41 protein-coding genes are annotated in these 49,349 nt (G+C 71.1%); 15 read left to right on the top strand and 26 right to left on the bottom strand.

The window, feature by feature from the left end:
• Nucleotides 1-116 precede the first annotated feature (116 nt).
• The gene (locus AC07EQ_RS39955; protein WP_478393009.1) at nt 117-1,865 is read right to left on the bottom strand and encodes an AMP-binding protein; all 1,749 of its coding nucleotides are present in this window, start codon (nt 1,863-1,865) and stop codon (nt 117-119) included.
• 252 nt (nt 1,866-2,117) lie between these two features.
• Here AC07EQ_RS39955 and AC07EQ_RS39950 point away from each other — a divergent pair, with 252 nt between their 5' ends.
• Both AC07EQ_RS39950 and AC07EQ_RS39945 read left to right on the top strand, forming a co-directional pair.
• Complete coding sequence (locus AC07EQ_RS39950; RefSeq protein ID WP_478393014.1) at nt 2,118-3,884, top strand: glycoside hydrolase family 2 protein; 1,767 nt, start codon at nt 2,118-2,120, stop codon at nt 3,882-3,884.
• 202 nt (nt 3,885-4,086) lie between these two features.
• A complete protein-coding gene (locus AC07EQ_RS39945) occupies nt 4,087-5,109 on the top strand; it encodes an aldose 1-epimerase family protein (protein WP_478393008.1) in 1,023 nt (340 codons plus the stop codon).
• 4 nt (nt 5,110-5,113) lie between these two features.
• Here AC07EQ_RS39945 and AC07EQ_RS39940 read toward each other — a convergent pair whose 3' ends face one another.
• On the bottom strand, nt 5,114-6,094 hold the full coding sequence (locus tag AC07EQ_RS39940; RefSeq protein WP_478393007.1) for an ABC transporter substrate-binding protein: 981 nt from the start codon (nt 6,092-6,094) through the stop codon (nt 5,114-5,116).
• 168 nt (nt 6,095-6,262) lie between these two features.
• On the opposite strand from AC07EQ_RS39940, the gene AC07EQ_RS39935 reads away from it, so the two are divergent.
• Nucleotides 6,263-7,102 carry an alpha/beta fold hydrolase gene (locus AC07EQ_RS39935; RefSeq protein WP_478393006.1) on the top strand — a complete coding sequence of 280 codons (840 nt, stop codon included), beginning with the start codon at nt 6,263-6,265 and terminating at the stop codon, nt 7,100-7,102.
• 15 nt (nt 7,103-7,117) lie between these two features.
• Here AC07EQ_RS39935 and AC07EQ_RS39930 read toward each other — a convergent pair whose 3' ends face one another.
• Nucleotides 7,118-8,002, bottom strand: a complete 885-nt coding sequence (locus AC07EQ_RS39930) for an alpha/beta hydrolase-fold protein (RefSeq protein ID WP_478393005.1) — start codon at nt 8,000-8,002, stop codon at nt 7,118-7,120.
• A gap of 445 nt (nt 8,003-8,447) precedes the next feature.
• Between AC07EQ_RS39930 and AC07EQ_RS39925 the strand changes: the two genes are divergently transcribed.
• Nucleotides 8,448-9,992 (top strand): acetolactate synthase large subunit, encoded by a 1,545-nt coding sequence (locus tag AC07EQ_RS39925; protein WP_478393004.1) that lies wholly within the window; start codon nt 8,448-8,450, stop codon nt 9,990-9,992.
• Nucleotides 9,993-10,155: 163 nt separating this feature from the next.
• Here AC07EQ_RS39925 and AC07EQ_RS39920 read toward each other — a convergent pair whose 3' ends face one another.
• The 14 genes from AC07EQ_RS39920 to AC07EQ_RS39855 form a co-directional block, all read right to left on the bottom strand.
• Nucleotides 10,156-10,806 carry a LuxR C-terminal-related transcriptional regulator gene (locus AC07EQ_RS39920; RefSeq protein WP_478393003.1) on the bottom strand — a complete coding sequence of 217 codons (651 nt, stop codon included), beginning with the start codon at nt 10,804-10,806 and terminating at the stop codon, nt 10,156-10,158.
• 18 nt (nt 10,807-10,824) lie between these two features.
• Nucleotides 10,825-11,466 (bottom strand): sensor histidine kinase, encoded by a 642-nt coding sequence (locus AC07EQ_RS39915; protein WP_478393002.1) that lies wholly within the window; start codon nt 11,464-11,466, stop codon nt 10,825-10,827.
• Between the two features lie 179 nt (nt 11,467-11,645).
• Nucleotides 11,646-12,770 (bottom strand): glycosyltransferase, encoded by a 1,125-nt coding sequence (locus tag AC07EQ_RS39910; RefSeq protein WP_478393001.1) that lies wholly within the window; start codon nt 12,768-12,770, stop codon nt 11,646-11,648.
• A complete protein-coding gene (locus tag AC07EQ_RS39905; RefSeq protein ID WP_132486789.1) occupies nt 12,767-13,435 on the bottom strand; it encodes a LuxR C-terminal-related transcriptional regulator in 669 nt (222 codons plus the stop codon). The genes AC07EQ_RS39910 and AC07EQ_RS39905 overlap by 4 nt, the downstream gene beginning before the upstream one ends.
• A gap of 135 nt (nt 13,436-13,570) precedes the next feature.
• Nucleotides 13,571-14,926 (bottom strand): glycosyltransferase family 2 protein, encoded by a 1,356-nt coding sequence (locus AC07EQ_RS39900; RefSeq protein WP_478393000.1) that lies wholly within the window; start codon nt 14,924-14,926, stop codon nt 13,571-13,573.
• A gap of 27 nt (nt 14,927-14,953) precedes the next feature.
• Nucleotides 14,954-16,162 (bottom strand): glycosyl hydrolase family 18 protein, encoded by a 1,209-nt coding sequence (locus AC07EQ_RS39895; RefSeq protein WP_478392999.1) that lies wholly within the window; start codon nt 16,160-16,162, stop codon nt 14,954-14,956.
• A 12-nt stretch (nt 16,163-16,174) separates the two neighbouring features.
• Nucleotides 16,175-17,149: an NAD-dependent epimerase/dehydratase family protein gene (locus AC07EQ_RS39890; RefSeq protein ID WP_478392998.1), complete on the bottom strand. Its 975-nt coding sequence runs from the start codon at nt 17,147-17,149 to the stop codon at nt 16,175-16,177.
• Nucleotides 17,149-18,261 (bottom strand): glycosyltransferase, encoded by a 1,113-nt coding sequence (locus AC07EQ_RS39885; protein WP_478392997.1) that lies wholly within the window; start codon nt 18,259-18,261, stop codon nt 17,149-17,151. The genes AC07EQ_RS39890 and AC07EQ_RS39885 overlap by 1 nt, the downstream gene beginning before the upstream one ends.
• 26 nt (nt 18,262-18,287) lie before the next feature.
• Nucleotides 18,288-19,613 carry a sugar transferase gene (locus AC07EQ_RS39880; protein WP_478392996.1) on the bottom strand — a complete coding sequence of 442 codons (1,326 nt, stop codon included), beginning with the start codon at nt 19,611-19,613 and terminating at the stop codon, nt 18,288-18,290.
• Nucleotides 19,610-20,833, bottom strand: coding sequence for an NAD(P)-binding domain-containing protein (locus tag AC07EQ_RS39875; protein WP_478392995.1), 1,224 nt, complete (start codon nt 20,831-20,833; stop codon nt 19,610-19,612). The genes AC07EQ_RS39880 and AC07EQ_RS39875 overlap by 4 nt, the downstream gene beginning before the upstream one ends.
• Nucleotides 20,830-22,140 (bottom strand): carboxylate--amine ligase, encoded by a 1,311-nt coding sequence (locus tag AC07EQ_RS39870; protein WP_478392994.1) that lies wholly within the window; start codon nt 22,138-22,140, stop codon nt 20,830-20,832. Before AC07EQ_RS39870 ends, AC07EQ_RS39875 begins: the two co-directional genes overlap by 4 nt.
• A gap of 14 nt (nt 22,141-22,154) precedes the next feature.
• Nucleotides 22,155-23,501, bottom strand: a complete 1,347-nt coding sequence (locus AC07EQ_RS39865) for a nucleotide sugar dehydrogenase (RefSeq protein ID WP_478392993.1) — start codon at nt 23,499-23,501, stop codon at nt 22,155-22,157.
• A gap of 314 nt (nt 23,502-23,815) precedes the next feature.
• Nucleotides 23,816-24,556 (bottom strand): polysaccharide deacetylase family protein, encoded by a 741-nt coding sequence (locus AC07EQ_RS39860; protein WP_478392992.1) that lies wholly within the window; start codon nt 24,554-24,556, stop codon nt 23,816-23,818.
• Nucleotides 24,557-24,848: 292 nt separating this feature from the next.
• Nucleotides 24,849-26,534 (bottom strand): amidohydrolase, encoded by a 1,686-nt coding sequence (locus AC07EQ_RS39855; RefSeq protein ID WP_478392991.1) that lies wholly within the window; start codon nt 26,532-26,534, stop codon nt 24,849-24,851.
• Nucleotides 26,535-26,846: 312 nt separating this feature from the next.
• Between AC07EQ_RS39855 and AC07EQ_RS39850 the strand changes: the two genes are divergently transcribed.
• Nucleotides 26,847-27,932 carry a hypothetical protein gene (locus tag AC07EQ_RS39850; protein WP_478392990.1) on the top strand — a complete coding sequence of 362 codons (1,086 nt, stop codon included), beginning with the start codon at nt 26,847-26,849 and terminating at the stop codon, nt 27,930-27,932.
• A gap of 206 nt (nt 27,933-28,138) precedes the next feature.
• Complete coding sequence (locus AC07EQ_RS39845) at nt 28,139-28,963, top strand: LLM class flavin-dependent oxidoreductase (RefSeq protein WP_478392989.1); 825 nt, start codon at nt 28,139-28,141, stop codon at nt 28,961-28,963.
• Nucleotides 28,964-29,027: 64 nt separating this feature from the next.
• Here AC07EQ_RS39845 and AC07EQ_RS39840 read toward each other — a convergent pair whose 3' ends face one another.
• Nucleotides 29,028-29,183, bottom strand: coding sequence for a hypothetical protein (locus tag AC07EQ_RS39840; protein ID WP_478392988.1), 156 nt, complete (start codon nt 29,181-29,183; stop codon nt 29,028-29,030).
• A 196-nt stretch (nt 29,184-29,379) separates the two neighbouring features.
• Between AC07EQ_RS39840 and AC07EQ_RS39835 the strand changes: the two genes are divergently transcribed.
• A complete protein-coding gene (locus AC07EQ_RS39835; protein WP_478392987.1) occupies nt 29,380-30,261 on the top strand; it encodes a helix-turn-helix domain-containing protein in 882 nt (293 codons plus the stop codon).
• Complete coding sequence (locus tag AC07EQ_RS39830; RefSeq protein ID WP_478392986.1) at nt 30,262-30,486, top strand: DUF397 domain-containing protein; 225 nt, start codon at nt 30,262-30,264, stop codon at nt 30,484-30,486.
• 59 nt (nt 30,487-30,545) lie between these two features.
• Here the strand turns inward: AC07EQ_RS39830 and AC07EQ_RS39825 are convergent, their stop codons facing one another.
• Both AC07EQ_RS39825 and AC07EQ_RS39820 read right to left on the bottom strand, forming a co-directional pair.
• On the bottom strand, nt 30,546-31,607 hold the full coding sequence (locus AC07EQ_RS39825; RefSeq protein WP_478392985.1) for a 2-oxoacid:ferredoxin oxidoreductase subunit beta: 1,062 nt from the start codon (nt 31,605-31,607) through the stop codon (nt 30,546-30,548).
• Nucleotides 31,604-33,481, bottom strand: coding sequence for a 2-oxoacid:acceptor oxidoreductase subunit alpha (locus AC07EQ_RS39820; protein ID WP_478392984.1), 1,878 nt, complete (start codon nt 33,479-33,481; stop codon nt 31,604-31,606). The genes AC07EQ_RS39825 and AC07EQ_RS39820 overlap by 4 nt, the downstream gene beginning before the upstream one ends.
• A 409-nt stretch (nt 33,482-33,890) precedes the next feature.
• On the opposite strand from AC07EQ_RS39820, the gene AC07EQ_RS39815 reads away from it, so the two are divergent.
• The 3 genes from AC07EQ_RS39815 to AC07EQ_RS39805 all read left to right on the top strand — a co-directional run bounded on the left by AC07EQ_RS39815 (nt 33,891) and on the right by AC07EQ_RS39805 (nt 37,041).
• Nucleotides 33,891-34,838, top strand: coding sequence for an alpha/beta hydrolase (locus AC07EQ_RS39815; protein ID WP_478392983.1), 948 nt, complete (start codon nt 33,891-33,893; stop codon nt 34,836-34,838).
• Nucleotides 34,835-35,518: a nitroreductase family protein gene (locus tag AC07EQ_RS39810; protein ID WP_478392982.1), complete on the top strand. Its 684-nt coding sequence runs from the start codon at nt 34,835-34,837 to the stop codon at nt 35,516-35,518. Before AC07EQ_RS39815 ends, AC07EQ_RS39810 begins: the two co-directional genes overlap by 4 nt.
• A 155-nt stretch (nt 35,519-35,673) precedes the next feature.
• Entirely contained in the window at nt 35,674-37,041 is a 1,368-nt protein-coding gene (locus AC07EQ_RS39805; protein ID WP_478392981.1) for a dihydrolipoyl dehydrogenase family protein, read from the top strand.
• Nucleotides 37,042-37,049: 8 nt separating this feature from the next.
• Here AC07EQ_RS39805 and AC07EQ_RS39800 read toward each other — a convergent pair whose 3' ends face one another.
• From AC07EQ_RS39800 to AC07EQ_RS39780, 5 genes are all read right to left on the bottom strand, one after another.
• On the bottom strand, nt 37,050-38,288 hold the full coding sequence (locus tag AC07EQ_RS39800; protein WP_478392980.1) for a PAS domain S-box protein: 1,239 nt from the start codon (nt 38,286-38,288) through the stop codon (nt 37,050-37,052).
• Between the two features lie 62 nt (nt 38,289-38,350).
• Entirely contained in the window at nt 38,351-39,622 is a 1,272-nt protein-coding gene (locus tag AC07EQ_RS39795) for an alpha/beta fold hydrolase (protein WP_478392979.1), read from the bottom strand.
• Between the two features lie 338 nt (nt 39,623-39,960).
• Complete coding sequence (locus tag AC07EQ_RS39790) at nt 39,961-41,025, bottom strand: 2,5-dihydroxypyridine 5,6-dioxygenase NicX family protein (RefSeq protein ID WP_397528635.1); 1,065 nt, start codon at nt 41,023-41,025, stop codon at nt 39,961-39,963.
• A gap of 187 nt (nt 41,026-41,212) precedes the next feature.
• Complete coding sequence (locus AC07EQ_RS39785; RefSeq protein WP_478392978.1) at nt 41,213-42,826, bottom strand: OPT/YSL family transporter; 1,614 nt, start codon at nt 42,824-42,826, stop codon at nt 41,213-41,215.
• Between the two features lie 26 nt (nt 42,827-42,852).
• Nucleotides 42,853-43,629 (bottom strand): IclR family transcriptional regulator, encoded by a 777-nt coding sequence (locus AC07EQ_RS39780; protein ID WP_478392977.1) that lies wholly within the window; start codon nt 43,627-43,629, stop codon nt 42,853-42,855.
• Between the two features lie 176 nt (nt 43,630-43,805).
• Between AC07EQ_RS39780 and AC07EQ_RS39775 the strand changes: the two genes are divergently transcribed.
• On the top strand, nt 43,806-44,459 hold the full coding sequence (locus tag AC07EQ_RS39775) for a GntR family transcriptional regulator (RefSeq protein ID WP_478392976.1): 654 nt from the start codon (nt 43,806-43,808) through the stop codon (nt 44,457-44,459).
• 232 nt (nt 44,460-44,691) lie between these two features.
• Here AC07EQ_RS39775 and AC07EQ_RS39770 read toward each other — a convergent pair whose 3' ends face one another.
• Nucleotides 44,692-44,814, bottom strand: a complete 123-nt coding sequence (locus AC07EQ_RS39770) for a hypothetical protein (RefSeq protein WP_478392975.1) — start codon at nt 44,812-44,814, stop codon at nt 44,692-44,694.
• A 274-nt stretch (nt 44,815-45,088) separates the two neighbouring features.
• Between AC07EQ_RS39770 and AC07EQ_RS39765 the strand changes: the two genes are divergently transcribed.
• The 3 genes from AC07EQ_RS39765 to AC07EQ_RS39755 are packed head-to-tail and all read left to right on the top strand — an operon-like array spanning nt 45,089 to nt 49,307.
• Nucleotides 45,089-45,871, top strand: a complete 783-nt coding sequence (locus AC07EQ_RS39765) for an enoyl-CoA hydratase/isomerase family protein (protein ID WP_132486835.1) — start codon at nt 45,089-45,091, stop codon at nt 45,869-45,871.
• Nucleotides 45,868-47,949: an acetate--CoA ligase family protein gene (locus AC07EQ_RS39760; RefSeq protein ID WP_478392974.1), complete on the top strand. Its 2,082-nt coding sequence runs from the start codon at nt 45,868-45,870 to the stop codon at nt 47,947-47,949. The genes AC07EQ_RS39765 and AC07EQ_RS39760 overlap by 4 nt, the downstream gene beginning before the upstream one ends.
• The gene (locus AC07EQ_RS39755; RefSeq protein WP_478392973.1) at nt 47,946-49,307 is read left to right on the top strand and encodes an MFS transporter; all 1,362 of its coding nucleotides are present in this window, start codon (nt 47,946-47,948) and stop codon (nt 49,305-49,307) included. Before AC07EQ_RS39760 ends, AC07EQ_RS39755 begins: the two co-directional genes overlap by 4 nt.
• The last annotated feature ends 42 nt before the right edge of the window (nt 49,308-49,349 follow it).

The raw sequence follows: 49,349 nt of genomic DNA, 5'->3' as shown, positions 1-49,349 counted from the left end.
CTTTTTCCTCTCCCCCCTCCCCCCAGGGAGATGCTGGGATGCTTTTCCCCCCCCGGGGGGGGGGGGGGGGGGTCCCCCCCCCCCCCCCCCCCCCCCCCACCGCAGCAACGCCCGGCTCAGCCCTTCAGCTCGGGGAAGTCCTCTTCGCGGAATTCGCGGTTCGCACCGCCGGGTCCGTCACCGGATCCACCGCCGAGCCGGTGCAGTTCCTCCTCCCGGCCGCGCAGCTCGACGCGGCGGATCTTGCCGGAGATCGTCTTCGGCAGCTCGTAGAACTCCACCCGCCGCACCCGCTTGTAAGGGGCCAGGTGCTCGCGCGCGAAGCGCAGGATCGACAGCGCCGTCTCCCGCGTCGGCTCGTGCTGCCCGGCCAGCACCACGTACGCCTTCGGCACCGCGAGCCGGATCGGGTCCGGCGACGGCACCACCGCCGCCTCGGCCACCGCCTCGTGCTCCAGCAGGACGCTCTCCAGCTCGAACGGCGAGATCCGGTAGTCGGAGGCCTTGAACACGTCGTCGGTGCGCCCGACGTAGGTGATGTAGCCGTCGGCGTCCCGCGATCCGACGTCCCCGGTGTGGTAGTGCCCGCCGCGGGTCACCTCGGCGGTGCGCTCGGTGTCGTCGGCGTAGCCGGTCATCAGCCCGACCGGGCGCGGCTGCAGCGCCAGGCAGATCTCGCCCTCCTCGGCGGGTTCCCCGGTGACCGGGTCGAGCAGCGTCACCTCGAAGCCGGGCAGCGGGCGGCCCATCGAGCCCGGCCGGACCGGCTGCCCGGGCGTGTTGGCGACCTGCACGCTGGTCTCGGTCTGGCCGAAGCCGTCCCGGATGGTCACCGACCAGGCGCGCCGCACCTGCTCGATGATCTCCGGGTTCAGCGGTTCGCCCGCACCGACCACTTTGGACGGTGGCGTGGTCAGGGTGCCGAGGTCGGCCTGGATGAGCATCCGCCAGACCGTCGGCGGCGCGCAGAAGCTGGTGATGCCGCAGCGCTGCATCTGCGCCATCAGCCCGGCCGCGTCGAACCGGGTGTAGTTGTAGATGAACACCGTCGCCTCGGCGTTCCACGGCGCGAAGACGTTGCTCCACGCGTGCTTCGCCCACCCCGGCGAGGAGATGTTCAGGTGCACGTCGCCCGGCTCCAGCCCGATCCAGTACATGGTCGAGAGGTGGCCGATCGGGTAGGACACGTGGGTGTGCTCGACCAGCTTCGGCTTCGCCGTGGTGCCGGAGGTGAAGTAGAGCAGCATCGGGTCCTCGGCGCGGGTGGGGCCGTCCGGGGCGAACTCCGCGCCGGCCGCCGAACTGTCCGCATAGGACTCCCAGCCCGGCACCGGGTCGCCGACCGCGATGCGGGTGTAGTCGCCGGGCACGTCGGCGAACTTCGCCGCGTCGGCCGCGGTGGTGACCACGTGCCGGGCCCGGCCGCGGTCGATCCGGTCGCGCAGGTCGGCCGGCCCGAGCAGCGGGGTCGCCGGGATGATCACCGCGCCCAGCTTCATCGCGGCCAGGATCGTCTCCCACAGCTCGACCTGGTTGCCGAGCATCAGCACCAGCCGGTCGCCGCGGGACACGCCGAGCCCGCGCAGCCAGTTGGCGACCTGGTTCGAGCGGCGCGTCATGGCGCGGAAGGTCACCTGGTGCTCGCTGCCGTCGGCGTCGACGATCCACAGCGCGATGCCGTCGCGGCGCTCGCCGATCGTGTCGAACCAGTCCAGCGCCCAGTTGAACTCGGCCGGCTTCGGCCACTCGAAATCGCGGCGAGCGGTGTCGTAGTCCTCGCGGTGCCGCAGCAAGAAGTCCCGGGCGGTGCGGAACACCTCCGTCGCGGTGCCTTGCTGGGCTGAGGAATTACCGGTCACGTGCACACCCTCCTGGACTCGGCCGATTCACCCGATCACTTGAGCGGGCCAACAACGTAACCTCATGAGCCCTACCGATCCATGGCGCTTGCTCCGATTTGCGGGCGCTCTTTCGGCCGCGTTGACTGTGCGTGCGTTCATGGTCATTGTTGTCGGTTAATGGTGATTGCTTTTCGCCTTCTTCGGCAAGTCGGTCTGGAGGCAATCGTGCTGCTGCGCGCCCTGCTGCTCACCACGCTGTTGGCCACCGCCTCCGGGATTCCCGCGACCGCCGCCGTGGCCGCCGATCCCTGGCGCCCGAAACCGCCGCCGCTGGCGACGCCGTGGACCGCCGAGGTCGGCCCGGACAACGCCCTCCCCGAGTACCCGCGCCCGCAGCTGACCCGCGAGCGCTGGCTGAACCTCAACGGATTGTGGTCCTACGGCGGCGGATCGACCCCGCCGGACGCGGCGACCGAGCAGATCCTGGTGCCCTTCCCGCCGGAATCCGGGCTCTCCGGCATCCAGCGCCACGACGACCACATGCTGTACCGGCGGACCTTCGAGGTGCCGCCGGACTGGTCGGGGCAGCGGCTGCTGCTGCACTTCGGCGCGGTGGATCAGAAGGCCGAGGTGTCGGTCAACGGCCGGACCGTCGCGGTGCACGAGGGCGGCTACACCGGGTTCAGCGCCGACATCACCGACGCGCTGCGCCCCGGCGCGAAGCAGGAACTCGCGGTGGCCGTCGAGGACCGCAACGACGCCAACCCGTACCCGGTGGGCAAGCAGCGCAACAAGGCGGGCGGGATCCTCTACACCGGCGCGTCCGGGATCTGGCAGACCGTCTGGCTCGAACCGGTGCCCGAGGCGCACATCGCCAAGCTCGACATCACCCCGGATCTGCGCGGTTTCGACCTGACCGCGCGCACCTCGGCGCGCGCCGGGCAACGGATCGAGGCGGTCGCCTTCGACGCCGACGGCCGCGAGGTGGGGCGCGCCGAAGGCCCGGCCGACACGGCGTTGCGGCTGGCGATGGCCGATCCGCACCTGTGGACGCCCGACGACCCCTATCTCTACGACCTCGCGGTCCGGCTGGTCGGCGCCGACGGGCGCACCGTCGACGTGGTCGGCAGCTACGCCGGGTTGCGCACCATCGAGCTGGTCGACGACTCGCAGGGGCGGCCGCGGATGGCGCTCAACGGCCGGATCCTGTTCCAGCACGGTCCGCTGGACCAGGGCTACTGGCCGGACGGGATCTACACCGCGCCCACCGACGAGGCGCTGCGGTTCGACCTCGCCGAGACCAAGCGGCTCGGGTTCAACATGGTGCGCAAGCACGTGAAGGTCGAGCCGGCCCGCTGGTACTACTGGACGGACCGGCTGGGCCTGCTGGTGTGGCAGGACATGCCGTCGCTGCCGATCGACCTCGCAGACCCGCCCGGCAGCAACCCGCCGCCCGGGGAGGAGGCCCGCGCGCACTTCCGCGACGAGCTCACCGCCATGATCGATCAGCTGCGCAGCGTCCCGTCCATCGTGGCCTGGGTGCCGTTCAACGAAGGCTGGGGCGAGTTCGACACGGCCGAGATCGCCGAGCTGGTCCGGCGCACCGACCCGACCCGGCTGGTCAACGCCAACAGCGGGGTGAACTGCTGCTACTCGCTGCCGGACAGCGGCGCCGGCGACATCTACGACGACCACACCTACGTCGGCCCGGGCAGCCCGGAGGTGCGCGGCGAGCGGGCGTCGGTGGACGGCGAGTACGGCGGGCTGGGGCTGGTCGAGGAGGGCCACCTGTGGCCCGGCGAGCCTGGCGCGTACGAGATGACCAACAGCCGCGCCGAGCTGACCGACCGCTACGCCGAGGTCAGCGGCGACCTGGCCCGCATCGTCTCGGCCAACGGCCTGTCCGCGGCGATCTACACCCAGACCACGGACGTGGAGAACGAGGTGAACGGCTTCTTCACCTACGACCGCCGGATCCTCAAGCCCAACCCGGACGTGGTCCGCGCCCGCAACCAGGCGGTGATCGACGCCGGCACGCCCTGACGACTGGCGACCCGGCCGGCCACCGGCCACAGTGGATGGCGATCACGACGCGTCGGCAACGCTCGGCCGTCACCCGGGACGGCGATTTCGCGCGAAATCGCCGCACCGCACGCGTGCAGGGTGGCGATTTCGCGCGAAATCGACTGTCACCCGGGCGAACGCCGTTCTCCCGCGGAATCGCGTACTCCCCAGGAGGTCCAGGATGCGACGTTTCAGCCGGCGGGCCGCGCTCGCCACCGCTGCCGGTGCGACCACCGCCGCCGCGCTCAGCGGCAGCGCCACCGCGCAGCCGGCCGATCCCGGCGGCGGCCGGTGGACGGCGAACGGGCGGCTGTACGAGATCCGCTCCGGGCGGCAGCGGGCCGTGGTCGCCGGGGTGTCGGCGACGCTGCTGTCGTGGCAGGTCGACGGCGTCGAAATGCTGCTGACGCACCCGGCCGACGAAGTCGGCGAGGGCTACCAGGGCAAGACGATCCTGCCCTGGCCCAACCGGATCGACCACGGCCGCTACACCTTCGGCGGCGAGGAGCTGCAGGTCCCGATCAACGAGCCGGAGCGGGACACGGCGCTGCACGGGCTGATGAGCTTCGTGGAGTGGCAGCCCGTGCGGCACCGCGCCGACGGCGTCGTCCTGGAGTACGTGCTGCCGCCGGACTACGGCTACCCGTTCCGGCTGGCGTTCCGGATCGAGTACGAAGTGGACGCCACCGGGGTGCGAAGCACGTTGAGCGCCAAGAACATCGGCGACACCGCCGCCCCGTTCGGCACCGCCAACCACACCTACCTAGGTGCCGGCGGGGACCGCATCGACGACATCGTCTTCGAGCTGCCCGCCGACACCTATTACGTCGTCGACCACCGGCTGATCCCCACCGGCACCGCCCCGGTCGAGGGCACCGACTACGACTTCCGGTCGCCGCGCCCGATCGGAGCGACCGAAATGGACACCGCGTTCACCGGGCTGAGCCGCGGCGCCGACGGCGACGCGGTGGTGCGGTTCGCCCGCCCGGACGGCGTGACCGCCGAGCTCTGGGTCGACCGCACGCACGGCTACCTGCAGGTCTACACCGACGACAGCCCGGCGACCGACCGCCCGGGGCGGGCCGGGATCACCGTGGAGCCGATGACGTGCGCGCCGAACGCGTTCGTCACCGGCGACGGCCTGATCACCCTGCGGCCGGGCGCGACCCACCGCGGCACCTGGGGCTACCGCATCGCGGGCTGATCGCTCACGAGGCGTCCACGCCGTAGGCCTTGGCCAGGTCGTCGAGGACCAGGTTGGCGGCCTGCACGCCGATGCCCGACATCCAGGTCTCGTCGGGAACCGGGAACACCCGGTCGTTGCGGACCGCGTTCATCCGGGTCCACAGCGCGCTGGATTCCACGGCCTTCTGCTGGGTCTTCTCCGGCGACACCGCGGTGGTGACGAAAACGGTGTCCGCGTCGGCCATGTCGATGAGCTCGGGGCTGATCTCGTTGTCGAACTCGTCGGCGTTCTGCGACGGCGGCCGGGCCATCCCGGCGTCGGCGAGGACCACGCCCGAGAAGTTCGACTTCTGGTAGAGCCGGATCTTGCCCGCCATGAAGCGGGTCACCGACACCATCGGGGCGGTGCCGCCGTTCTTGGCGGTGATCGCGTCGCCGATCCGCTTCGCCCGGGCCTCGTAGGCCTGCAGCGCGGCCTGCGCCTCGGCCTCCTTGCCGAGCGCCGCGGCGTGCACGGCGAGGTTCTGCTTCCAGGGGAAGCCGGTCGTCTCGGTCATCACCGTCGGCGCGATCCGGGCCAGCTGGTCGTAGAGCGCGTCGTGGCGGACCCTGCTGGTGAGGATCAGGTCCGGCTTGAGCGAGGCGATCAGCTCCAGCTTCGGCGAGTCCGACGGGCCGACCAGGGTGGTGTCGCCGAGCTTGTCCCGCAGGTAGGCCGGGAACGCCTCGCCGGTGGACAGGTGCGGCGGGATCGCCGCGACCGGCGTGATCCCCAGCAGCGTCACCGAATCCAGTTCGGCGGTGTCGAGCACGACCACGCGCTCCGGCTTCTTCGGGATGGTCACCTCGCCCTTGGCGGTGGCGATGGTCCGCGGGAAGCCCGCTCCCGGTTCGGCGGCCGGGGCGGCACCGTTCGGCGCGGCGCCGCCGCAGGCCGCGGTCAGCGCGACCAGCCCGGCGGCGACCAGTGCGCCCGCGGCGCGCACGATTCGTCGTTGGCGCATCTGGGGTTTCCTCTCGATCGGGGTGGAACGTCGACACCGCCGACGCGCCCCCCGCGACCGGCGAAACCGCACGAACCTTAATTAGGCAAGCCTTCCCTGATCAAGGGGCTGTGTTTCCGGTTCCGCTGCTCTATGATCCGCCGTTCAGCGCACCAGTAGAGTGACCGGGTGGCCGAGTACATCCAGATCCCGACTCCTGCCGGGAAGTTCGACGCCCTGACCGCCGGTCCCGAAGACGGCCGCCCGGTGCTGCTGCTGCACGGCTTCCCGGAGGCCGCGGTGCAGTGGAGCGAGCAGCTCTCGGTGCTCGGCGGCGCGGAGTGCTTCGCGGTCGCGCCGGACCAGCGCGGCTACTCCCCCGGCGTGCGGCCCGAGAAGGTCGCCGACTACCGGCTGGAGGAGCTCGTCGGCGACGTGCTGGCCATCGCCGAGCACTTCGGCTGGGAGCGCTTCGACCTGGTCGGCCACGACTGGGGCGCGATCGTCGCCTGGGCGACGGCGGCGGAGCACCCGGACCGCGTCCGCACCCTGACGGCGGTGTCGGTGCCGCACCTGGACCCGTTCGGCGAGGCGATGCGCACCGACGAGGACCAGCACCAGCGGTCGGCGTACATGCAGCTGTACCGGTCCTCCACCGCCGAGAAGACCCTGCTCGCCGACAACGCCAAGAAGCTGCGGCAGATCTACTACCCGGGCGTGCCCCAGCACCACGTCGACGACTACGTGCAGCGGTTCACCGAACCGGGCGCGTTGACAGCGGCGCTGAACTGGTACCGCGCGCACCGCTTCGAGAAACACAAGATCGGCCCGATCACCGTGCCGACGCTGTACGTCTGGAGCACCGAGGACACCGCGATCGGTTCCACGGCGGCGCTGGTCACGGGCGACCACGTCACCGGGCCCTACCGGTTCGAGATGCTGGAGGACGTCTCGCACTGGGTCCCGGAGGAGGCCCCGGACACCCTCACCCGCCTGCTCCTCCAGCACCTGGTGGCCCACCAGGCGTGACGGGCCCGCGGACGCTCAGTCCGCAGCGGGCAGGGCGTCGGCGAGGAACCCGACGAACTCGGTGCCGACCGCCTCGAACACCGCGCCCTCGTGGCCGCCGGGCAGGAAGGTGACCACCGGGGTGTTCGGGTACCGCTGGATCAGCCGGTCGATGCCGTCCAGGAACGGGTCCGAGTCGCCGGTCCACACGCCGACCGGCACGCCACCGAGGTCGTCGAGGCGGCGCAACGGGTCCGCGGCCAGCCACTCCTGCTCGGTGGCGAAGGCCTCCTTCTCCCGCATGGCCTCCCAGCTCACCTGCAGCGCGGGCGCGACCTCCCCGACCGCGGCGACCGGATGGCCCGCCAGGTTGCGGTCCGCCGCGTAGTTCAGCGCGCCGAAGCCGCCGGTGGAGATGCCCGCCACGGCGAACGGCCGGCCGTCGGCGTCGCCCAGGCCGCGCTCGTGCAGCCAGCGCGGCAGCTCCTCCTGGAGCATGGCGGCGAGGTCGCCGTTGGCCGATCCGTCGTTCCAGTACGGGTTGTAGCCGCCGTCGAGGACGGCGAAGCCGAACGCCGGGATCGTGCCTTCGCGGTGCAGCCGTTCGAGCGAGGCGAGCGTGTCGTACGGGATCGGGGTGGGCTGGATGCCGTCGCGGCCGTGCAGGTAGAGCACGATCGGCAGGTCCTCGGTGGATTCGAGGCCGCGCGGGTAGGCGAGGTAGAGCTCCACCGGGACGCCGCGGTGCTCGGAGTGCACGTACTCCGTGCGGATGACCGGCATGTCCTGTTCGGACAGTGCGGGCTCGACGACCGCCGCCGGTGGCGGCGCGTCCGCGACGGGCGGCGCCGCGCAGCCGGACAGACCCGCGACCAGCAGCACCGGCATCAGCAGGCGCCGGGAGATCCGATCGCGAGCCACGCCACCTCCACCGTCCGATTGGTCCGGTTCACCAGCCTAACCGCGTTCGTCGCTTGCCCGGGCCGCGGGGGACGGAGAGCATGGCAGCCGAGATCCGTCCACGCGGACGGCAGCCAGATGCTTAGGAGCAGTTGACCAGTCGCGGTTCTACTGACCGCATTTGATCAGAGCTGGAGAGATCGAGTAGGGTGCCAGGTGTCGGGATGTTCCCGGTAACGATCCATTTCAGACTCAGGGATCACACGTATCGGCCTAGGCCGGTGCGTCACCGTTCGTGCGGGGTTCCCTGGAGAAGGAGCGGAATCGTAGTCACCGCCGCAAGTTGCGGAAGGGTGGCCGATCGGCTGAGACTGCCCAGCCTGGACTCCAGCCGTGCCGCTGGCACGGCGGAGAGCGAAATGTCCCACTCGAACAGCTATGGACAACGAGTAGGAAGCAGTGGCACGTGAAGGGTTCTGAGAGTCTGCTGACCACGGCGGCCGCGGCCGGCGTCCAGGTCTGCTTCGCCAACCCAGGCACCACCGAAATCTCACTCGTCGAGGCGTTCGACCAGGTCCCCGGCGTGCGCGCGGTGCTCGCGCTGTCCGAGGGCGTGGTGACCGGCGCCGCCGACGGCTACGCGCGCATGACGGGCGTTCCCGCGATGACCCTGCTGCACCTCGGACCGGGGTTCGCCAACGGGATCGCGAACCTGCACAACGCGCGCCGCGCCCGCACACCCATGATCAACATCATCGGCGAGCACGCCTCCTGGCACCAGCCCGCCGACGCCCCGCTGTCCAGCGACATCGAGTCGCTGGCCCGTCCGGTGTCGGGCCGGGTCGGCCGCACCACCTCGCCGGCCTCGGCCGCCGCCGAGTTCGCCGAGGCCTACCGGGCGACGCTCGGGCAGCGCCTGCCCGCCACGCTCATCGCCGCCGCCGACCACATGTGGAGCCAGGGCGGCGAGCCCGCCGCCGTCCCGGCCGCGCCGGCGAGGCCCGCGGTCGACGACCAGCAGATCGCCGCGATCGCGAAGCTGCTGGCCGGCGGGAGCGGCCGGACCGCGCTGCTGCTGGGCGGGCACGCGCTGAGCGCCGAAGGCATCCGCACCGCCGCGCGGATCGTGGCGACCATGGGTGGCGAAGTGCTGGTCGAGCGGTCGCCCGCGCGCATCGAGCGCGGCCCGGACATCCCGGCCGTGCGGTCGCTGCCGTACTTCCCGGAGGACGTTCTCCGTTCCCTCGAAGGGTTTTCGCACCTGGTGCTGGTCGGCGCGCGGACCCCCGTGGCGTTCTTCGGCTACCGGGGCATGCCGAGCTTCCCGCTGCCCAACGACCTCAAGGTGCGCACCCTGGCCGACACCGACCAGGACGCCGTCGAGGCGCTGCGCGCGCTGGCCGACGCGACCGGCAGCGCGGCGGCCGAAGTGCCGAGCGCCGAACGTCCGCAGGTGCAGGCCCCGGCGGGGCCGTTGACTGCGGCGAGCATCGCGGCGGCGATCGTGCTCACCCAGCCCGAGCACGCGATCGTGGTGAACGAGGGCATTTCCTCCGGGGCGGCGTACCCGGCGATCGCCGCCGCCGCGCCGCCGCACACCGAGCTGACCAACACCGGCGGCGCGATCGGCATGGGCATGCCGGCGGCCACCGGCGCCGCGGTGGCCTGCCCGGACCGGTCGGTGATCAACTTCCAGGCGGACGGCAGTGCCGCCTACACCGTCCAGGCACTGTGGACGCAAGCCCGCGAGGGCCTCGACGTCACCACGGTGATCTGCGCGAACTCCCGCTACGGGATCCTGGAAGCCGAGCTGCGGCGCGCGGGCGTCGCCGAGCCCGGCGCGGCGGCGGCGAGCATGACCAGCCTCGCGGAGCCTTCGATGGACTGGACGGCGATGGCAAGCGGTTTCGGCGTGCCCAGCAGCCGGGCGGCCACGGGCGAAGAACTGCTCGCGGCGCTCCGCAAGGCGCACGCCGAACCGGGCCCCCACCTGATCGAAGCCGTGCTGTGAGACGGCGATCCCGTCTGGCCTCTTGCGCTTGCGGCGGGGTGCGCGGCTCGTGAGTGCTTGTGGTCGCCAGGACGACCACAAGCACTCACGAAGCACCGGGCGCGGGAACTGACCGTGAGTCCCTTTGGCCCCCAATCCAAAGGGACTCACGGACCCCCAGTGATCAGCCCGCGACGGGCATTCGCTCGTCGTCGAGCAAGCCGTGGCGCATCGCGAACGAGGCCGCCTCCAGCCGGGAGTGCACGCCCAGCTTCGTCAGCACCGACTGCACGTGCGTGCGCACCGTCGTCGGCGCCACCCCGAGCTGCTTCGCCATCGCCGTCGTGTGCGCGCCTTCGACGAGCATCCGCAGGCATTGCCGTTCCCGCGCGGTCAGGTGCGATGCGAGCCGCCGGGCGTCCGTGGTGCCCGCCAGGCGCGGTGCCCGCGCCGCCGCCAGTTCGACGACGACCTCGCCGTCCATGACCCCGCGGATCGCCCCGGCGAGCACCGACAGCCCGCACATCTTGTTCACGTATCCCGCCGCGCCCCTGGCCAGGGCGTCGCGCATGCCCTGCACGTCGCCGTCCGCGGTGAGCACCAGGACCTTGGTGCCCCCGCCCGCGTCGAGGATCTCGCCGATGACGTCGAGCGCGTCGCCGTCGCCGAAGTACCGGTCCAGCAGGCAGATGTCCGGCCGGTGCTCCCGGACCACCCCGACCACCCCGGCCACGTTGTCGGCGGTCCCGACGATGCGGCAGCCGTGCCGCGGCAGCGTCGCTGCCAGCGCGTCGACGAAGATCGCGTGATCGTCGCCGAGTACCAGATCGACCATGTTCGGCGTTCCCCCCGCTCAGGCCGCGCAGCCGGACGGGAACACCAGCAGCGCGCGGGTGCCCCCGCCCGGTGCCGGCTCGATCCGCAGGTCGGATCCGCAGCGCTGCGCCAGCGCCAGCACGATGCCCAGCCCGAGCGATGACGATCCGCGCGGCCCGCGGCCGAACCCCGGCCCGTCGTCGGTGATCTCGATCCGCACCCCGCCGGGCTCGGCGTGGCGCACCGCCACCTCGACCCGGCCGCCGCGCCCGGCGGCGCGCACCGCGTTGTCCAGCAGGTTCGACGCCATCCGCCACAGCAGCGTCTCGTCGGTGCGCAGCCGGACGCCCTCGTCGGCGCGCAGGGTGATCTCGGCCGTCCCGGACAGCGATTTCACCGCCACGAGCTGGGCCAGCAGTTCGCGCGGCGCGAAGGTCTCCTCGCTGCGCTGCGCGGCCCGCAGGTCCACCAGTTCCAGCAGCCGGTCCAGTTCCAGTTCCATCAGCTTCAGCCGGTGCGCCGCGTCGCCCGGCAACGCCGGGTCGGTGCGCAGGCCGTCCGCGAGGTAGGACAGCGTCGCAAGACCGTGCCCGAGATCGTGCAGCAGGCTGTGCAACTCCGCGCCACCTCGCGACGTCGCCCTCCGCTGGCGCCCGCGCGATATCGCCGTATCGGTCATCGTGTGCACCTCGACTCCTCTCCCCCAACGGCAGTCTTGTGCTATCCGGCAAATCGGATGCCGCGCGCGCAGCGTTGCAGTTGCTGTGAAAAGAGGAGGGTGACTACTCCACGTGCAGCAGATGCTCGAGGTCCAGGCACGCGGAAGTACTGTTCCCGCGGTAACCCGGCTACCGTCGGTTACCGGGCTCCGTACGCTTCGGCGAGCGCTCCGGCCAGCGCCTCGATGTGGTGGCAGCCGTCCACCCTGGCACGCGCCGCCGCGGCGAGCCGGTCGGCGACGCCGGGCGAGTCCAGCAGGTGCGCGATCGCCGCGGCCAGCAGTTCGGGCCGCCCGGGCGGCACCAGCAGCCCGGTCTCGCCGGGCGCCACCACGTCGCCGACCGCGTTGACGGCGGTGGCCACCACCGGCACGCCGCACACCATCGCCTCGACGATCGCCAGCGGCAGCCCCTCGTACCGGCTGGGCAGCGCGAACACGTCGAACGCGGGCAGCAGCTCCGCGACGTCGTCGCGCTCGCCCGCCAGCACCACGCGGGCGCCGCTCGCGGCGACGCACGCGCGCATCGGCTCGGCCAGCTCGCCGTCGCCGATCCACACCCCCACCACACCGGGCCGGTTCAGCGCGTGCAGCGCCGCGACGAAGTCCTCCGGCGCCTTCTGGTAGGTCAGCCGCCCCACCGCGCCGACCACGACGTCGCTCGGCGCCAGCCCCAGCCGCTGCCGGGCTCGCCGCCTGGCGTGCGTGGTGCGCGTCGGCACGTCGTGGTCGACGGCCACCCCGGTGGTGCGGATGCGGTCCGGGGCGAGCAGCCCGCGCCGCAGCGCCTCGACCGCCACGCCGCTGCCCACGCACAGCGCGAGGTCGGTGATCCGGCCGAGGCGGCGTTCGATCTCGACGTAGGCACGCCGCCGCAATCCGCTCTGGAACTCGTGGAACCCGAACCCGTGGTAGGTGTGCACGATCCGCCCGACGCCGGCTCGGTGCGCAGCGATGCGGCCCAGCGCGCCGGCCTTGGAGCAGTGGGTGTGCACGACGTCGAAGCGGCGCCGCCTCAGCAGCGTCGTCAGGCGGTGCAGGGCGAGCAGGTCGTGGCCCGGCGAGATCGGCGCGCGCAGCGCGGGTTCGACGACCACCTCCAGCCCGGCGGCCTCCGCTTCGGGCAGCAGGCCGCCGGACCCGGTGATCACCGCGACCTGGTGGGTGGCCGGGTCCAGCGCCTTCGCCCCGCGCAGCGCCAGCACCCCGGCGCCGCCCGCCAAGCGGGTGATCACCGTGGCCACCCGCAGCGGCCCGGCGGTCACGGTTCGCCGTCCGGCTCACCGCGCAGGCCCGCGGCGCGGGCGACGCTGACCGCCTCCAGCTGGCTGTGCACCCGGAGCTTGGCCAGGATGCTGCGCGTGTGCGTGCGGACCGTTTCGGTGGAGATCAGCAGTTCACCGGCGATCTGCGCGCCCCGCTTGCCGGCGACCATGCCGGCGAGCACGTCCCGCTCGCGGTCGCTGAGCGCGTCCAGCGGGCCGTTGCGCTGCCCCGCCCGCACGACGTCCTCGCGCAGTTCGCGCAGCACCGGGCCGAGCAGGTCCGGCGGGTACCAGCTCTGCCCGCGCCGCACGCCGCGCAACACCTCGGTCAGGCGTTCGATCCCCCGCTCCTTCGGCACCCACGCGGCCGCGCCGTCCCGGGCGGCTTCGACGGCCTTCCGGACGTCGCGAATCCCGGTCAGCACGACCACTTCCGCGGCCGGCCGGACCTCCTGCAGGCGCCGCACCAGGCGCCCGGCACCGGCCGGCTCCAAGTCGAGCGTGATCACGTCCGGCCGGGACTGCCGCACCAGATCGGGCAGCCGCGGGTCGCCGGTCGGGCAGTGCCCCACGACCCACAGGTCGGGCACCTCGGCCAGCCGGGCGCTGAGCGCCTCGGCCAGCATGAGGTGGTCATCCACCATGAGCAGCCGCACCACGTCCACGCCCCCCAGCCTGACCGCCCCGGACCGGCCGGGCCTCCTCCAATCGCACGAAAGCACCCTCCCGCACCCGCATGGCGGTCTGATGGGTGATGTCCGCCTTTTCCCCGCACAACGGGGAAAAAGGCCCTTCACGTCTCACCGCGTCGGTGCCGTGCTCGGCGCGGCCGGGCCGACGGCGCGGCGATCCGGGCTGCGCCACCGGCCGGACGAGCTGGACAGCCAGGCCGCGGGGATCGCGTACAGCGCGATGCCCGCGTCCAGCACCCGCAGCGCCAGGAAGAAGCCGGCGAACAGCAGGAACCTCGGCTGCCGCTGCAGCACGGCGACGATGCAGGTGAGCAGCAGATCCGGGATCACCACGCCGAAAAGCAGCGTCTGCAGCGACGCGAACCCGGCGACGAAGTCGTGCGCCTCGTGCACCACCGGTATCGCGAGCACGCCGTCGAACACGGCGGGCACGACGAGCACCAGCGCCACCAACGGCAGCAGCACCAGCATGATGCTGCTGGCCAGCATCTCCAGCAGCAGCAACGCCAGCATCGCGGTGAACAGGTTGGTCCGCGGCGGGTGCCGCCGGACCGTCTGCCACAGACCCAGCGCCCAGCGCTTGCACTGCTTCACGTAGTCCCCGAAGCTGCTCGGGTCCTGCGTGGTCGCCACCGCCGACGGCGTGAAACCGACCTTGCCGAGCCGCTTCTGGTACACCTCGAAGGTCATGTTGAAGTCCTCGATGACCAGCCCCGGCGGGTTGACCTCGATGCGCGGCAGCACCTCGGTGCGGTACATGCTGGCGAAGCCGGGCACGATGTGGGTCGCGTTGACCCGCCGCCAGGTCTGGCCGAACTTCAGCAGGTACTGCGTCATGGTGTAGATCCGCTGCCGGTGGAAGGCCACCAGCTTGCCGACCGGCCCGAGCGCGCGGTCCCGCCACGAGGTCCGGACGCAGCCCGCCACCGCCACCACCGCGGGATCGTCGAACAGCGGCAGCGCCGCCTGGAAGTACCCGGGCTCGACGTGCGTGTCGGCGTCCAGCAGCATCACGACCCCGAAGCGGTCGACCAGCCCGAACCGGCGGATCGCCTCCTGCAGCGCGCCGGCCTTGCCGACGTTGCGGGTCGTGCTGATCACGTTCACCCCGGCCGCCTCCGCGAGTTCCACCGTGCGGTCGGTCGAACCGTCGGAGACCACGTGCACGTTCTCCGGCGGCACCAGGGCGGTGATCGCCCGGATGCTGTCGACGATGACGCGTTCCTCGTTGTGCGCGGCCATCAGCACGGCCACATCGGCCACGCCCAGCCGCACCGGGCGGGCGCGCCGGCGCTGGACGCGGTGGCGGCCCACCAGGAAGTCCTGCTCCGGCGTGGCCACCCCGCCCCGCTGCCGCCACCAGCGCCGCGTCGAGGTCTCGAGCAGGCGCATCAGCCCGATCAGGCCCCACAGCGTGAAGTTGGTCCCGAACACCGCGATGGCCAGCACCCACCAGGGAATCATCCGAATCCTCCACAGCGGACCGACCGCTCAACTGTCCAGCGGAAGGCTGTGCTGCAGCTCCCGCCAGGTCTCGGTGTCCTCGTAGCCGAACATCCACAGGTAGACCCCGCGGATGCCGGAGCCGCGCGCCGCCTCGAACTTCGCCTTGGAGCTGGCGGCGTTCTCGAACCACACCTCGTGCTCCCGGCCCTGGGCGTCGGTGTAGCGGAACCACGGCGACTGGGTCGGCGCGTCGTAGCCGACCTTCGCCCGGTGCTCGGTGGCCAGCTGGAACGCCTTCAGCCAGGTCACCGCCTTGCCGTGGCCGTCCACCCAGTCGTAGCCGTACAGCGGCACGCCGAGCACGACGCGCTCCGGCGGGATCTGGCTCTTGGCGTAGTTCAGCGTTTCCCGCACCCAGGCGATCGGCGCCACCGGCCCCGGATCCGAGGTCGCCCAGTGGAAGTCGTAGCCCATCAGCCGGACCTCGTCGGCGGCCCGGCCGATCGCGGCGTAGTCCTGCGCCACGTTGCGCTCGTCGTAGCCGGCGTCGGTGGCCTTCGCGAAGACCGCGACCGACAGCGTCTTGTCCTCGTCGTCCATGGCCTTGCCCAGCTCGGTGACGAAGTCGCTGAACACCTGCCGGTCGCCGGCCCGCAGGTTCTCGTAGTCGATGTCGATGCCCGCGTAGTCCTCGCGCTTGACCAGCTCGACGATCTGGGCGATGTGGTCGCGCCGCTTCGCCGGATCGTGCAGCATCCGGGCGACCGGCTCGTAGGCCCAGATGCCGTCGGTGATGTTGGCGATCGACGGCACGATCGGGACGTCTGCCTCGCGCAGCTGCTCGATCCGCCTGCCGACCTCGGCGGTCTGCTCCGGCGGGTACTGGTTGGTCAGCCCGCCGTCCTGCCCCACCCCGTACATCCAGGGCGAGACCTCGTTGACCGCCTTCTGGTTCTGCACCACCATCGACGTGCCGTTGTCGAAGTTCCAGAACGGCAGCGACGCGACGACCAGCGAGCCGGCCGCCGGCGGCGCGGCGCGCGGCGTCACCGTCACCACGACCACCAGCACCGCCACCGCGATCAGCGCCAGGAACCACAGGGAGCCGCCGAGGTTCCGGAAGGTCCGGGTGCGGCGAACCGCGGCCGGACGGTCCGAAGTGGACTTGCTGCGCTCATCGCCGCGCTGCCGCGCGTTCCTCGCGGGCCGGACCCACTCGACGAGCCAGTGCTTCTTCTCAGTGCTCTGCTTCATCACGTTCTCGCCTCAAGCAGTCACGGCCTGTCCGGCCCGCATCTGTTCGTCGATCACATCTCGGACGATGTCGTCCAGCGTGCGCTGCGGCTGGAAGCCGATCAGCTCCAGCGCGCGGGTGCAGTCCGGCACCCGCCGCTGCATGTCCTCGTGGTCCGGCCCGTACGCCACCTCGTAGGGCACGTGGACGGTGCCGCTGGACGAACCGGTCATCGCGATGATCCGGTCCGCGAGCTCGTCGATGGTCACCTGTTCGGTGCTGCCGAGGTTGATCGCCATGCCCTCCGCGCCGTCCAGCTGCACCAGCCGCACCAGCGCGGGCACCACGTCGGCCACGTGGCAGAAGCAGCGGATCTGCTTGCCGGTCCCGAAGATCGTCACCGGCCGCCCCTGCAACGCCTGCGCGACCAGTCGCGGGATGACCATGCCGTAGCGGCCGCTCTGCCGCGGTCCGACGGTGTTGAACAGCCGCACGATCACCGCCCGCAACCCGAGCTCCCGCACGTAGTTGAAGGTGATGCTCTCGTCGATGGCCTTGGCCTCGGAGTAGGTCCAGCGGGCCTTCAGCGGCGAGCCGATGATCCGGTCGTCGCCCTCGGACAGCCCGATCTTGCCGTTCTTGCCGTAGATCTCGCTGGTGGAGGCGACCAGCACCCGCGCGCCGTGCCGCAGGGCGGCGTCCAGCACGTTCTCGGTGCCGTGGACGTTGGTCAGCAGCCCCTGCAGGGTGCGTTCCTGGATGACGAACGCGCCGACCGCGGCGGCCAGGTGGAACACCACGTCCGCGCCGGCCATGGCCTCGTCCACCAGGGAGGCGTCCAGGATGGTGCCCGGGATCATCCGCAGGTTCGGGTCGCCGACCGGCAGGTTCGCGGTCCGGCCGGTGCTGAGGTCGTCGAGCCCGACCACCTCGTGGCCGTCCGCGAGCAGCCGTTCGACCAGGTGTGAGCCGATGAAACCGGCGGCGCCGGTGACCAGTGCGCGCATCACGGCCTCCCCGCGGGCACCGCGTGGCCGCGCCGCTGCCACAGCCGGGTGTACAGGTCGTCGATGCGGTCGGTGACGGCCTCGATGCCGTAGGCCCGGCGGATGGCGGGCTCGTCGGCGCGCGGCCGGGCCGCCAGGATCTCGGAGGCGATCTCCGCGCGCATGCGCTCCGCGTTGCCGGGCACCTGGCGGGCCCGGTCGGTCTCGATGCCTTCCAGGGCCGGGCAGGTGGTGTAGAGCACCGGGATGCCGTTGGCCATCGCCTCCAGCACCGACAGGCCGAAGGTCTCCTGCTCCGAGGAGGCGATGAACAGGTCCAGCGCGGACAGCATCGCGGCGACGTCGTGCCGCTGCCCGGCGAAGATCACGTGCTCGGCGACGCCGTGCTCGCGGGCCAGCGCCTCCAGCCGCGGCCGGTCCGGCCCGTCGCCGACGATCAGCAGCTTGGTCTCCTGGCCCAGCATCGGGGCCATCGCGTCGATGACCAGGTTGAAGCGCTTGTTCGGGTCCAGGCGACCGAGCACGCCGACCACGTAGGCGCCGTCGCCGATCCCGTGCTCGAGGCGCACCCGGGCGCGCGCGGCCCCGTCGAACTCGACCCGGCCGAAGTCGACGCCGTTGGGGATGACGGTGATCTTGCGCGCCGGCATGCCCCAGTTGCGCAGCCGCTCGGCGACGGTGTCGGACACCGCGATCGTGGCGTCCGAGCACAGGTCGGTGCCCAGGTAGAGCGCCCGCACCCCAAGCGTCATGCGGCGGCGTTCCAGGTGGGTCTCGCCGATGGAGTGCTCGGTGGAGACCACCACCTTGGTGCCGGCCAGCCGGGCCGCGAGCCGCCCGTACACGCACGCCCGGTACAGGTGGGTGTGCACCACGTCGTAGCCGCCGTCGCGGATCACCTCGCGCAGCCGCAGCACGGCGCCGATCTGCGTGTTGCGGGTCATGCCGAGATCGCGCACCCGCACCCCGTCGCCGGTGATCATCCCGGCCACGTCGCCCGGGTTGTACAGCGAGACCACGTCCGCGTCGTGCTTGGTGTGCTGCAGGATCGACCGCAGCTGCAGCTCGGCTCCGCCGACGCCGAGCCCGGTGATCACGTGCAATACCTTCATCACGTTCCCCTCTTCGGATTTCCAGGTCATTTCCCGCACCGGTTCGCGCGCCGGAGGCCGGCCCGCAGGACGATCCCGGCCGTCCGGGCCACGATCACCGCGTCCCACCACGGCGACCAGTACTCGATGTACTGGTTGTCGAACCGCGCCCGGTCCGGGATGGAGGTGTCCCCGTGCAGGCCCTGCACCTGCGCCCAGCCGGTCATGCCGCCGCGCACCCGGTGCCGGTCCGCGTAGCGCGGTATCTCGCGGCCGAAGCGCACCGCGTAGTACGGCCGCTCCGGGCGCGGCCCGACCAGCGACATGTCGCCGCGCAGGACGTTGATCAGCTGCGGCAGCTCGTCGAGGTGCGTGCCGCGCAGCCAACGGCCGAGCGCGGTGCACTGGTCGGCGGTCACCGCCCAGGTCTGCCCGAGATCGCCGTCGACGGTGCGGAGCTTGATGACTTCGCTGATCCGGCCGGCCCGCGTCACCCGGAACTGGCGGAAGAACGCCCGGTCCCGGCCGCCGAGCGCGACCAGCGCGGTCAGCACCAGCAGCAGCGGCCCGAACACCAGCAGCATCAGTCCACTGAGGACGAAATCGGTGCCGCGCTTGACCAGCTCGCCCGCCCGGCCGTGACCGAAGCGGCGCAACGGGATCAGCGGCACGCCCCAGATCTCGTCCAGCCCGGCGCGCGGCAGCGCCATGCCCAGCTCGTGCAGGCGCGGCACGACGCACACGTCCGCAAGCAGCGGGCGGGCGGCCCGGATCGCGGTGACCAGGTCCGGCCCGTCGCCGCACACCAGCACCCGCGTGATGCGTTGTGCGGCAACGGCTTCCGCCAGCTCACCGGGCCGTTCCAGCAGTCGCGGCCGCAACCCGAACTCGGGGTGCTCCGCGGCCATCTCGGCGATCTCCCCGGCCACCGGGTCCGATCCGACGATCAGCGTCGGCTCGCCCAGGATTCCGCGCCGGTACCCGCCGCGCAGCAGCGCGTACAGGCCGGCGCGCGCCACGACCAAGCCCGCGAACGCCGAGGCGCCGGTCAGGAACACGGCGCCACCGGGCAGCCACGGCAGCAGCACCATCAACGGTGCGGCCGCCGCGACCGCGAGCTGCGGCAGCTGGTCCGACACCCGCAGGCAGATCCGCAGCCGGTGCTGGCCCTGCGCGGCCAGCCCGGCGAACGCCGCCAGCGCGTATACCGCGTCGAGCAGCCAGTTCGCCCCGGCGACCGGGATCAGCAGCACCAGCGCGACGAGGTCGACCGCGGGCAGCACCCAGCCCCCGACCTGCCGCCGCACCCGCAACCCGGGATTGCCGGCCGCGAGCGGCCACGGCTGCGCGACGGCGGGGTCGGTCATGCTCATCCGGCACCTCCGACGGCGATCGGGCGAGCCGTGGTCGCGACGAGCCGGTCGGTGATCATCCGCACCGCGTAGTCGGCACCGTAGACGAACCGCATGACCGGACCGTGGCTCGGCGCCACCAGCGGCCCGGCGAAGTACAGGCCCGGCACCGACGACTCGAAGTCACGGCCGACGCGCGGCGTGGCGTCGATGGTGCGGATCGCCGCGCGCAGCCCGGGCGAGAGCATCGGCAGCCTGCTGAGGTCCGGCGGGTAGCCGGTGGCGCTGATGACGTGGTCCGCGGTGAACTCGCGGACCCCGCCGCCGACCCGCACCCCGATCCGCACCTGGTCACCGGTGGCCTTGGCCCAGTCGAGCCGGTGCCCGACGTGCACCGGGAAGCGGCCTTCGACCCGCTCCCGCAGCCACCAGCCGCCGGCCGGCCCGAGCGCGGTGCGCGCCCGGTAGATCCGGGTCGAGCGCGGCAGGTGCCGGAACAGCTTCGGGTGCTCGGAGTAGAACCAGGTCGACAGGCCCGAGCCCAGCCCGGCCTCCGGCTCGCGCATCCGATCCCACAGTGGACGATCGGGCAGCAGCGGCTTGCCGTTCCACGCGATGCCCGGCGCGCGCGCCACCAGCCGCGCGTTGGCACCGCTTTCGTGCAGCAGCGCCGCGGTCTCCAGCGCCGACTGCCCGGCGCCCAGGACGATCACGTCCTGACCGTCGAAGCCGCTCAGGTCGTCGTGCACCGAGCTGTGCGTGGAAATCTCGGCGGGCAGGTCCGCGAGCACTCCCGGAACCCGCGCGAAGTACTCCACGCCGACCGCGACGACCACCTGGCTCGCCTCGACGCGCTCCCCGTCGGCCAGCGTCAGCTCGAAGCGTCCCGGCCGCTGCTCGATGCCGGCGACCAGCTGCTCCTCCACGTCCAGGCCGCGGCCCTGCTGGAACCACTCGCCGTACTCGATGAAGTTCTCCAGCGACACCGGGATCCCGTAGTCCGCGTAGCGGCGCCCGGTCTCCAGGCAGAAGTTCTGCAGCGTGTGGGTGCCGTCCGGGTCGGACAGGTTCGACGCGAAGCCCTGCGACTTCAGGTACATGCCGCGCGGCATGTGCGCGCGCCACAGGTTCATCGGCAACCCGAACTGCCGGAAGGACAGGCCGGTCCGACGCAGGTGTGCGGCCAGCGACAGGCCGTACGGCCCGGCGCCGACGATGGCCACATCGACGAGATCGCTCATCTGTACTCCTCGAACAGCCGCTTCTGGCGGCGTCTTGTCGACTTGCCCGGATCGCAGTTGCGTCCGGGGACGTACTGGGGCCGGTGCAGCTCCGGATGGCGGGCCCGGCGGCGCCACGGTCGGGCCACCACCCGGCAGACCATCCAGAGCCACATCAGCAAGAACGGCAGCAGGTCGTCGCGCGCGAACCAGGCGGTCTCGTCCACGCCGCGCACCGATGACGCCCACGACCGCAACCCGAGCTCGCCGCGCCGCCAGTACCGCACCGCGGCGATCGGGTCGTAGTTCTCCACCAGGAAGCGGCGGCCGACCGGCTGCCGGCCGGCCGGGATTCGCTGCCCGGAGAGGTCCAGGTAGGACGCGAGCGCGACGTCCATCCCCGCGCCGTCGCGGAAGAGCCGGAACTGGGCGCCCAGCCGCGGGTTGAAGTCCAGCAGCTTGTAGCGCCGGTCCCGGGCGTCCCACCGGAAGTCCAGGTCCACGATGCCGTTGAACGCCAACCGCTCCAGCAGCTTCGTGGCCGCTCCCTGCAGCTCCTCGTTCTCGGCGCAGGTGCCGAGGCTGGTCAGCCCGGCGTGTGCCGGGTAGGAGCGCTCCTTGACGCCGGTGAAGGCCGGCAGGCACACCGCGGCGGCGTCGCAGTAGCCGTGGAAGAACCAGTCATGGCCGGGGCCGCCCGGGATGAACTCCTGCAGCATCAGCCCGCCGACCGCGGCCTCCCCGCAGCGCTCGTAGAGCGCGGCCAGCTCCTCGGCGTCGCCCACGATCGTGGTGCTGCGCACCTTGCCCTTGGTCGTGACCCACGGCTCGGCGAGCTTCGCCACCAGTGGATATCCGACCCTGGCGGCGAAATCCTGCGCCTCGTCCCAGCTGCCGACCAGGCACGCGGCCGCGCACGGCACGTCCAGCTGCCTGCACAGCTCGTACATCGAGTACTTCCCGGCCAGCCGGCGCGGCAGGTCCCGCGGCGGCTGGGCGAACCGGAAGTACGGTCGCAGCGGATCGCCGTGCTCGGCCAGGAAGATCGCGCCCGCGTCGTCGGTGGGGATCAGCACCGACTGCCGGCCGATCCGGTCGGCGAGCTCGGTGAGCCCGGTGAGCAGCTCGTCGGTGTCCGCCGGGTCCGGGCTCCACAGCCAGCGCCCGCGCAGGTAGCGGGAATGCGCCGCCGGGGCGAGGGAATCCTCCTGCACCGCGTACACCGGGACCCCGACCCGGCCGAGGCTGCGGATCACCCCGAGCCCGCCGTGGTGCAGGACGTTCGGGTCGAGCTTGAAGACGACCGCGGGCATGGACGTGTCGAACACCGGCGCCCACCTCCTCACAGCACGCGCCGGTGCGGCACGGCGTCGAACTGGTAGGTCCCGTCGAGCACCTGCGGGCACTCCCTCGCCCAGCCGTAGTCGACGCCGGGGTGCACGGTGTGCAGCACCGCGACGTCCCAGTCGCGGCCGTGCGGCGCCGGCTCGCTGGTCATCCGGGTGCCGTCCGGCAGGGTGATCTCCGGCAGCAGCGGGTCGAAGTAGTGCACGTCGATCCCGATCCGCCGCAGCCCGGCGAGGATCGGCAGCGCGGGCGACTCGCGCAGGTCCCGCACGCCCGCCTTGTAGCTGACCCCGGCGACCAGCACCCGGGCGCCCGCGTGGTCGAGGCCCGCCTCGGCGAGCAGCTCCACCACCCGCTGCACCACCTGGCCCGGCCGCCGGTCGATCGACCGCATCGCCTGCTCGATGACCGGCGTCGAGAGCCCCTGCTGCCCCAGCTGCCACAGCAGGTAGTGCGGGTCGCACGGGATGCAGTGCCCGCCGACGCCCGGCCCCGGGAAGCTGCCCAGGAACCCGTACGGCTTGGTGCCTGCGGCGATGGTCACCTCGATCGGGTCCAGGCCCAGCACCGCGCACGCGTCGGCCATCTCGTTGGCCAGCGCCAGGTTCACGGCGCGGAAGATGTTCTCGTAGAGCTTGGTCAGCTCGGCGGCCTCCGGCGAGCTCACCAGGTACACCGAGTCGGTCATCCGCCGGACGACCTCGGCGGCCCGCTCGGCGCACTCCGCCGTGGCACCGCCGACGACGCGCGGCGTTTCCCGCTGCACGTGGTCGAAGTTGCCGGGGTCGATGCGCTCCGGGCTGAACGCCACGTGCACGTCGGTGCCCACCCGCAGGCCCCGCTGCGCCAGCGGCTCGACCAGCAGCTGCCGGGTGGTGCCGGCGAACGTCGTCGAGGTCAGGATGATCACCTGGCCGCGGCGCGCGAACGACACCACGGTCTCGCACGCCGCCCGCAAGGCGGCCAGGTCCGGCTTGTGCGCGGCGTCCACCGGCGTCGGCACGCACACGATCACGGCGTCCGCGTCGGCGAGCACCGATGGATCGCAGGACAGCTCCAGCATGCCTGCGGCCAGCGACGCCGACAGCGCGCGCCGCTCCGGCTCGGGCAGGTCCACCTCGCCGGTCTTGATGGCCCGCAACCGGTCCTCGCTGATGTCGAAGCCGGTGACCTGCGCGGTCGGTGATTGCAGGGCGCACGCGGTGGGCAGGCCGACGTAGCCCAGCCCGACGACGACCACCGACTCGGCTCGTTCGGGTCGCCGCGGTTCGAACGCGATCAGCCGGTCCGCCAACAGGCGCTCGCGGCCGTTGACCGCCAAGGCGAGCGGATGTTCAGTCACGGTTCCTCCCCCAGTTCGCCGTGCTGCTGGAAGAACCCTCGCATCCGATTACCGGCCGGTTCTCCTACAGCGAGGGGAGCGCGTTTACCGAATCCGGACGAGCTCGCGCGATCTTTCGCGGCGAAACCCCTGCTGTTCCAACAAAACTGGCACGATCGGGGAGCGTCACCCGTTCGCGGGGTGGAGTCAACGGCCTGATCGCTGCGCTAGACGGGACGAACGGGCCGTTCACCTCACCCGCTCGACCCGGGCCAGGCACAGGTGGCCGCACCTCGACAGCGGAGGTCGCACCAGGAGAAGGAATTCCGGTGGGGTCAGCGGCCGGCCGTCAGCGCGTGGCGCAGGCGCTTGGCCAGCAGCCGCAACCCGCCGTCCCGGTCACCCACATAGGTGCGCGGCAGGGCATGCCGGCCGGAGACCGGGGAACGCCAGATGGCGCAGGCGTAGTCGTAGCCGGCCGCCTCGACCGTGTTCCGCACCCGCAGATCGACGTCGCCGTACGGGTAGCAGAACCCGCCGACGTCCTGGCCGGTGAGGTCGCGCAGCCGCTCCCGGCTCTCGGCGATCTCGACGAGCAGCTCGTCATCGTCCAATTCGGACATCTGCTGGTGCAGCATCCCGTGCGACCCGACCTCCAGGCCGGCCGCCGCGATCCCGCGAACCTCCGCCGCGGTCACCAGCCGCTTGCGCGGTCCGTCGGCGTCCCAGGCGTTGTGCCCGCCGAGCCGCCCGGCGATCACGAAGACGGTCGCGGTGCAGCCGTACTTCTCCAGCGACGGCCGTACATTGTGGACGAAGTCGGCGTACCCGTCGTCGAAGGTCAGCCCGACCAGCCTGCTGGCGTCCCCCTCCTGGCGCGCCTGCATCAGCTCGCGCATCGACACGCCGCGCAGCCCGTTGCGGCGCAGCCAGCGCAACTGCCGGTCGAAGCGCTGCGGATCGACCGTCACCAGGTACGGATCGCGGGAGTAGGTGGCCACCGAGTGGTACATCAGGACGTACGGGAACGGGCGTTCGGTCTCGCTACGGACCCACTTGGTAACGGTCTGCGTCATGGCGTCGCCGCTTTCCTCGGCAGCAGTTCCTGCCAACGTAAGGACGCCGTACCCCATCCGGATCCGTCCGCTGCGGTAAGCCCGCTACCTCACTCGTACGATCCTCACCCGAAGGGCCCACGATTTCGCGAGAAATTCACCGCACCCGGGTGAACACCGAATTCTCGCGCCACCCGAACCTGGCGACGGCGTAGCGTCACTGCCACCCCACCACCCGGGTGAACGTGGCGTTTTCGCGCGAAACCGGCAACCCCACGCGTGCCAGACGACGGTTTCGCGCGAAAACGGCGTTTCACAGCGAGCCGTACTCGCCGACGCGGCGGCCCGCCACCCAGGTCTGCAGGGTCCCGGTCTGCCAGCGGGCCCGGCCGGGCGGCGGCTCCAGCGGGTCCTGGTCGAGGATGACGAAGTCCGCCCACTTGCCCGGCTCCAGGCTGCCGAGCACCCGTTCCTGGTGCGCGGCGAACGCGGCGTCGAGGGTGAACGAGCGCAGCGCCTCGTGCGGGCTCATCGCCTGGTCCGGGTACCACCCGCCGACCGGCTGCCCGTCCCGGTCCGTGCGGGTCACCGCGGCGTGCAGGCCGTCGAAGGGATTCTCCGACGACACCGGGAAGTCCGAGCCGGAGGCGATGGTGATGCCCTGGCCGAGCATGGTCCGCCACGCGTACGCGCCCGCGATGCGCCGGTGCCCGACCCGCTTCTCGGCCATGTTCATGTCGTCGGTGGCGTGCACCGGTTGCATCGACGCGATGATGCCGTGCGCGCGCAGCCGCGGGATGTCCTCCACCGCGAGGACCTGCGCGTGCTCGATGCGGTGCCGCATGCCGCTTGCGGACTCCGCCGCGGCGGCCTCGTAGGCGTCGAGCACCATCCGGTTCCCGGCGTCGCCGATGGCGTGCGTGGCGACCTGGAAGCCCTCCCGCATGACCTGCGAGACCCGGTTCCGCAGCTCGGCGGCGTCCAGCTGCGGCAGCCCCGAGTTGCCCGGATCGTCCTCGTAGGGCTGCAGCATCGCGGCGCCGTGGCTGCCGAGGGCGCCGTCGATGTAGAGCTTCACGGTGCGCACCCGGAGCATGTCGCCCGCCACCGAGTCGGTGCGAGCCTTCGCGCCGAGCTCGCGGAACGCGTCGTAGGTCAGGAACGAGTTGGTGCGGATGGTCAGCTCGCCGGAGCCCGCGAGCTGGTGCAGCACCGCGAGTTCGGCGGCGCTGGCGCCCGCGTCGCTGACCGAGGTGAGCCCGACCTCGTTGAGCTTGCGCTGCGCGGCGAGGAAGTTCTGCTTGAGGTCGTCGACCGTCGGCTTCGGCAGGTGCTGCTCGACGAGGTTCTGCGCCGCGTCGACGAACGCACCGGTCGGCACACCGTCCGCGCCGCGCACGATCTCGCCGCCAGAGGGCGTCGGGGTGTCGCGGGTGACGCCGACCTGCCGCAGCGCGGCCGAGTTCGCCACCCCGGCGTGCCCGTCGACCCGGACCAGCCACACCGGCCGGTCGGGCACCACCGCGTCCAGGTCGGCGGCCGAGGGCAGCCGCCCGAGCCCCCAGATCACGTCGTTCCAGCCGCGCCCGAGGATCCACTGGCGCTCCGGGTGCTGCGCGGCGAAGGTCTTGAGCGCCTGCATCGCCTCCTGCAGGGACTTCGTCCCGGCGAGGTTGAGCTGCGAGACGTTGGCGCCGAGCTGCCCGAAGTGCCCGTGCGCGTCGTGCAGGCCGGGGATCAGCACCCGGCCCCGCCCGTCGATGCGCTCCGCGCCGCCGGCGCTGCCGACGTCGAGCCCGCCGACGCGGCCGTCCGCCTCGACCAGCAGGCTGCCGAACTCGCGCGGCCCGTCGGCGGTGAGCGTGAAGCCCCGCACGTTGTCGATCAGCTTCCGCCCGCCCGACTGCCCGGCTCCGGTGCCACCGCTCGCGCAACCGGCGGAGAAGGCCGCGCCCGCGGTGGCCAGCCCGACCAGCTTCAGGAACTGCGCCCGGGACATCCGAGGCTGCGGGAAAGGACGACAGCACTCCTGACACATCGCCGACCTCCGGTGGTCGCGCTCGGTTGATCATCTGCCAGCCGAACGTAGTTCGAAGTCCTTGATCGGTCAATCAACTGCCAGTGGGTAATGCGACCCCGATCCGCACACCTCCTTGCTCCGAGCCACAGCCCTGGTGCGCCTCGGAGATCGCCGCCCTTGCGACCAATGCCGACCGGGACTGGAGCATTCGGCGCAACTTCCGCCGAGGTGTAAACCCTTCCCCGCACCGGCGGGTAACTGGCGTGAACCTTTTCTCCAAGGAGGCATTGGGTGAAGCAACTGGCAATCGCCGGGGCGGTGGGCGCAACCGCGCTGCTGCTCGGGCAGTCCGCGTCGGCCGCGGGGACCTGGGCGGAGGAGCCGATTCCGCCGCAGCAGTACCAGTCGTCCCTGCACACCGCCGCCGGCGGTGATGGCGCCACGTGGTCCTTCGGCATCGACTTCGACGGGCAGGAGTTCCGCACGCAGGCCTTCCGCCGCGGTCAGCAGGGGTGGGAGCAGGTGCCGGCACCCAACATCGGCCGGGTGAACACCGCCGCCGTGGTGAATCGTGACGACGTGTGGTCGGTCGGCGACGGCAGGTCGATGCACTGGGACGGCAAGCAGTGGCAGGAGGTGCCGCTCACATCCCCACCGGGGACCTACACCCAGTACCACGGGACGAAGGTGTTCGGCGCCGCTGACGTGTGGACCGCCGGATCGGCGACCGAGGCGAACCAGGCCTGGCGGCGGGGCTCGATCCAGCACTGGGATGGCAAGGCGTGGAACGAGGTTCCACTGCAGCTCGATCTCGGGGACTGGTGGAAGGTGTCCACGATCGACGGCAGTTCACCGAACGACCTGTGGGCGGTGGGCAGCAAGCACACCACGGTCGACGGCAAGGGCAAGGTAGTCGGGCTGATCCTGCACTGGGACGGCAAGCAGTGGCAGGAACAGCCGCTGGCCGACGTGCCGGACTGGAGCGTGAGCCTGGAGGATGCGCTCGTGCTGGCGCCCGACGACGTGTGGGCGGTCGGCTTCCGGGACCAGGGCACCGTCGCTCGGCGTCCGGTCGCGCTGCATTGGGACGGCAAGCAGTGGTCGCCCGGGCAAGTGCCGGATGAGCTGGGTGAGATCGACGATGTCGTCGCCGGCGAAGGCGTGCTCTGGGCCGTCGGGTACGACTCGAACAGCCCGTACGTACTGCGGTACGACGGCCAGAACTGGCAGAACGTGCCGGATCCGGTCCCGCCGCAGGGCAGGTGGGTGGTCACCTTCGACGGGGTCGTTCTGGACGACGGAAAGCTGCTCGCCGTCGGCGCGGCGAACTCCGGTCAGGACGACGCGAAGCCTTACGCCGCGGTCTACGCCGGCTGAGGCCCGTGTGCGAAGCGCCATCCGAGTTCCGGGTGGCGCTTTCGCGCACATGGCGGAAACCCGGGTGCGCGCCGGATGACCGCCGCGATAGGGTGACGGCACTCTGATCAGGTTCCCCAGGAGTGCGCCGCAGAACGGGAACCCGCTTGCGCGAAACGAGGGGGCGGCACAGGTGTTCACCCTGCCCTTTTCTGGAGGCGCAAGTCATGAAGATCGGCCTAGGCCTGCCCATCGCCGACCCCACCGCCCTGCTGACGTGGGCGCGACGGGCTGATGACGGCCCGTTCAGCACGCTCGGCCTGCTGGACCGCCTGGTGTACGACAACCCCGAACCCTTGGTGACCCTCGCGACGCTCGCCGGCGCGACGCGGCGCATCCGGGTCCAGACCGAGGTCCTGCTCGCCCCGCTGCGCCACACCCCGCTGCTGGCCAAGCAGAGCGCGACGCTGGCTCAGCTGAGCGGAAACCGCTTCACGCTCGGCATCGGCGTCGGCGGCCGCGAGGACGACCACGTGGCCGCCGGCACGGACATCAAGCGCCGCGGCCGGATCCTCGACGAGCAGCTGCAGCTCATGCACCGGCTCTGGGCCGGCGAGCCCTACGGCGACCAGGCGGGTCCGATCGGCCCGGCGGTCCGCCCGGAGGTCGTGTTCGGCGGCTTCGTCCCGGCGGCCATCGACCGGGTCGGCCGCTGGGGTGACGGTTTCCTGGCGGCGGGCCCGCTGGAGTACATGGAAACGACCTTCGGCCTGGCCGAGAAGTCCTGGCAGGCCTACGACCGGCCCGGCAGGCCCCGCCTGATCGGCCAGCTGAACGCGGCGATCGGCCCGGACGAAGTGGCCGACGAAGCCCGGGCGGAAATGACGGAGTACTACGGGAATCCGGGCTTCGCCAACGCCATGGTCACCACCACCGCCGACCTCAAATCCCAGCTGAAGCACCTCGAAGACCTGGGAGCCGACGAGGCGATCCTCTACTGCTGGTCCCCCGACCCGGACCAAGTCCACCGCCTGGCCGACGTCGTGGCCTAGCCGAGGTCCCGTGCGTACTTTTTGTCGCTATAGCAGCAAAAAGTACGCACGGGCACCATCACTCCTAGCCGTGCTCCTGACTCGCCCGGAGCTCGCGAAGAGCGCGTCCTCCTTGCGTGACAAGCCTTTCCAGACCTGGCTCGGTGAAGACGATGTCCATCCCGTCCATCTGACCGCCGATGCGGAACTCCACCTCGTCGCCGAGAACCGCGTAGTCCATCGAGCAGTCCTCGATCCTGACCCAAGCTGCAACCTCAAACCGACCCATGCCCGACCTTCCTCGTTTCCTGAACCAACACGCGACTACGGTAGGTACCCGCTTGGAAACCATACGTATATGTAGGACGGTACAAAAGTAGGTCCCTACAGGATGCTTCGATTGGATGATCCACGGAGCACGATGAAGGAGTTGGAGCATGGGCACCGGCCCCAGCAACCCCACCGCGCTGAAGCGTTGGCTCTTCTTCACACTGCGACGGCTCCGCGAGGAGAACGGGCTGTCCCGTGACGACGCGGCCCGTTCGATCAGAGCAAGCGTGAAGGTGATCGAGCACTACGAGGTAGGCCGACGCCTTCCCAGCCCATTGGCACTGGAGAAACTCCTCGACCTGTACGGAGTTCCGGAACGCACCGACTTCTACCTGGACCTTCTGACTCGCGCCAAGAAGGGCCGCGACTGGTGGGCTCGGTTCGATTTCGACACCGACACCGCAGCGCTACCGACGTGGTTCAAGCTCTTCCTCGGCCTGGAAGCAGAGGCAGCTCAGATCGAAGGTTGGGACGCCCACGTCGTACCGGGCCTGTTCCAGACCGCAGAGTACGCCGAAGCCATCATTCGAGCGGGCTCTGACGACCTACCTGATACAGCAGTCGCACGACAAGTCGAGCTTCGGTCAGGGCGTCGCCACCAAGTGCTGGAGCGCACCGGAAAGCCCGTCAAGATCTGGCGCGTCATCCACGAGAACGCACTGCGCCTGCCCATCGGAGGCGAACAGGTTCTGCAGGAACAGCTGGAGTTCTTGCTCGATCTTCTGGAACGCCCCAATGTCACATTGCAGGTCCTGCCCGCCGTCGCTGGCGCGCATTCCGGCATTGCAGGAACGTTCAGCTTCTTGTCGTTCGCCCCAGAGTTGGAAGATCCTGGACTCGTGCACCTCGACACCCATGTCCGAAGCATCTACTACGAGCGTCCCGAAGACCTGGTGACGTATCGGAGTGCGCTGCGTCAGCTGACCGCACAGGCATTGCCGCCAGAAGAAACGCCCAGCATCGTCAAGAAGATCTTGAAGGAGTTCTGAGTGAGCCGTCAGACCACTCCAAAAGCACATGCATTCGCGAACCGCTGGAAGAAGTCCACTCGCTCGAAAGGTGAAAACGCCTGCGTCGAAGTGGCTTCAACGCCGAGCAGCACCGGAGTCCGCGATTCCAAGCAGCTTGGCCGTGGGCCGATCCTCGCGTTCGACCAGGAGTTATGGCGAAGCTTCATCGGCGGGCTCAAGGCCGGGCGCTTCGACCGGTCGTAGCGTCCCCGGCTCGTGAGTGGTTTGGGTTGCTATAGCGACCCAAACCACTCACGAGGCACTCAGATCGTCCAGGTGTCGTTGCCCGTCAGGAGCTTTTGGAGGTCCGACGGCTTCGCCTGCTGGGCTTCCGCGACCTGGGCTCGGGCCAGGTCGTCGTAGGTCGGGCGCTGGACCGCCCGGAAGACGCCCGTCACCGCCGGGTTCAGGTCCTGGCCGCCGAGGCGGGACAGGGCGAAGGCGTAGGACGGGTCCTCCCGGTTCGCGTCGTGGACCACCACCTCGGCTTCGTCCACTTCGGACAGCTTCGAGACGCGGAAGCCGTCGCGGTCCTGGACCACCCCGAAGCGCTCGTCCTCCGGGCCGAACACGATCGGCTCGCCGTGCTTGAGCGGGACGATCCGGCGCTGCTTCTCGTCGTTGTCCTTCAGCACGTCGAACGCGCCGTCGTTGAAGATCGGGCAGTTCTGGTAGATCTCCACCAGCGCGCTGCCGCGGTGCTCCGCCGCCGCCTTCAGCGTCTCCGTCACGCTCGCGCGATCCGAGTCGATCACCCGCGCCACGAACGACGCCTCCGCCCCCAGGGCCAGCGACACCGGGTTGAACGGGTGGTCCAGCGAACCGGCCGGGGTCGACTTCGTGACCTTGCCGACCTCGCTGGTCGGCGAGTACTGGCCCTTGGTCAGCCCGTAGATCCGGTTGTTGAACAGCAGGATCTTGAGGTTCACGTTGCGGCGCAGGGCGTGGATCAGGTGGTTGCCGCCGATGGACAGCGCGTCGCCGTCACCGGTCACCACCCACACCGACAGGTCCGGCCGGCTGGTGGCAAGGCCGGTGGCGATCGCCGGGGCGCGGCCGTGGATGGAGTGCATCCCGTAGGTGTTCATGTAGTACGGGAACCGGGACGAGCACCCGATGCCCGAGATGAACACGATGTTCTCCCGCTTGAGCCCCAGCGACGGCAGGAAGCCCTGCACCGCATTGAGCACGACGTAGTCGCCGCACCCCGGACACCAGCGGACCTCCTGGTCGGACTTGAAGTCCTTGGCCTTCTGCGGTTCGTCAGCGGTCGGCACGCCGGCCAACCCGCCGAGGACCGGGATTCCCAGATCGGTCGTGGTCACGCGGGCACCCCCTGCACAACATCGGTGAGCACGTTCTGCAACTCCTCGGCCCGGAACGGGAGGCCGGCGACCTTCGTGTAGGACTGCACGTCGATCAGGTAGCGGGCGCGCAGCAGCATCGCCAGCTGGCCGAGGTTCATCTCCGGGACGATCACCTTGTCGTAGCCGCGCAGCACCTCGCCGAGGTTGCCCGGCATCGGGTTGAGGTGGCGCAGGTGGGCCTGCGCGATCGACATGCCCTGGGCGCGCACCCGGCGGCAGGCGGCGCCGATCGGCCCGAACGACGAGCCCCAGCCGAGCACCAGCACGCGGGCGTCGCCGTCGGGGTCGTCGACGGTGAGGTCCGGGACCCGCACGCCGTCGATCTTGGCCTGGCGCAGCCGGACCATCTTGTCGTGGTTGTCCGGGTCGTAGGAGATGTTGCCCTTGCCGTCGGCCTTCTCCAGGCCGCCGACGCGGTGCTCCAGCCCCGGCGTGCCCGGCACCGCCCAGTCGCGGGCCAGGGTTTCCGGATCGCGCACGTACGGCCAGAACTCGCCGGATCCGTCCGGCGCGTTGGGTTCGGTGGCGAACTCGACATCCAGGTCGGGCAGCTGGTCGACCTGCGGGATCAGCCACGGCTCGGAGCCGTTGGCGATCGCGCCGTCGGACAGCAGCAGCACCGGGGTCCGGTAGGCCAGCGCGATCCGCGCGGCTTCCAACGCGGCGTCGAAGCAGTCCGCGGGCGAGCGCGGGGCGATCACCGGCACCGGCGATTCGCCGTTGCGGCCGTAGAGCGCCTGCAGCAGGTCCGCCTGCTCGGTCTTGGTCGGCAGCCCGGTGGACGGCCCGCCGCGCTGGACGTCGCACACCAGCAGCGGCAGTTCCAGCGTCACGGCCAGGCCGATCGTCTCGGACTTCAGCGCCAGCCCCGGCCCGGACGTGGTGGTCACGCCCAGCGCGCCGCCGAAGGAGGCACCCAGCGCGGCGCCGACACCGGCGATCTCGTCCTCCGCCTGGAAGGTCGTGACGCCGAAGTTCTTGTGCTTGGCCAGTTCGTGCAGCACGTCGGAGGCCGGCGTGATCGGGTAGGTGCCGAGGAACACCGGCAGGCCGCTGCGCTGCCCGGCGGCGACGATGCCGTAGGCGAGCGCGGTGTTGCCGGTGATCTGCCGGTAGGTCCCCGCCGGCAGCTTCGCGGGCGCGACCTCGTAGGTGACCGCGAACGACTCGGTGGTCTCGCCGTAGTTCCAGCCCGCCCGGAAGGCCAGGATGTTGGCCTCGGCGATCTGCGGCTTCTTCGCGAACTTCTCCCGCAGGAACCGCTCGGTGCCCTCGGTGGGCCGGTGGTACATCCACGACAGCAGGCCGAGGGCGAACATGTTCTTGCAGCGCTCGGCGTCCTTCTTGCCCAGCCCGGTGCCCTCGAGCGCGCCCTGCGTCAGGGTGGCCATCGCGACCTGGTGCACCGCGTAGCGCTCCAGCTCGCCGGTCTCCAGCGGGTTGGCGTCGTAGCCGACCTTCGTGAGGTTGCGCTTGCTGAACTCGTCGGTGTTGACGATGAGGATGCCGCCGTGCGGCAGGTCGGCGATGTTGGCCTTCAGCGCCGCCGGGTTCATCGCCACCAGCACGTCCGGGCGGTCGCCCGGGGTGAGGATGTCGTAGTCGGCGAAGTGCAGCTGGAAGCTGGAGACGCCGGGCAGGGTGCCGGCGGGGGCCCGGATCTCGGCCGGGAAGTTCGGCAGCGTCGCCAGGTCGTTCCCGAAGGCCGCCGCCTCCGAGGTGAACCGGTCGCCGGTCAGCTGCATCCCGTCGCCGGAGTCACCCGCGAACCGGATCACGACCCGGTTCAGCTTCCGGGTTCCGTTGGACCGGTGCCCGTTCGTCGTACTCAATTGACCCGTTCCCCTTCACCTGCAGGCAACGCTCATCCTGTGGCGAACGATACAGCCCCGGGTTTTATTCCGATCACAACCGGGCCCCACGCCGTCACGGTCCGCACGCGCCCGCACGCAATCCCCCCGACCACCGCGATCTTCACCGGAACGATCGAGTTCCAGATTCGACCGCAGGTGGCGGCCCCTGTATCGAAGTACCCGGTGTCCGGCCGGGACAACCGGCCGCGGAACCGAAATCGGGCCGTGTGACCTCAGACATACCCCACCCATCGAGCATCGTGTGATCCGCGCCACTTCGCCGCGTTTCCCATGATGCGGGAGCACGTTCGCCGGAACGGCCGATACCTTCGGCACCTCGCCGTCGGTTTACATCACTGCGACGCTCCATCCGCGCTGGAGGAAAACAATGCCGTTGCATCCGGACGCCGAACCGTTCGTCGCGCTCATGCAGGACTACTTCCCCGATCTCGGCGGCGCGGTCGCCGACGCCACCGAGGCCCGCGCGATGATGAACGCGGGCGCCGCGGAGCGGCCGCGCCAGCCGGTCGCACGGGTCGAGGACCGGCTCCTCCCCGGACCGCCCGGCGTCGAGATCCCGGTGCGCATCTACTGGCCGCGCGTCGACGGCGAGCCGCTGCCGGTGATCGTGTACTGCCACGGCGGCGGCTGGGTGCTCGGCGATCTGGAGAGCCACGACGGCGTCTGCCGCGCGATGGCCAACGGCGTCGGCGCGATCGTCATCGCCGTGCACTACCGGCTCGCACCGGAACACCGCTACCCGGCGGCCGCCGACGACGCCTTCGCCGCAACGCGGTGGGCCGCCGAACACGCCGCGGAGCTCGGTGGCGACCCGGCGCGCCTCGCCGTCGCCGGGGACAGCGCCGGCGGCAACCTGGCCGCGGTGACGGCGTTGCGGGCCCGCGAGACCGGCGGCCCGGACATCGCCTTCCAGATGCTGGTCTACCCGGTCACCGACCACGACTTCACCACCGAATCCTATGTGGACAGCGGACCGGACTGCCTGCTGACCGCGCGGCACATGATGTGGTTCTGGGACCAGTACGTGCCCGGCACCGCCGATCGCGACCACCCGCACGTCTCGCCGCTGCGCACCGCCGACCTCGCCGGGCTGCCACCCGCGCACGTCCTCACCGCAGGCCGCGACCCGCTGCGCACCGAAGGCCAGCGCTACGCCGAGCGGCTGAAGGCGGCAGGCGTGCCCACCAGCGTCCAGCACTGCCCGGGGCTGTTCCACGGCTTCGCCGGCGGCGCCGAACTGCTGCCGATCGCAGGCGCCGCGATGGCCGAGGTGCACCGCGTGCTGCGGGAAGCTCTTGTACCGGAGGAGAAATGACCGCACCGTCGCCTCGCCCGCACTCCCATCCGTTCATGCCCTACCGCCCGGAGCGACTACCGATCGCGGACGGCCTGCGCCGCGGGCAGGAGCTCTTCGAGGACCTGGACGCCCGGCGCAGCGTGCGGTTCTTCAGCCCCGATCCGGTGCCGCGCGAGGCGATCGAGCTGGCCGTGCGCATCGCCAACACCGCGCCCAGCGGCGCGCACCAGCAGCCGTGGACGTTCGTCGTGGTGCAGGACCCCGGCCTCAAGCACCAGATCCGGTTGGCCGCCGAGGCCGAGGAGAAGTCGTTCTACGAACGCGGGGACATCCCGCAGTGGCACGGCGCGCTGTCGCGGCTGGAGACCGATGCGAACAAGGACTACCTCGACGTGGTGCCGTGGATCGTCGTCGCGTTCGCCCAGAAGTACGGCGTGACCGGCGCCGAGCGGCAGAAGCACTACTACGTCAACGAGAGCGTCGGGATCGCCTGCGGGCTGTTCATCACCGCGCTGCACACCATGGGCCTGGCGACCCTGACGCACACGCCGAACCCGATGGGGTTCCTGACCAAGATCCTCGACTGGCCCACCAACGAGCGCCCGTACATCGTGTTCCCGATCGGCTACCCGGCCGAGGACTGCGAGGTGCCCGACCTGACCCGCAAGCCCCTCGACGAGGCCCTGATCTGGCGCTGACGCCCGGAAGCCGAAGAGCGACCATCGCCGCTCACGGGACGAGACGGTCGTGAGTGATCATGGTCGCTGGAGCCGCCATGATCACTCACGACATTCGACGTGCGCGGGCCGGGCCGCGGTGTTGGGCTGGAACCGACACCGGAAGCTGAAAAGGGGTGGGTGCGGTGCCCGAAGAGGTCGACGTCGTCGTCATCGGCATGGGCCCGGGCGGCGAGGACGCGGCGGCCCGGCTGGCGAGCGCGGGCCTGGATGTGATCGCGGTCGAATCGCGGCTGGTCGGCGGCGAATGCCCGTACTTCGCCTGCGTCCCGACCAAGATGATGGTGCGGGCCGCCGACGCCCTCGGCGAGGCGCGGCGCGTGCCCGAGCTGGCCGGGCAGGCCACCGTGCGGCCGGACTGGACGCCGGTCGCGAACCGCATCCGCGACGAGGCGACCACCGACTGGAACGACGAGATCGCGGTGCGGCGCTTCGAGGACACCGGCGGCAGGCTGGTGCGCGGCGTCGGGCGGATCAGCGCGCCCGGCGAGGTCACCGTCGGCGACCAGGTGTTCCGGGCCCGCCGCGGCATCGTGCTCAACCCCGGCACCGACCCGCTGGTCCCGCCCATCGACGGCCTCGCCGAGAGCCCGTACTGGACCAATCGCGACGCGGTGCCCGCGACCCGGGTGCCGGAGTCGCTGCTGGTGCTCGGCGGCGGTCCGGTCGGCGTGGAGTTCGCGCAGGTCTTCGCCCGCTTCGGCGCCTCGGTGACGGTGCTGGAGTCGCGGCCGCGGCTGCTGGCGATGGCCGAACCGGAGGCCTCCGAGGTGCTGACCGCGGCGTTCCGCGCCTGCGGCATCGAGGTCCGCACCGGCTGCGCCGTGGACCGCGTCAAGCACGATGACCAGTTCCAGGTGCACCTGGAGTCCGGCGAGGTGTTCACCGGCGAACGCCTGCTGGTCGCCACCGGGCGGCGCACCGACCTGCGCGCGCTGGGCGTCGCGGCCGTCGGGCTGGACGAGCAGGCGCGGACCGTCCCGGTCGACGAGCGGATGCGGGCCGCCGACGGCGTCTGGGCCATCGGCGACATCACCGGCCACGGGGCCTTCACGCACACCTCGGTCTACCAGGCACGGATCGCGGCCGCCGACATCCTCGGCCAGGGCACCGAGGTCGCCGACTACCGCGCGATGCCCTCGGTCATCTTCACCGACCCCGAGGTCGCCACCGTCGGGCTGACCGAATCCCGGGCCCGGGATGCCGGGATCCGGCTGCGCACCGCGATCACCCAGATCCCCGCGTCGACCCGCGGCTGGATCCACAAGGTCGGCAACGAGGGCATCATCAAGCTCGTCGCGGACGCCGACCGGGACGTCCTGGTCGGCGCCACCGTGGTCGCGCCGGCGGGCGGCGAGATCATCGGGGCGCTCGCGGTGGCGGTGCACGCGGAGGTGCCGGTGCAACGGCTGCGGGAGATGATCTTCGCGTACCCGACGTTCCACCGGGCGATCGAAGCGGCCCTGGTCGAGCTGGACGCCTGACGCGCCGGTCAGCGGCCCCCGCCGTGCGACTCGCGGCGGCGCCGCTTGCTGGTGTACATGTCCCGGTCGGCGTCGTGCAGCAGCATGTCCGGCGCGATCGCGGGGTCGGCGGTCGCGGTGTAGCCGACGCTGGCGCGCAGCCGGATCCGGACCCCGTGCACCGACACATCGGTGTTCAGGTGCCGCTCGACGCGATCCCGCAGCGCCCGCGCGGCGTCCTCGTCCGGCAGCAGGCTGACCACGACGAATTCGTCGCCGCCCATGCGGGCGACGGTGTCGCCGGCGCGCACCGCCAGCTGCAGCTCCCGCGCGGCGGCGATCAGCAGCTGATCCCCCAGCGCGTGCCCGAAGCGGTCGTTGACCGGCTTGAGCTGGTCCAGGTCCGCCAGCACCACCGCCAGCACGCCGCTGCTGCCGCGCGCCAGCTGCTGCAGGCCGTGGTCGAGCCGGTCGGACAGCAGCGCGCGGTTCGCGAGCCCGGTCAGCGGGTCGTGCAGCGCCAGGTGCGCGAGGCGGGCGTCCACCAGGCGCTGCTCGCCGATGTCCTCGTACTGGCTGACCACGTAAGCCGGGGTTCCGTCGGCACCCGGCACCGTGGTCGCCCGGATCAGGATCCAGATCGGGTGGCCCTGCTTGTGCCGGTAGCGCTTCTCCACGCTGGCGCTGTCCACGTGGCCCTCGACCAGGTCGGACAGCGCCGCCATGCCCTGCTCTTCGTCTTCCTCGTAGGTGATGTCGGTGAACGACATCGAGAGCATCTCTTCGCGCGTGTAGCCGAGCATGGTGCAGAGCGTGTCGTTGACCGCGGTCCACGCGCCCTTGAGGTCCAGCAGCGCCATGCCGATCGGGGCGTTGGCGAAGCTGCGCTGCCACAGCAGCTCCGCCTCCCGGCGCCGCGTGATGTCCTGGATCTGGGACAGGAAGTATATCGCCCGCCCGTGGCTGTCCCGGATGAACGACCGCGCCACCAGGGCCCAGATGACGCTGCCGTCGGAGCGGATGTAGCGCTTCTCCAGCACGTCCGGGGACTCCATCGGCCCCTCCGGGTCGACGTCGTCGGGGTGCGTCACCGTCCGGTAGTCCAGGCCCTCGAGCTCCTCCCGCCGGTAACCGAGCATCCGGCACATGGCCTCGTTGACGTACAGGTACCGGCCCTGCAAGTCGAGGATCGCCATCGCGGACGCCGCCTGGTCGAAGACGCGCTGCCAGGGCACGCCAGCGGCGAAATTCGGCTCCGAGGGGGACATGAGAACCGAACCATAGCGGGCGCGACCGCAGCACGCATCGGTGTGGTGGCCCACCGTGCGCGTCAGGCGTCTCCGCAGTTCATCGCCAGCAACCGGTCCAGCACGGTCGGTGATGCCTTGACCCCGTCGTGCTCGTACTCGTTGGTCACCCACACCCGCGCGCCGCGCACCTGCTGCGCCGACTCCAGCGCCTGGTCGCGGTCGACGAACATGTCGTCGTGGTAGACCGCCGCGGCGACCGGCACGTCATTGCGGGCCAGCCGGTCGAGGTCGTAGAGGTGCGGCCAGTCGGACTTGGCGGCCAGCAGCTCGGCGGCCTCCCGCAGGGGCACCAGCGCCGGGTCCTGCTCGAACATCCAGGGGTAGATCATCTCGCCGGTGAAGTTGACGCGGCCGCCCCGGGACCAGTCGAACTCGTCGAACTCCGCGCGCACCCGCTGCGCCGACCACTTCGAGGCGGTGCCCTGGCAGTAGATGGATTCGTGCAGCGCCGCGTACAGCGGGCGCTCGGCGAAGGAGAGCGCCGCGTCGACGCCGCGCAGGAAGGTGTCCGACAGGACGTCGCCGGTGAACGCCTCCTCCAGGTGGTAGTGCAGCGCGTCGAACCGGGACGCCTGGCCGAACTGGATGCCCAGCGCCTGGAACCGCTCCGGGGTCAGCCGCTCCCCCGTCGGCATGATCACCTCGTGCTCGGCGAGGTGGTCGACGACGCGGCGCGAGATGGCGGCGTCCTCCGGGTAGCGGGCGAAGTAGGCGTCGTTCTTGCGCAACGTGCGCGGATACGCGGCTCGGTAGACGTCGTCCGCGTGCCCGGTCAGCGTCGGGATGCCGCCGGTGATCATCACCTGGCGCAGCCCCTCCGGCGCCAGCGAGAGGTACGTCAGCGCGCAGAAGCCGCCGAAGCTCTGCCCCAGCACGGACCACGGCTCGTCGCCGATCAGCTGCTTGCGCAACACCTCGGCGTCCCGGACGATCGAGTCGGCGCGCAGCAGGCTCAGGTGCTCTGCCTGCTCGGCCGCCGACAGGCCCGCCAGCGTCTGGCGGTTGGCGGGCGTGCTGCGCCCGGTGCCGCGCTGGTCCAGCAGCAGCACGCGGTAGTCCTGAAGGGCGCGGCCCAGCCACGCGCTGGTGCTCAGCGGCCGTTCCGCCTTGCCGCCCGGTCCGCCCTGGAAGTAGACCAGCCACGGCAGCGCCTGGTCCTGCTTGCCTGGCGCCACCACCTCCCTGCCGAAGACCTCGATCTCCCCGGCGCCCGGGTCGTCGTGGCGCAACGGCACCCGGAAGGCGTGATCCCGGGCCACCAGGCCCGGACGGCGGTACGTGACATCGGACATCGCGATTCCTCCACAGTGGACCGATAGCTCTGGAAATCACTCTTGCAGCGGTGCTCGTCCACGCAGCGGCTGGTGGCATCGAGCAAGCGGCGAAGCCGCTTCCGGTGGTAAGCGGTCGCCGCGGCGCTAGACGCGCGCCACCTGCGTGAGCTGCCGCAAGCGGCGAAGCCGCTTAGCCCACCCTCGCAACTCGCACCGCCGCGGGTTCTCAGATGCCTTCTCGCGAGGACAGCCCCGACGCCGCGTATTGGTCATACGTAAATCGGGGATCCCGGAGTCGAGAAGGCATCTGAGGTTCCGCTACCCGCACCGCTACTCAAGACGAGTCGGACACCCGTTTAGTAGCCGGGGGCGCCGATCTCGCGGCAGATCCGGACCAGTTCCGGGTGCACGTAACGACCGTCGAGCTCGATGGCCTCGCCGTCGAGGTAGATCGACGGGCCGAGCACGCTGCCGTCGGTGTGCGCCGCCGCCACCCACGGCTCGCCGCCGATCCACGCACCCTTGGTGCCGATGCCGATCTCCACGCAACCGAACACCCGCTCGTCCTCCACGATGCGGCCGGTGGGCACCAGCACGCCCGGGTTGAAGCCCAGCGACCAGTGCGCCAGCCGGAACATGTTCGGGTCGTCGAAGGACTCCATCCAGTTCCGGAACACCTCGGCGTCGCGGTCGCCGGTGATCTCGGTGACCACGCCGTTCTCCACCTTGCAGCGCACCGGGGAGCGCAGCAGCCCGATCTCGGCCGGCGGCCACAGCGCGCCGTCGAACACGAGGGTGCCGTTCTGGGTCTCCTCGATCGGGTTCCAGGAGATCTGGCCGGAGAGCATCACGGTCTCGCCCGGCTTCTCGGCGGGCTTGCCGCGCAGGTTGATCGGGCGGCCCTGGTTGCGGCCGACCAGATCGGTGCCGTTGGCGGCGGTGATGCGCACCTCGTCGGCCTGCTCCAGCAGCGCGACCAGCGCGCGGCCCAGCCGCATGACGCCCTCGAAGTCGGGCTTGCCGACGGTGTCGACCAGCATCGGGATGTCCATGCCGGTCAGGTTGGTGTAGCGGGCGCCGTTCGCGATGGCCGCGCGGAAGGCGTCGCTGTGCATGATGTAGGCGACGCTGAACTCGATCCACACGTCGGCCTTGGCGATCGCGCCGGCCACCGGGGCCGGCGGTTCCATCGCCGAACTCGGCCGCGTCTCGTACCAGATCACGGTGGGCGTGGCCCCGGCCGCGGCGACCGCCTGCGCGGTGAGCTCCACGACGCGCCGGTCGGTCGAGGTGTCACCGGTGAGCACCACCTCTTCCCCCGGCTTGACCAGCATGACCTGCTCGACGAGCTTGCGGGCGCCGATCGCGGCCTCCCACGACAGGTACTCCGGCCGGGACTCGACTCGGCTCACAACCTCCACGACAACTCCTCAAATTTGTTCGACGAACTCATCTTGCGCAGCGGCGCCGGTAGCGGAACCTCGGACGCCGCCTGGACTCCGGGAGCCCGGACTTGTGTACGACCAGGTTGCGGTTCACGGCCAAGAGCGGCTACGCCGCTCACCCGGAAGAACGCCGGATCGGCCCGACTCCTATCTGCATGACAACTCACTTGGACTCGAAGATCCGGCTGGTCGAATAGAGCGCGTCGCCCGCGATGAGGCCCGCGCCGACGAGGTTGAGGTCCTCGTCCGCCTTGTCGCCGCGCCGCCAGCGGTAGATGATCCGCACCACGAGGGCGCCGAAGACCAGCCAGCAGGCTTGCGGGGTGGCGATCAGCAGGCCGGTGGCCAGCAGCACGCCCATCTGCCGGTTCGCACCGCCGAGCAGCTGGATCAGCGCGCCGGGAATCGCCCACAGCAGCAGCGTCATCAGCACGTTCGGGTCGGACAACCCGGCGTGGATGGTGGCGGCGTAGACCTTGGCGACCGGCGGCAGCAGCCCGTCGCCGAAGAACGCCTGCCAGGACACGGCGACCGCGATGGTCGCCACCGCGAAGCCCACCAGCGAGGAGAGGTACTGCTGGAACCGGCCGGCGCGCTCGAAGGCGTCGTAGGGCCGGTGTTCCTTGCGCAGCAGCCAACCCGCCTTGAAGTCGTAGCCCATGTCGGCGAACGCGGGCCCGGTCGCGGACGTGTAGCCGACGAACAGCGCCAGGGCCACCGGCGGCACCCCGAGGATCAGGCCGAGCACCAGGAAGATGAGCGTCACGGCGAACGCCGGGAACCAGCCGGAGTGCATCGCGGCGAGGCCCACGATGATCTCGTGGATGATCGCGGCCAGCGCGGCGGCCAGGACCCAGAGGATCAGCGCCGGCACCGACAGCTCCGAGATCAGCCCGCCGGCCAGGGCGACGACGGCGGCACCGACCACGAACAGCACGTAGCCCTGCAGGACTCCCTTGCGCAGCGCCTTCTCGTCGACCTGCGGCACCTCGCTCGGATCGACGGAGGCGGTGCGCTCGGCCTTCCCGTCCTTCTTCCGGAACATCAGGTAGGCGGCCTGCCCGAGGGCGACCAGGCCGGCGCCGATCATCACGCCGTGCGGGATGTAGAGGCTGCCGATGTTGATGTGGAACCAGGTGGGGCTGTACTGGCTGAACAGCAGCCCGATGCCGAACATGGCGAGCGCCCAGATGTTGCCGATGAAAGCCACGCCCGCCGCCGAGACCGGCAGCTTGAAGAACGCGCCGATGAACCCGAGGACGGCGCCACCGGCCAGCACGGCGGCCCGCCGGCCGCCCTTGTCCCCGGCGATGATGGTGTCGGCGGCGGCGATGCCGGGCGGCCAGGCGGCCTGCGCGGGCAGCAGCCGCGAGTTGAAAAGCCGGTACAGCACGAAGGAATCCGCGAACAACCCGATCGCGACGCCGGCGAAGACCGGCCACACGAGGTCGGCGCGGCCGAACGCGAAGGGCACCGCGATGGGCGCCAGCAGCGAGTTCGCGGCGGCGAAGGTGGAGCCGGAAACGGCGCTCTGCACCAGGTTCTGGCGGTGCACGGAGCGCATCTTGCGCAGCGCGGCGACGTTGATCCGGCCGATGATCATCGCGATCAGCGCGCCGATGACGGAGGTGTTGGCCGAGATGCCGAGCGTGGTGATCAGGTGCAGGCCGATTATCGCCCCGACCACGGAGAGCACGATGGTGATCACCAGCACGGTGGGCTCGAAGGCCCGCGGATGCGCGCGTTCGGCGCCGGCCACGGGGTCGCTGATGGTCATGAGCAGCCTTTCCGGAAAGCGGTCGGTCAGCTGGGCGACCCGGCATCGCCGGGCGCGAGTCGGCTGGACAGGTCGGCGCCCGCGGCGCGCAGCGGGGCGGTCAGCTCGTCGATCCGGCCGGTCACGCGTTCGGCCGGTCCGATCAGCGTCAGGGAGGCGACGGTCGCGCCGGAGAGCAGCAGCGGCACCGCGACGGCGCCGACGTTGGCGTCGAACTCGCCGTCGGACACCGACATCCCGGTGTCGGCGACCTCCTGCCACCGCTGCACCAGCTCGGCGTAGGTGGTGGGGGTGTTCGGGGTGAACCGGGTGAGCGGCTCGGGCCCGAAGAGCTCGCGGACCTCCTCCAGCGGCTGCCCGGCGAACAACGCGTGCCCCGAACACCCAGCGTGACCGGGCATCACGTGCCCGACGATCGCCGAGTAGCTCAACGGCCCGCGCGCGTCCACCGCGGCCACCGTGCGGTAGGAGCCGCCGTGCGCGACGTTGAGCACGGCGCTCTCCCCCGTCTCCCGGGCCAGCTTCGCGAGCACCGGCCTGGCGATCAGGCTCAGCGCACCGCTGCGCTCGGCGACCCGGGCGAGCTGCGAAATCGCCGGCCCGAGGCGGTACCGCCGGGTTTCGGGGTCGGCGAGGACGAAGCCGCGACCGGCGAGCGTGGCCAGCAACCGCTGGACGACGGACTTGTCGAGCCCGAGCTCGCGCCCGAGCTCGCTGACTCCCCACTCCGGCCGCTGGTCGGAGAAGGAGAGCAGCACCTGCATGGCCCGGTCCGCGGTCTGCAGGAGTCCTGAGCTCGCCAAACCGGCCTCCAAACTTAGAATGTTGCGATATGCACAACGCTGTCGCTATTTGTGCACCGCGTTGGGGGATACGGTGCGCCCGGCCAGCGGGTTTGTCAATACGCTGCGCCCGAAGTCGGATCACCACGGTGCGTTACTCTCGCGAGCACCGATCCAGCGGAGCGTGAGGTGAGGGCATGGCGGAGACTTCGGTGGGCCGCGCCGTCGAACTGATCCGGCAGATGATGCGCAGCCAGGAGCTGCTGCCGGGGCAGCCGCTGCGCCAGGAAGCGCTCGCCGAACGCTTGGGCGTCAGCCGCGTGCCGGTCCGCGAGGCGCTGAAGGCGCTCGAAGCGGAGGGCGTGGTGCGCCACCAGCCGAACGTCGGCTACACGGTGGCCCGGCTTTCGGCGGAGGAGCTGCGCCAGGCGTACCTGATGCGCGCCGCGCTGGAGGCGGTCGTGCTGCGCGAGCTGCCCCTCCTGAGCACGGCGCAGATCATCGAGCTGACCGAGATCAACGAGGGCATCGCGGAGGCGGCCGAAGCGGTCGACGTCCTGCGGATCATCGAGCTCAACCACGACTTCCACTTCGTCATCTTCCGCAGTTCGGGCCTGAACCTGATCGTCGACGAGATCGAACGCATCTGGAAGATGACGGAGGCGTACCGCGCGGTGTACATCTACGACGAGTCGGCGCGCCGCCGGATCGTCCGCGAGCACCGGCAGCTGATCAACGCGCTGCGCCGCGGGCAGACCGAGCGAGCGATCCAGATCATGGACTCGCACCGCGACGCCACCCCGGCCCAGCTCGCCCCCGCTCTCGGCGTCAGCCTGCCACTGCCGGGATGATCTAGAGATCGTCCCCAAGGCTCCGGGCAAGCTCACCGGCCCCTGACGGGTTGGCGATTTCACGCGAAATCGCCAACCTTCCCCCACGCGAGGCGTTGATTTCGCGCGAAATCGACGCCTCGCACTCACGTCGCACGCCCGCCCGCACCCTCACGCCGAAACGACCCCTGGTCCACCGTGGACGAGTCTGAACCGTCCACTTAAGACCGGTGGGGACGGCGGCCGGGGCGGGTCAGCGTCGGCTCGGCGGCCGCAGGTCGTCGGGGGCTTCGTGCGGCAGGCCGATGCGCATCAGCCGGATCGAACCGTCCGCGAGGCCGATGACGAGCCGGCGACCATCCGGCGGCCACGCCATGCCGCCGCAGTCGCCACCCGGGAAGTAGCGCAGCGGGCGTGCTGGTCGCGCGCCGCCCGGAAAGGCCGCGGCTCGGCGACTACGCCGCCGCCACGACCGCGACGCACACCCTGCCCATCACCTGACCACTCCGATGCCTGCGCGTATCGCGGGAGGGCGCAACCGGTTCCTCACCGGGCCAGGCGATCGCACAAATTGAATACAATTTTGTATGGACTCCGTGCGCGTCGGGTGCTTAACTCGGGCCCGACGCAGGCGACCGGAAGGGACGGACATGGCGGATCTCGAGTACCAGGTCAGCGACGGGATCGGGACGATCCTGCTCAACCGCCCGAAGCGCAAGAACGCCTTCACCATGGAAATGATCGACGAGTGGGCCGCGGCCATCCGCTCCGCTCGTTTCGACCCCGAGGTGCGGGTCCTGGTGCTCACCGGCGCCGGCGACGCGTTCTGCTCGGGCGTCGACCTGGACGCCTTCACCTCGGGCGAGAAGTCCGTGCTGGACCACAAGACCGTCCTCACCGACCGGATCCACCAGGTCGCCCTCGCCCTGGAGGACCTGGACAAGCCGGTCATCGCGGCGGTCAACGGCGTCGCGGTCGGCGCAGGCATGGACATGGCCCTGATGTGCGACATCCGGTTCGTCGGCGAGTCGGCCAGGCTCTCCGAGGGTTACGTCCGCGTCGGCCTGGTCCCCGGCGACGGCGGCTGCTACTACCTGCCGCGACTGGTGGGCACCGCGAAGGCGCTGGAGCTGCTGTGGACCGGCGACTTCGTGGACGCCAAGACCGCGGTGGACATCGGCATCGCCAGCCGGTGCGTGCCCGACGCCGAACTGATGGACGAGACCTACGCGTTCGCCCGGCGCCTGGCCGACGGCCCGCCGGTGGCCATCCGGGCCATCAAGCGGACCGTGTACCAGTCGGCGCGCACCGACCTGCGCACCTCGCTGGACCTGATCTCCTCGCACATGGCCGTCGTGCAGTCCACTGAGGACTCCGCCGAGGCGATGCAGGCCTTCAAGGAGAAGCGCAAGCCCGAATTCCGGGGCCGGTGACCACTGTGGATGGACTGCTGCGGCCGCGGTCGGTGGCGATCGTCGGCGCCTCGGAGCGCTCCGCGATGGCCGGGCGGCTCACGCGCTACCTGCGGGACTTCGACGGCGCCGTCTACCCGATCAACCCGAACCACCGCGAGATCCACGGACTGCCCTGCTACCCGTCGCTGCTGGAACTGCCCGGCCCGGTCGACCTGGTGCTGGTGCTGGTCCCGGCGTCGCGCGTGCTGCCGGTGGTCGAGGAAGCGGGCCGCGCGGGCGCGTCCTGCGTGGTGGTGCTGTCGTCCGGGTTCGCCGAGATCGGCGCGGACGGCCGGGAACTCCAGGACCGGTTGGTGGCGGCTGCGAAGCGGCACGGGCTGCGGGTGATCGGCCCCAACTGCCAGGGCCTGATCTACCGGCCCACCGGGCTGACCGCCACGTTCACCGCCGCCGCCGACGGGGAGCAGCCGGGCGAGTCCGGCATCGCCTACGTGGGCCAGAGCGGCGCGCTCGGCGGCAGCTTCCTCGGGCTGGCGCGGGATCGCGGGATCGGGCTCACCGCCTGGATCAGCGTCGGCAACCAGGCCGACCTGACCGCGACCGACGCCGCCGAACTGCTGGTGGCCGACCCGAACGTCCGGGTGCTGGCCTGCTACCTGGAGGAACTGCCCGACGGGGCGCGGTGGGCCCGGCTCTCGACGCGCGCCGCCGAGCTCGGCAAGCACATCGTCGTGCTGCGCTCGGGCCGCTCCTCGGCAGGTGAGCGCGCCATCGCCTCGCACACCGGCGCGCTGGTCCGCTCCGGTTCCGCTTTCGACCTGCTCACCCGGGAATCCGGCGCGATCCAGGTCGACGACCTCGACGAGCTGCTGGACGTGTCGGTCGCGTTGACCGGCGCCCCGAGCCTGCGGGCGGGCCGCATCGGCGTCATCACCAGTTCCGGCGGGGCGGGTGGGCTGGCCGCCGACCAGGCCGAGGGCAACGGCCTGGCGCTGCCCGAACTCGACGCCGCGACGCAGGCGGCCCTGGCGCCGCTCGTCCCGTCGTTCGGCAGCGTCGTCAACCCGGTGGACGTCACCGCGCAGGTCATCAACGACCACGCGCAGCTGGGCGCGGTGTGCGAGGCCGTCGCGGAGTCCGCCGAGGTGGACGCCGTGCTGGTGGCGCTGACGACCATCGGCGGCGAGCCCGCGGTGGCGGTGGCCGAGTCGATCCTGCGAGCCGCGAAGCGCTCCGCCAAGCCCTTCGTCGTGGCCTGGATCTACTCCCACGACCAGATCGCCGAGGCGGCCTCGTTGTTGCGCCGCAACGGTGTTTCCGTGCTGGGCACGACGACCGCCGCGCTGCGCCTCATCGCGCACCTGGTGCCCCACGACGAGCGCCGCGCCGCCGTCGCCGCGACGCGCGGCCTGGCAGGCTTCCTGGACCGGCCGGCGCTCACCGAGGCCGATGGCGCGGATCTGCTCGACGCGATGCGGATCGCCCGGCCGCAGGGCCGGCTGGCGGCCGGTCCTGCCGAGGCCGCCGCGGTCGCCGGGGAACTCGGCGACCGGGTCGTGCTGAAGGTCCAATCCCCCGATCTGGCGCACAAAAGCGATGTCGGCGGCGTCGTGGTCGGCGTTCCGGCGGAGCAGGTTCGCGGCGCCGCCGAGAACATGCTCGAAACCGTCGCTGTGAACGCGCCCCAGGCCCGCATCGACGGCGTGCTGGTGCAGGAACTCCTGCCCGGTGGCGTCGAGCTGCTGGTCGGCGTGCAGGGCGGCGAGGACGGCTACCCGCCGGTGCTGACCGTCGGCATGGGCGGCACGACGACCGAGCTGTACCGGGACGTCGTCTCCGCCCTCGGCCCGGTGGACGCCGAACAGGCCACCGCGTTGTTGCGGCGGCTGCGCGGCTGGCCACTGCTGGACGGCTTCCGCGGCCGTCCGCGCTGCGATGTGGCGGCGGCCGCCGCCGCGATCGCGTCGATTTCCCAGGCGGCCGTGGAACTCGGCGACCGGCTGGGCGAGATGGAGATCAACCCGCTCGTGGTCCACGGGTCCGGCGCAGTCGCCGCCGACCTCGTCGTGACCGGAAGAACCGGAGGTAGCACATGAGCGGGTCGACGAAGCCCCGCCGGTTCACCCACGCCCGCGCGGTGCTCAGCGGGTCGATCGGCAACACCGTCGAGTGGTACGACTGGTTCGTCTACGCGAACTTCGCGCTGTACTTCGCCGGGCAGTTCTTCCCGAAGGGCAATCCGACCGCGCAGCTGATGAACACCGCCGCGGTGTTCGCGGTGGGCTTCCTGGCCCGCCCGCTGGGCGGCTGGGTGCTGGGCCGGATCGCCGACCGGCGAGGCCGCAAGTTCGGCCTGACCCTGTCGGTGACGATGATGTCGTTAAGCGCGCTGCTGATCGCCATCGCCCCGCCCCACCAGCACGCCGGCTACTTCGGCGCGGTGCTGCTGCTGATCGCGCGGATCATGCAGGGCATCAGCGTCGGCGGCGAGTACGCGGCCAGCGCCGCCTACCTCACCGAGGTGTCGCAGCGGGGCCGGCGCGGCCTGGGTTCGAGCTTCCAGTACGTGTCGGTGACGATCGGGCAGCTGCTCGGGCTCGTCGTGCTGATGGTGCTGCAGGCCGTCATGACCGAGGAGCAGCTCACCGCGTGGGGCTGGCGCATCCCGTTCGTCATCGGGGCGGTCGCCGCGCTCGTGGTGTTCTACCTGCGGCGCCGGATGCACGAGACGTCGGCTTACGTCGAAGAGGAGTCGCACGACGCGCAGATGCGCCGGGGCACGCTGCGCGAGGTGTGGAAGCACCGCCGCGCCGCGGTGCTGGTGTTCGCGCTGACCCTCGGCGGCAGCGTGGCGTTCTACACCTACACCACGTACCTGACGAAGTACCTGAGCAACTCCGTGGGGCTGAGCAAACCCGACGCGGCCCGGGTCATGTTCATCGCGCTGTGCGTGTTCGCGGTCCTGCTGCCACTGGGCGGGGCGATCTCGGACAAGATCGGCCGCCGGCCGGTGCTGATCTTCTTCGGCGTCGGCACCACGCTGGGCACCTACCCCATCATGACGTCGATGCAGCGCTGGCCGAGCTTCGGCGTCGCGCTGGCGCTGACCATGCTGGCGTTGACGATCGTGGCCGGGTACTCGTCGGTGAACGCCTGCGTGAAGGCCGAGCTGTTCCCGACCGGCATCCGCACGGTCGGCGTCGCGATCCCCTACGCGCTGGCACAAGCGATCTTCGGCGGCACCGCGGAGTACGTGGCGCTGGCGTTCCGCGACGCGGGCGTCGAGAACTACTTCTTCTTCTACGTCTCGGCCTGCGGCCTGGTGTCGCTGCTGACCTACCTGCTGATGCCGGAGACCAGGACCGCGGCGCTGAGCCGCGCCGAGCAGGAGCTGCAGAGCAGCGGAAAGACATCCCAGGAGCTTGAATGTCAAGCCGCAGCCGAGTTGACGTGATGGGCCCAGGCGGTGGTCTCGTCGTAGAGGGTGCCGGTTTTG

The sequence above is a fragment of the Saccharopolyspora sp. NPDC045839 genome (assembly GCF_056431645.1).
This window is presented reverse-complemented; position numbering and strand designations above follow the sequence as displayed.

Coding starts and splice junctions, on each gene's coding strand:
- AC07EQ_RS39945 (WP_478393008.1), top strand. CDS start 4,087: ATGCGACGTTTCAGCCGGCGGGCCGCGCTCGCCACCGCTGCCGGTGCG.
- AC07EQ_RS39940 (WP_478393007.1), bottom strand. CDS start 6,094: ATGCGCCAACGACGAATCGTGCGCGCCGCGGGCGCACTGGTCGCCGCC.
- AC07EQ_RS39920 (WP_478393003.1), bottom strand. CDS start 10,806: ATGGTCGATCTGGTACTCGGCGACGATCACGCGATCTTCGTCGACGCG.
- AC07EQ_RS39915 (WP_478393002.1), bottom strand. CDS start 11,466: ATGACCGATACGGCGATATCGCGCGGGCGCCAGCGGAGGGCGACGTCG.
- AC07EQ_RS39900 (WP_478393000.1), bottom strand. CDS start 14,926: ATGATTCCCTGGTGGGTGCTGGCCATCGCGGTGTTCGGGACCAACTTC.
- AC07EQ_RS39895 (WP_478392999.1), bottom strand. CDS start 16,162: ATGAAGCAGAGCACTGAGAAGAAGCACTGGCTCGTCGAGTGGGTCCGG.
- AC07EQ_RS39890 (WP_478392998.1), bottom strand. CDS start 17,149: ATGCGCGCACTGGTCACCGGCGCCGCCGGTTTCATCGGCTCACACCTG.
- AC07EQ_RS39885 (WP_478392997.1), bottom strand. CDS start 18,261: ATGAAGGTATTGCACGTGATCACCGGGCTCGGCGTCGGCGGAGCCGAG.
- AC07EQ_RS39880 (WP_478392996.1), bottom strand. CDS start 19,613: ATGAGCATGACCGACCCCGCCGTCGCGCAGCCGTGGCCGCTCGCGGCC.
- AC07EQ_RS39875 (WP_478392995.1), bottom strand. CDS start 20,833: ATGAGCGATCTCGTCGATGTGGCCATCGTCGGCGCCGGGCCGTACGGC.
- AC07EQ_RS39860 (WP_478392992.1), bottom strand. CDS start 24,556: ATGACGCAGACCGTTACCAAGTGGGTCCGTAGCGAGACCGAACGCCCG.
- AC07EQ_RS39855 (WP_478392991.1), bottom strand. CDS start 26,534: ATGTCCCGGGCGCAGTTCCTGAAGCTGGTCGGGCTGGCCACCGCGGGC.
- AC07EQ_RS39845 (WP_478392989.1), top strand. CDS start 28,139: ATGAAGATCGGCCTAGGCCTGCCCATCGCCGACCCCACCGCCCTGCTG.
- AC07EQ_RS39840 (WP_478392988.1), bottom strand. CDS start 29,183: ATGGACTACGCGGTTCTCGGCGACGAGGTGGAGTTCCGCATCGGCGGT.
- AC07EQ_RS39835 (WP_478392987.1), top strand. CDS start 29,380: ATGGGCACCGGCCCCAGCAACCCCACCGCGCTGAAGCGTTGGCTCTTC.
- AC07EQ_RS39815 (WP_478392983.1), top strand. CDS start 33,891: ATGCCGTTGCATCCGGACGCCGAACCGTTCGTCGCGCTCATGCAGGAC.
- AC07EQ_RS39810 (WP_478392982.1), top strand. CDS start 34,835: ATGACCGCACCGTCGCCTCGCCCGCACTCCCATCCGTTCATGCCCTAC.
- AC07EQ_RS39800 (WP_478392980.1), bottom strand. CDS start 38,288: ATGTCCCCCTCGGAGCCGAATTTCGCCGCTGGCGTGCCCTGGCAGCGC.
- AC07EQ_RS39795 (WP_478392979.1), bottom strand. CDS start 39,622: ATGTCCGATGTCACGTACCGCCGTCCGGGCCTGGTGGCCCGGGATCAC.
- AC07EQ_RS39785 (WP_478392978.1), bottom strand. CDS start 42,826: ATGACCATCAGCGACCCCGTGGCCGGCGCCGAACGCGCGCATCCGCGG.
- AC07EQ_RS39775 (WP_478392976.1), top strand. CDS start 43,806: ATGGCGGAGACTTCGGTGGGCCGCGCCGTCGAACTGATCCGGCAGATG.
- AC07EQ_RS39770 (WP_478392975.1), bottom strand. CDS start 44,814: ATGGCGTGGCCGCCGGATGGTCGCCGGCTCGTCATCGGCCTCGCGGAC.
- AC07EQ_RS39765 (WP_132486835.1), top strand. CDS start 45,089: ATGGCGGATCTCGAGTACCAGGTCAGCGACGGGATCGGGACGATCCTG.
- AC07EQ_RS39755 (WP_478392973.1), top strand. CDS start 47,946: ATGAGCGGGTCGACGAAGCCCCGCCGGTTCACCCACGCCCGCGCGGTG.